This window comes from Streptomyces sp. NPDC005195 (assembly GCF_040608315.1).
Taxonomy (GTDB): Bacteria; Actinomycetota; Actinomycetes; order Streptomycetales; family Streptomycetaceae; genus Streptomyces; species Streptomyces kaempferi.
On sequence record NZ_JBEXHZ010000009.1, the window covers coordinates 1 to 56,893 of the forward strand.

The following is a 56,893-nucleotide window of genomic DNA, read 5'->3' on the forward strand; positions in this document are numbered from 1 at the left end:
GGGGGGCGGTGGGGGCGGCGGTGGTGCCCGGCGTCGGGGTGGTGTTGTGGGGGGCCCCCCCCCCCCCCCCCGCCACGGGCACCACCGGCGCGCGTCCGTTCCGTATCGTCGCCGTCACCTCCTGCCCCACCGGTATCGCGCACACCTACATGGCGGCCGAGTCGCTGGAGAACGCGGGCCGCGCGGCGGGCGTCGAACTCGTCGTCGAGACACAGGGCTCGGCCGGATTCACCCGGCTCGACCCGGCGGTCATCGCGGACGCGGACGGCGTGATCTTCGCGCACGACGTGCCCGTACGGGACAAGGACCGGTTCGCCGGGAAGCCGACCGTGGACGTCGGTGTGAAGGCGGGCATCAACCGGCCCACCGAGCTGATCTCCGAGGTCCGCGGCAAGGCGGAGCGCGGCGAGGTCACCGCGGGCTCCGCATCCGGCACGCCGGTGGAGCGCGCCGGTGCTGCCGGTGAGGGCTACGGCTCCATGCTCCGCAAATGGCTGATGTCCGGCGTGAGTTACATGGTCCCGTTCGTCGCGGCCGGCGGTCTGCTGATCGCCCTCGGGTTCGCGATCGGCGGCTACCAGATCAACAAGGCGCCGTCGGTGATGGACCACTTCGTGTGGACGCAGGGGGACAGCTGGGGCGCGCTGCTCTTCCAGATCGGCGGCGTCGCCTTCGGGTTCCTCGTCCCGGTGCTGGCCGGCTACATCGCCTACGGCATGGCGGACCGGCCCGGTATCGTGCCCGGCTTCGTCGGCGGGGCGATCTCCCTCACCATCAACGCCGGCTTCCTCGGCGGACTGGCCGCCGGTCTCCTCGCCGGTGGTGTGGTGATCGGGATCCAGAAGGTGCGGATCCCGGCGGCCCTGCGCGGCATCATGCCGGTGGTGGTGATCCCGCTGATCTCCGCGGCGGTCGTCGGGTTCCTGATGTTCGTGGTCATCGGCAAGCCCATCGCCTCCGCGCAGAAGGGCATGACCGACTGGCTCAACGGCCTCACCGGTTCCAACGCCGTCCTGCTCGGCGCGCTGCTGGGCCTGATGATGTGCTTCGACCTCGGTGGGCCGGTCAACAAGGTCGCGTACACCTTCGCCACCGCCGGTATCGCGGTCGCCAGCCCCAGTGACTCGGCCATGAAGATCATGGCGGCCGTGATGGCGGCCGGTATGGTCCCGCCGCTCGCCATGGCCCTCGCCACGACAGTGCGCGGCAAGCTCTTCACCCAGACCGAGCGTGAGAACGGCAAGGCGGCCTGGGTCCTGGGCGCCTCCTTCATCTCGGAGGGCGCGATCCCGTTCGCGGCCGCCGACCCGCTGCGCGTCATTCCCTCCGCCATGGCGGGCGGTGCGGTCACCGGAGCCCTTTCGATGATCTTCGGCGCGACGCTGCGGGCCCCGCACGGTGGCATCTTCGTGGTCCCGCTGATCGGCAACCCGTTCCTCTACCTGATCGCCATCGCGGCCGGCGTCTGTGTCACCACGGCCCTGGTGGTCGTCCTGAAGGGCATGCGGAAGCAGGCTTCCGCCGGTGCGGGCGCGGATGTCGCGGACGCTCCGATAGCCACGAAGGCCGACACCACGGAGCCGGTCGCGGCCTGAGACGCGCCCCCGTCCGCCCGATTGGGGCGGTGGTGAGCCGTTCACCGCACCTGTGAGAGATCGACACCTTCGCGGCATCTGCGATATACGTCACGGTCCGGGGCCAAGCCCCGGACCGTGGTGTCTACTGGTGCGTATGCCTGAGCATGTATCGATCTCCCAGTTGATAGGCGTGGCCGTCCTCGCCCTCTTGACCGTCGTCTGGGCCATCGGTCTGATCCGTCTGGCGCGCCGGGCCCGCGCCGTGGGACTTCTGGGGCCCATGCGGTCCACGAGGTCCCACGGAGCCGTGCTGCGGGCGATGCCCCACCAACGGCGCTCCGGCCCCGTCGCCGAGTCCGTCGAGCTCACCCCCGAAGAGCGCGCCGCGTTCGCGGGCCTGGTACGGCAGTTCAGCGACAGCCGCCCGTAGAACGCGTGCCCCGCGCCGCCGCACCCGCGGGCCCGGCGACACCGGGGCGCATCCGCGCGGTTGTGACATCGGGCCCCGCTCGCACGCCCGTCACCCCGGGCCGCAGGTGTGCCCCGTACCCGTCCGGGCCGGCGCGCGGGCACCCGCGGGATCGCCGTGTGCGGAGTCGTCCCGGCCGCGTCGTGACAGCCCAGGGGTGTCAGCCGCGTCGAGCGGGCCGCTTCGGGTCGACCGCATCAGGCTGGCCGCGTCGGGTCAGCCGCGCCAGGCCGGTCGCATCGGGCCGGCCGCGTCGGGTCAGCCGAGTCGTGCTGCCCGGCGTTCCATCGCGGCGCGGGCCGCGTCCTCCGTCGGGTAGACCTCGCACATGTGCCGACCGTCCGGCGTCGCCGTGTGCTCGACCTCCCACAGGGAGATCTCCCGGCCGTCGCGGAGCAGGAACGCGTGCTCGTAGAGCGAGAAGCACAGGCCCACCTGGCCCGCCCGGCAGGGGCGGCCGAAGGCCTGGGTGATCTGGTGCGCGAACGCGGTCCGCAACAGCGGCGTCGTGAGGTCGGGACCCGGCCGGTCCGCGTTCTCCGCGCGCCGCAGCAGACGCCGCGCGTGATCCGCCGAGTCGTCGGGCACGTACGCGTGCCGCGGCTCGGGGATCGGCGACAGCCCGACCATCACCGGCAACTCGAAGTCCGGCGCGTCCGGCGGCAGCGGCAGCCGCGCCGTGGCGGCACGCAACTCCTCCTCGTCGACGTACACCTCGTGCTGCGGCTCGCTTCCCGGCGCCGTGTTGTGCACGAGCTCCCACAACGTGACCGCGGAGCCGTCGGCGAGCAGCCAGGTGTGCCGGTACGTCTCGCGGTGCAGCCCCGCGCTGTGGTGCGCGGAGTGCAGGGAACTGTCGTGCGCCAGCGCGCAGTCGAGCCGACGTATCGCCTCGTCGGGCAGCTCGAAGGAGTTCAGGGCACGGCCGAGGAGTCGCGCGAGGTGCTCCTCCGGAGACTCGGGCGACTCGGGTGGTTCGTACGCTGCTGTCTCGTACGGAACGCTCAAGGTTTCTCCCGGCGTTGCTGCATGTCACCTTGTGGGTGCATACCGTAGCCCCTCGGTCCGACATCATTCCTGGGAACCGAGAAAACGTACGGACACAAAAACGAGCGGGCCGCGCGGCAAGTTCCCACACGGCCCGCCTCCACGTCAACGGCGCTCCGTCAGGCGGTATTTCCCGCGGTCCACGCGCTCCACGACATGTTCCAGCCGTTCAGCCCGTTGTCGGGCGCGACCGTCTTGTCGGGCGAGTTCTTCACCGTCACGACGTCCCCGACCAGGGAGTTGTCGTAGAACCACCGGGCGGTCGTGTCCCCCTGCGCACCCTGCACATCGGCCATCCCGACGCAGCCGTGGCTGGTGCCCTGCCGGCCGAAGGGCGGATTCCCGCGGTTGTACCAGTAGTTGCCGTGGACGAACGTCCCCGACGACGTCAGGCGCATCGCGTGCGGCACGTCCGGGATGTCGTACTCGCCGCCGTAGCCCACCGTCGAGCCGTTCATCCGCGTCTGCGTGAACTTCTCGGAGATCACCATCTGCCCGTTGTACGTGGTGTGCTCCGGGCTGCCGGCCGAGATCGGCACCGACTTGAGGGTCTTGCCGTCCCGCACCACCGTCATGGTCTGTGTGGTGACGTCGACCGTGGAGACCTGGGAGCGGCCGACGGTGAAGGTGACCGTCTTCTTCTGCACGCCGAAGACGCCGTTCGCCCCCTCGACGCCGTCCAGGTCGATCTTCATCGTCACCTTGGAGCCGGCCTTCCAGTACTGCTCGGGCCGGAAGTCGAGCCGCTGCGCGCCGAACCAGTGCCCGACCACCTGCTGCCCGCTGCTGGAAGTGACGCTGATGTGCGACCGCACGGCCTTCGGCTTGCTGATCGCCTTGTCAAAGGTGAAGGAGACCGGCATCCCGACGCCGACCGTGCTGCCGTTGTCGGGCGTGTACGTACCGATGAAGCTGTTGCTCGAAGAGACCGTGGTGAAAATGGAGTTGGCGGCGGCCGTGCGCCCGCTCGCGTCCTTCGCGGTGGCCGAGATCTGGTACTTCGTCCCACGCTCCAGCTGCGCCTTGGGCTGCCAACTGTCGCCGTCCGCGGTTATCGCCCCCGGTACGGCGGCACCGCTCCCCGACAGCGTCATCTTCACGTCCGTCAGTTTGCCGTCGCTGACCTTGACGCCGGTCGCGTTGATGGACGCGCTCGTCGAACCGTCCTTGGCCGAGATGGCGATCTTCGCCGTGGACGTCTTGGCGGAGCCGCTGCTGTTCTTGCCGCCCTTGCCTTCGGTGTCGGCACTGGCGTTGCCACCGCAGGCGGTGAGGGCGAGGGCGCCGACCATCAGGGCGGCACAGGCCCCCAGTGCGCGCCGCGCTGCTGAGTTCGGCGTATTCACGGGCTTCTCCAGTTCCTTGTGGTGTGGGTGATCCGCTCCGGTGCGTGGGGAAAGAGCCAGCGGTGAAGAGAAGGGTTCCCACGATTTCCGCCTGACGCCATCCGGTGACAGAACCGGGACAATCGCCCCCTTCGGGACCACCCTGGAGCCACCGGCCACCGGCCACCGGCCACCGGCCACCGGCCACCGGCCACCGGCCACTGGCATCGGCCACCGGCCATCGGATGTGGGCTACCGGCACCGGCCACAGGTTGTCGGCCACTGGTTATCGACTACCGGCTCCCGTACAACTCCTCGTACGACGGCCACATCCCGCCCGGACCGTCCACCGGCCCGGCCGCCCGCACCGCCCGTACGATCGCCCGTGTCACCAGGTCCGCGCCGGCCGCAAGAATCTCGTTGAGCGCGAGCGGGTCCCCGGCGGCGAGCGGCCGGACGCCGGTGGCCAGCGCGAACACCGTGTCCCCGTCGTTGAGCAGATGTACCGGCCGCACCGCGCGGGCGATGCCGTCGTGTGCCGTCCCGGCGAGTTTGTGCGCCTGCGCCCGGGTGAGGACGGCGTCGGTCGCGACGACGGCGAGCGTGGTGTTCAACGGCGGCGGCGCGTTCCTCGCGGCGGCCTCGGCGAGCCGCTTCCGAGCCGCCTCCTGGACCCCGGGCGCGGGGTACTCCGCCCGCCCGCCCCCCAGCAACTCCCCGTACAGCGCCCCCGTCTCCGGATCCACCGCCGATCCCGCGGCGTTGGCCACCACCAGCGCGGCCACCGTGATCCCCGAGTCGAGCACGGCGCTCGCCGACCCGACCCCGCCCTTGACCGCCCCGACCGTCGCCCCCGTGCCCGCGCCCACGCACCCTTCCGCCACCGGGGCGCCCGGTCCACTCGTGCCGGCCGCCTCGACCGCGGCCCTGCCCGTGGCCGCGTCCGGCCGTGCCCGGAAGTCGCCGCCGCGGCCCAGGTCGAAGACGCAGGCGGCGGGCACCACCGGCACGACGTGCGCCGGATCGACGCCCACCCGCACGCCACGCCCCCGCTCCTCCAGCCAGGCCATCACCCCGGACGCGGAGTCCAGCCCGTACGCGCTGCCGCCGGTCAGGACGACCGCCTCGACCTTCTGCACCAGATTGCGCGGGTCGAGCGCGTCGGTCTCCTTGGTGCCGGGTCCACCGCCGCGCACATCGACGGCCGCGACGGCGCCGCCCGGGGGAGCGAGCACCACCGTGGTGCCGGTGAGCCAACCGTCGCCGATGCGTGTCGCGTGCCCCACGCGCAGCCCCGCGACATCTGTCAGAGCGTCAACTGTCATGGGCTCAGTGTTTCCCCCACCCCGCCCTCGGCGCTCCCCCTCCGTCCCGCGCCTCCTCCGCGCCCGCCCGCCCGTCCGCCCGTGCCCCGCGTCGCTCGTGCGGCCCTTACGCGGCGCCCGCCGTCCCTCGTCTCTCCGGTGCGGTCATCCGCGCGGTCAGGATCACTCCCACCGTCACGGTCGAAGTCGCCACGATTCCCGCCACGAGCACCGCCCAGTCGCCCAGGAAGGTGCACAGGATCATCAGCAACGCGGCCGTGGGCAGGGTCAGTTGCTGAGCGGTGCCCACCTTGAAGTGGCGCGCGTGCAGGAGCCACACCATGAGGAAGTAGAGCGCCGTCGGCAGTGTCACCGCGGCGGACGCGGCGAGCGTCGAGATGTGCGCCTTGCCGACCGCCTGCTCGACCGCGACCTCCAGACCCGCGCCGATCGCGGCCGCCGACGCGAAGATCAGGTAGTGGCCGTACCCCCACAGGAACGACTGTCTGTTGGACCGCAGGAAGCCGTGGATGGGCACCGCGAAGTAGATCCACCAGGCGGCGAACACGATCAGCAGGCCGCCCACGGCGATCGGCAGCAGGTGGCCCAGCGCGTCGTGCTCGTCGACGCCCGTCTTCACGGCGACCGTGGCCGCGGAGATCGACTCGCCGAGCACGATGATCGTGAACAGGCCGAACCGCTCGGAGATGTGGTGCGCGTGCCACGAGGTGACGTAGTCCTTCTCCGCGTACAGCGGGACGCACATCTCCAAGGGCGCCATCACCAGGAACACCCAGCCGCGGCCCGACTCCGGCAGGACCAGCAGGCCCAGCCAGCCGACCTGGCACAGCAGCACGCCGACCGCGTACCGCAGCGCCATCGTTCTCTCGGCGCCCTCGGCGGAGCGCGACGCCCGCAGCCACTGGGTGATCAGTGCGAACCGCATGATCGCGTAGCCGAGCCAGACAGCCAGGAAGACGTGGTTCTCGAACGCCCGCGACACCCCGGCGGCGAGCACCAGCACACCGGCGATCTGCACCAACGTGACCACCCGGAAGAGCGCGTCGTCGTTGTCGTACGCCGAGGCGAACCACGTGAAGTTCATCCACGCCCACCAGATGGCGAAGAAGATCATCACGTAGTTGAGGATGCCCTCGCCCGCGTGACCCCCGGCCATGGAGTGCACCAGCTCGGCGCCGGCCTGGGCGATCGCCACGACGAAACACAGGTCGAAGAAGAGCTCCAGAGGCGTCGCGACCCGGTGCGCCTCGTCCCGCCCCCGGGCGGTCATCCTGCGCAGGGGCCCGAGCCGGGAGGTGCCGGGCGTCGGTGCGGATTCGGAAGCGGAACTGGACGTCATGCGGCCAAGCACAGCAGAAAAGGACCCGGAACGCCCACGTGGGGGGCCTGATCCGCCGGTTGTGGCGCGAGGGGCCGGCATGCTCTCGGCGTACCCTGGACGCATGAGTACCACCCCCGCGCCCGAACCAAGCGATGCCCCGGAACCGCGCACCGAGTCGTCCGGGGAGGTACGCCCCGCTCCGCGGAAGCCGACGCTGGTCTTCGACGACCCGCTGAGCCAGCAGTCCCTTGACGACACGGACCGGGGATGGGGCGAGCGGCCGGGCGGCGACGCCGACAGCGCCGCCGACCTGAAGCGTTTCCTCGACGAGAAGCCGCCCCACCACCTCTGAGCCGGGCAGCGGGGCCGCCGACGCGGCCCCGGCGCCTTCGGGACCGGCCCCCTCCCGGTCCCCGCGGCGCCGCTCCCTAGCTGGGCCTCTGCCCCGAACCGCGCTGAGCGAGCAAGGCGTCGCGGATCTCCTTGAGCACTTCCAGCTCGGACACCTCGATGACTTCCTGGGTGCCCTCCCTCGCCTTCTGGCGGGCCGCCTGCCGGGCCAGGAACTTCGACATCGGCAGGACCATCAGGAAGTAGACGACGGCCGCGGTGATCACGAAGCTGAGCGTGGCGCCCAGCACCGAACCCCACATGACGCGGACGCCCGTGGCGGTGTCCCCGCTGCCGTGGCACGGCCCCTTCAGACAGGAGTTGTAACTGTCCAGGTTCTTCGTGCCGATCGCGCCCACCATCGGGTTGATGATGCCCTTCACCACCGAGTTGACGATGTTGGTGAAGGCCGCTCCGATGACCACCGCGACGGCCAGATCGATGACATTGCCCCGCATGAGGAAGGTCTTGAAACCTTGCCAAACGCCGGGTTGTTGCTTCTCGCTCACCAAGAGGCCCCTCTGCACAAGTTGTGGAACAAACAGCTCCGCAACCTACGGCAGGGCATGCCGGGGCTGTCCAATTCCGCAGCTCCCGTGTGGGACTTGACACCGATTCGATATCCGGCGGAGTCCTCAGCACAGTGTCACCGCCAGCCGTGAGGTGATGCCCGCACCGGCCAGCCGTGCCGCGGTGGGCCGGGGCACGGACAGCACGACCAGCGCACCGGGCTCGGTACCGCCGGAGTCCGGCACCGCGCTCACCCGGGCCCCGGCCGCGACCACGCGCCCCTGGCCGCGGCCGTCCGACGCGATCACGTCGACACGATCCCCGGGCCCGAGAAGCCGCACCGTGGCCGCGTCGGCGATCCGCACCGGCGCCGCCACCATCTCGACCCCGCCGGCCCCCCGTACGGAACCGGAAGCGGAACGGGACGAGGAAGCGGAACCGGCACCGGAGCCAGAAGGGGAGGAGGCGGCGGACGTGGGTGCGGACAGAGCCGGCACCGAGGCCGAGGACGCCGGGTGGCCGCGTGCCCGCTCCGCGGCTCGGGGGCCGGCCGCCACGAGGGCCGCCGCCGTGACCGCGAGCCCCGCGGCCACGGCCCGCCGCCGGTGCCGGGAGAGGCGCCGCAGCCGATACCGGCCGCCGCGCACGCGAACGGGCGGGAACTGCGGCACTTCGCAGGTCGGGGGCGCGTCCACGCCCGGCGGACGCGGGTCGTCCACGTCGTACGGGTCCACGGGCGGCCTCGCGTACGCGTCCAGGGGCGGCCCTGTGTACGCGTCCAAGGGCTGTCCCGCGGGGACCTCCGCGTCCCAGGGGAGGACGGGGGCCGTGGGGATCGGGCGGGAGGAGGAGGGGGAGAGCTGGGCCATGGGGAACCACCACCTGCGACGAGGGACCGGGCTTGCGATCCCACGATGAGGCCTCGCGGCGAATCCCGTCGGAGCCGGTGGATCACCGACGATTTGTGGACAACTCCCTCACCCAAACGAGGAGTTCCGCACGCGCCGACCGGTCTTCCCGCAGGTCCGTCCGCACTTCGCCCCATCCCGCCCGCCGACCGTCACGGCAGTGGGAACCCCGGGTCCATGCCCCCCATCGCCGTCGTGCACAGGCAGTCCCGCGTTCCGTTCTCCGGCAGCCCCGCCACCACGTCGAACAGCACGCTCCGCAGCCGGTCCACGTTGGCCGCGAACACCTTGAGGACGTCGTCGTGGGAGACGCCCTCGCCGGCCTCCGCGCCCGCGTCCAGGTCGGTGACCAGGGTCAACGACGTATAACAGAGCTCGAGTTCACGGGCGAGCGCGGCCTCGGGATGGCCGGTCATGCCCACCACGGACCAGCCCTGCGCCTGATGCCACAGCGACTCGGCGCGAGTGGAGAACCGCGGCCCCTCGACCACCACGAGCGTGCCGCCGTCCACCGGCTCCCAGTCCCGCCCGCGCGCCGCCTCCAGAGCGGCCTCGCGGCCGACGGGGCAGTAGGGGTCGGCCAGCGACACGTGCACCACGTTCGGCACCGTGCCGTCCGGCAGCGGCAGTCCGTCGAAGTACGTCTGCGCCCGCGTCTTCGTCCGGTCGACCATCTGGTCCGGCACGAGCAGCGTGCCCGGCCCGTACTCGGGGCGCAGGCCGCCCACCGCGCAGGGCCCGAGGATCTGCCGGGCGCCGACGGACCGCAGCGCCCACAGGTTGGCCCGGTAGTTGATGCGGTGCGGCGGCAGATGGTGGCCGCGGCCGTGGCGTGGCAGGAAGGCGACCCGTCGCCCGGCGATCTCGCCCAGGAACAGGGAATCGCTGGGCGGCCCGTAGGGGGTGTCCACCTGTATCTCGGTCACGTCGTCGAGGAAGGAGTAGAAGCCCGAGCCGCCGATGACGCCGATCTCGGCCACGCCGGGCGCCTGCTCCCCGGCCGGGTCCACTGGGTTCTCCGTGTTCGCCATGGACCGCACCCTAGCCGGGCCCGAGGCACGCCGAAGACCCTGCCGTCGGTGACGGCAGGGTCCGGTAGGAATCGCGTCCCGCGGGGCGGACTACGCGGCGGAGCTGCTGGACGAACCGCTGCCCGACGACTTCGACTCCGACGACGAGGTCGTCGATGACGAAGACGATGACGAAGAAGACGACGCCGCCGGTGAGGGCGTCGACGGCTTGGACGCCGGCGAGCTGGTCGACGAGGAGCCGCGGCTGTCATTGCGGTAGAAGCCGGAGCCCTTGAAGACAATGCCGACGGCCGAGAACACCTTCTTCAGGCGGCCACCGCAGTTGGGGCACTCGGTCAGGGCGTTGTCGGTGAACTTCTGCACCGCCTCGAGGCCCTCGCCGCACTCGGTGCACTGGTACTGGTAGGTCGGCACTTGTCTTCCTCCTGGCACTCTCACTCAGTGAGTGCTAACGACGATCCATACTGACGTATTCCGAGAGATCAGTCCACTGTCACCGGCACTCGGTGACCGACGCCACGTGCGACGGTGCGGCCGGCGGGTCGTGTCACGAGCCGTGAACGCAGGGCCACCAGGGTGACCAGCGCCAGGGCCGTACCGCCCATCGGCACCAGGAATCCGGCGCCGTCCCACAGGCGGTCCTCCATCTGCCCGGCCACCGTGACGGCCGCGGCCTGGCCGAGGGCGACGGCACCGGTCAGCCAGGTGAAGGCCTCGGTGCGGGCACCGGCCGGCACCAGTCCCTCGACCAGGGTGTAGCCGGTGATCAGGGCCGGAGCGATGCACATGCCGACCAGGAACCCGATGCCGATGAGCAGGGTCACCGAGTGGGCGGCCCACAGTCCCGAGGCGGTGAGCGTGAGGGCGGCGTACCCGATGACGAGGCGTCGCCGGTGGGCCACCTTCCAGGCGACGGCGCCGCAGACGACGCCCGACAGCATGTTCCCGGCGGCGAAGACGCCGTACAGGATGCCGTTCATGCCGGGCTCGCCGATGGACTCGCTGAACGCGGCGAGCGAGACCTGCATGCCGCCGAAGACGGAGCCGATGCCCAGGAAGGTCACGATCAGTACACGCACCCCGGGGATCCGCAGCGCGGAACCGTGCTCCACGCGCGCGTGCCCCTCGCGGGCGGTGGCGGGCTGGGTGCTCTTCTGCGCGGCGAAGAGGAGGCCGCCGACCAGGGTCAGCGTGGCCTCGGTCAGCAGGCCCGCCGCCGGGTGCACGGTGGTGCACAGGGCGGTCGCGACCAGCGGGCCCAGGACGAAGGTCAGCTCGTCCGTCACGGACTCGAAGGCCGCCGCGGTGCTCATCAGGGGCGAGTCCTGGAGTTTCACGCCCCAGCGGGCGCGCACCATGGGCCCGATCTGAGGCACCGAGGCGCCGGTCGGCACGGCGGCGAGGAAAAGGGCCCACAGAGGGGCGTCCGACAGGGCCAGGGCGGTCAGGCAGAGGGCGGCCAGGACGTGCACCAGGACGCCGGGCAGCAGGACGGCCCGCTGCCCGTGACGGTCGGCGAGACGGCCGGTGAGGGGAGCGAACAGCGCCATGGAGACGCCGGTGGCCGCGGCGACGGCGCCGGCGGCCCCGTACGAGCCGGTGGTGTGCTGGACGAGGAGCACGAGGGAGATGGTCAGCATCGCGAACGGCTGGCGCGCCGCGAAACCGGGAAGCAGGAACGTCCAGGCGCCGCGGGTGCGCAGCAGCTGTCCGTACCCGGGGCGGGAGGTGACCGTGGATGCCACGGCCCGTGCCTTTCTGCCGCCTGGTAGCGCGCCCGTGCGGGGGCGCCGAGAGCTGTCCTCTTGCGCGGAACTGCGGTAGATGCCGCGCCGCCCCCTGCAAGGGCACCGCGACCGCCATACGGTCGCGCCAGCTCTGCGTCAGGCAGAGTTGGTTCGATCAAAGTATGCCTTCATGGTACAGGTGGAGAGGTATGCGGTGCCTGTGAAAACGAGCACCACCGCACCGCTGGCCTGTGAATGCGCAACGGGGTGGATTTCCGCCGTCTCAGCGTCCGCTGCCGCCGCCCAGGGGGCCCAGCCAGTCCGCCAGTTTGCCGCCCTGGCCCACCGCGCGCAGCCGTCGCTCGGCCGCGTCGCGGACCGGGTCGGTGGCCACCACCAGCAGTTCGTCGCCGCGTCGCAGCACCGTCGTGGGCAGCGGCACGAAGGAGGTCCCTTCGCGGACGACGAGGGTGACGGCGGCGCCCGCGGGCAGGCGCAGCTCGGCCACCTCGACGCCGTGCATGCGCGACCCCTTGGGGATCGCCACGGACAGCAGATGCCCGCGCAGCCGCTCCAGGGGCGCCGATTCGATGCCCAGGTCGGCCGGGCCCGTGGACTCGCCCAGCCGCAGCGTGCGGGCCAGCCAGGGCAGCGTGGGCCCCTGGATGAGGGTGTAGACGACGACCAGGACGAAGACGATGTTGAAGATCCGGCGGCTCTCCTCGATGCCGCTCACCATCGGAATGGTCGCCAGGATGATGGGCACGGCGCCGCGCAGCCCCGCCCAGGACATCAGCGTCCGCTCCTGCCAGGGGATGCGGAAGGGCACCAGGGCGGCGAAGACGCTCAGGGGCCGGGCCACCACGGTCAGCGCCAGGCCGATGACGAGCGCGGGCCAGATGTCGTCGCCCATCTCGTGCGGCGTGACCAGCAGGCCGAGCAGGACGAACATGCCGATCTGGGCGATCCAGCCGAGTCCCTCGGCGAAGCCCCGGGTGGCGGGCCAGTGCGGCAGCTTGGCGTTGCCGAGCGTCATCGAGGCGAGGTACACGGCGAGGAAGCCGCTGCCGTGAGCGAGGGCGCCGGCCGCGTAGGCGGTGACGGCGATCGCCATCACGGCGATCGGGTAGAGCCCGGAGGCGGGCAGCGCCACGTGCCGCAGCCCCCAGGAGCCGAGCCAGCCGACCGCGAGGCCCATGGCCGCGCCGATGGCCAGTTCCAGGGCTATCACTCCCACCAGCACGTACCAGTGCTCCACGGGACCCGCCGTGCTGAACGCGACGACGAGGATGACCACCGGGGCGTCGTTGAAGCCCGATTCGGCCTCCAGGACGGCCGTCACGCGGGAGGGGAGGGGGACCTTGCGCAGCACCGAGAAGACCGCCGCCGCGTCCGTCGAGGACACCACCGCGCCGATGATGAGTGCCTGCCGCCACTCCAGGTCGATCAGGTAGTGGGCGGCGGTGGCGGTGACCCCCACGCTCGCCGCGACACCGACCAGCGCCAGCGAGGCGGCGGCCGGAAGGACCGGTCTGATCTCCTTCCACTTCGTGCCGAGGCCGCCCTCGGCCAGGATCACGACCAGGGCCGCGTATCCGATGACCTGGGTCAGCTCGGTGTTGCTGAAATGGATGTCGCCGACGCCGTCCTGGCCCATGGCCATGCCGATGCCCAGGTAGACGAGCAGGCTGGGGAGCCCGCTGCGTGAGGAGATCCGAACCGCTGCCACCGCGACGAGCAGGACGAGCGAGCAGACGAGCAGGAGCTGGTTGAGGTGGTGGACAGTCAGCGGCCGTTCCCTTCTCGCCGATCCGGGCACGGGGTCCGAGCAGGTCGATCCGAACGCCGGAAGTCGGTACAGCGGTCCAAGTACTTCGTTACCTTACCTAACTCTTGACGCTTTCTTGACGTTCCCGGGGCCGAGATCAAACGCTCGGCCGTCCGGGTACCCGACTCCGCGTCAAGGCGCGGTGAGCCCTGCGCCTATGGTTGCTCCAGCACTCCAGGACCGCCTGCCGCTCGCGTGAGGACAGCAAGGACAGCGATGCCCCCGAACACCACCGCCTCTTCCGGCCAAAAGCCCGGCAAGTCCGGCAGGAAGAAGGGGCGCCGCGCCCGTCTGATCCTGATCGTCCTGGTTCTGGCCCTGATCGGGGGCATGGCCTACGGGGGGTACTGGGGAGTCAGCACCGTCCGTTCCTCCTTCCCGCAGACCAAGGGCTCCCTCACGCTCGAGGGGCTCTCCGGGCCCGTCGGCGTGAAGCGGGACGGCTACGGGATCCCGCAGATCTACGCGTCCTCCGACGCCGACCTGTTCATGGCCCAGGGCTACGTCCAGGCGCAGGACCGGTTCTACGAGATGGACGTGCGCCGGCACATGACCTCGGGCCGGCTCTCCGAGATGTTCGGCAAGGGCCAGGTCGAGAACGACGAGTTCCTGCGGACGCTGGGCTGGAACCGGGTCGCCAAGGAGGAGTACGACACCAAGCTGTCGGCCTCCACGAAGAAGTACCTGCAGGCGTACGCCAAGGGAGTCAACGCCTACCTGAAGGGCAAGGACGGCAAGGACATCTCCCTGGAGTACGCGGCCCTCGGTTTCACCAACGACTACAAGCCCCAGGAGTGGACCCCGGTCGACTCGGTGGCCTGGCTCAAGGCGATGGCCTGGGACCTGCGCGGCAACATGCAGGAGGAGATCGACCGCTCCCTGATGACCAGCCGTCTGGGCCCGAAGCAGATCGCCGACCTGTACCCGGAGTACCCGTACGACCGGAACAAGACGATCACGCAGGAGGGCGCGTACGACAGCGCCACGCAGACGTACGCGCCGAAGGCGTCGACGATCTCCGGCGGCACCACGCAGTCCACGGCGGGCACCGGGCTGGCGGGCGACACGACGGCGCCGGGCGGTCTGCAGAGCCAGCTCTCCAAGCTCTACAGCGTGCTCGACGACGTGCCCACGGCCGTCGGTGTGAACGGCAACGGCATCGGCTCCAACTCGTGGGTCGTCGACGGCAGGCACACCATCACCGGCAAGCCGCTGCTGGCAAACGACCCGCACCTGTCGCCCTCGCTGCCCTCGGTCTGGTACCAGATGGGCCTGCACTGCACCAGCGTCTCCAGCAAGTGCCAGTACGACGTCTCCGGCTACACCTTCGCGGGCATGCCCGGCGTGATAATCGGCCATAACCAGAAGATCGCCTGGGGCATGACCAACTCCGGGGTCGACGTCACCGACCTGTACCTGGAGAAGATCACCGGCGAGGGCTACCAGTACGACGGCAAGGTGCGCCCCTTCTCCACCCGCAAGGAGACGATCAAGGTCGCGGGCGGCGCCGACAAGACCATCGTCGTGCGCGCGACCAACAACGGACCCCTGCTGTCCGACCGTGACGACGAGCTGGTCAAGGTCGGCAAGAAGGCCACCGTCGACACGGCGGCTCCCGACCGCGGCGACGGCTACGCCATAGCGCTGCGCTGGACCGCCCTGGACCCCGGCACCTCCATGGACGCCGTCTTCCGGATCGACCGGGCATCGGACTGGAACGAGTTCCGCCAGGCGTCCGCGTCCTTCGACGTGCCCTCGCAGAACCTGGTCTACGCCGACACCGCGGGCAACATCGGCTACCAGCTGCCCGGCAGGATCCCGATCCGCGCCAAGGGCGACGACGGCTCGCTTCCGGCGCCCGGCTGGGACTCCAAGTACGCGTGGACCGGCCAGTACATCAAGCAGGCCGAGCTGCCCTACGAGTTCAATCCGAAGCGCGGCTACATCGTGACCGCCAACCAGGCCGTCGTCGACAAGGACAAGTACCCCTACACGCTCACCACGGACTGGGGCTACGGCGCGCGCAGCCAGCGGATCGCCGATCTGATCACGACGAAGACCGGCGGCGGCGGCAAGATCTCGCCCGACGACATGCGGCAGATGCAGCTGGACAACAGCAGCGCGATCGCGGCGCAGATCGTGCCCAAGCTGCTCAAGCTGGACATCGCCGACAAGAACGTCCGTGAGACACAGAAGCTCCTGGAGGGCTGGGACTACACCCAGGACGCCGACTCCGCGGCGGCCGCGTACTTCAACGCGGTCTGGCGCAACATCCTCAAGCTGGCCTTCGGCAACAAGCTGCCCAAGGAGCTGCGGGTCAAGGGGCAGTGCCTGTACGTCGATCCGGTCGACACCACCGGTCCCGCGGACGACGACCGGAGGGTCCTCGAGTGCGGTCAGCGCGACGCCGACCAGGCGCAGCCGGACGGCGGCGACCGCTGGTTCGAGGTGGTCCGCAAGATCATCGACGATGAGCACAACGACTGGTGGAAGGCGCCCAAGACGCGCCTCGACAAGGCGATCGACACCCGTGACGAGCTGTTCGTACGGGCCATGAAGGACGCCCGCTGGGAGCTGACCGCCAAGCTCGGCAAGGACCTCGACACCTGGAACTGGGGCCGGCTGCACCGCCTGTTCCTGAAGAACCAGACCCTGGGCACCGAGGGCCCCGCCTTCCTGAAGTACATGCTCAACCGCGGCCCCTGGAAGCTCGGTGGCGGCGAGGCGACGGTCAACGCGACCGGCTGGAACGCCGCGGGCGGCTACGGAGTGGTCTGGGTGCCGTCGATGCGGATGGTGGTCAACCTCGACGATCTCGACAAGTCGAAGTGGATCAACCTCTCCGGAGCGTCCGGGCACGCCTACAGCGCGCACTACACCGACCAGACGGACAAGTGGGCCAAGGGCGAACTGCTGCCATGGTCCTTCTCGGCGAAGGCGGTCGACAAGAGCACGAGCGACACCCTGGTGCTCAAGCCGTGAGGCGCTGACGGCATGCACGGAAGGGGCCCTCCACGCACGCGTGGAGGGCCCCTTCCGTGTCCCGCGGTGTTCGCCGGGCCGCCCGGGCCCGGCTCGGCCGCCACGGGGCACGTCACCGGAAGCGCCGGACCCCCGAAGGTGTCACCGCCGCGTGCACCGGCCGGTCGTGCGGCTCCCGTGGGACGTCCTCGACGACCTCGGTGTCGTACAGGAGCACCACCAGGACCGGATCCGTCCCCGCGCGTTCCAGGCGGGCCAGTACGCGGTCGTACGAGCCTCCGCCGCGCCCCAGCCGCAGTCCGCGCCGGTCCACCGCCAGGCCGGGCAGCAGGACGGCGTCGGCCTCCTGGACGGACTCGGGGCCCAGGCGCTCACCCGCGGGCTCCAAGAGGGCCATCCGCCCGCCGTGTCGGACGCGGGTGAGGGAGCCCTCGCCCGCGTAGGCGCCCCAGTCCAGGTCGTTGTCGGCCATGAGGACCGGCAGTAGGACGCGCACGCCGCGGGCGTGCAGCGCGTCCAGGAGCGCGAGGGTGCCCGGCTCGCTCCCCACGGAGACATACGCGGCCACCGTGTGCGCGTGCGCCAGTTCCGGCAGTTCCAGCGCGCGCGCGGCCAGGGCCTCGGCGGTCTCCCGCAGGTCACCGGCTGTCAACCTGCTTCTCACCGCCAGGAATCCTTGGCGCAACATTCGCTTGTCAGGCTCGGCCTCACGTCCGGCGTGATGCACAGATCGCTCCCCGTGGTTCTTTATGTGCTCATATGATGGCCAACTGACCGGAGCCACAGATTCTGCTCATAGGCACCGGATATGGTTACGGGCATGACTGAGTCGCACCCCAGGATCAGCAAGGCTGTCATCCCCGCAGCAGGCCTCGGCACCCGGTTCCTTCCGGCCACGAAGGCCACTCCCAAGGAGATGCTGCCGGTCGTCGACAAGCCGGCGATCCAGTACGTGGTCGAAGAGGCCGCGTCGGCGGGTCTCGACGACGTCCTGATGATCACGGGACGCAACAAGCGCCCCCTCGAGGACCACTTCGACCGCAACTACGAGCTGGAGTCGGCCCTCCAGAAGAAGGGCGACGCCGGGCGGCTCGCCAAGGTCCAGGAGTCCAGCGACCTCGCGACCATGCACTACGTGCGCCAGGGCGACCCCAAGGGCCTCGGCCACGCGGTCCTGTGCGCGGCCCCGCACGTCGGCCACGAGCCCTTCGCGGTGCTCCTCGGCGACGACCTGATCGACCCCCGCGATCCCCTGCTCGCCCGCATGGTCGAGGTCCAGGAGCGGCACGGCGGCAGTGTCATCGCGCTGATGGAGGTCGAGCCCGAGCAGATCCACCTCTACGGCTCCGCCGCCGTGGAGACCACCGGTGAGAGCGACCTGGTCAAGGTGACCGGCCTGGTCGAGAAGCCCGACCCGGCGGACGCGCCCAGCAACTACGCCATCATCGGACGCTATGTCCTCGACCCCCACATCTTCGACATACTGCGCCAGACCGAGCCGGGCCGCGGCGGCGAGATCCAGCTCACCGACGCCCTCCAGCAGCTCGCCGCCGACGAGAAGGTCGGCGGCCCGGTGCACGGCGTCGTCTTCAAGGGCCGCCGCTATGACACCGGGGACCGCGGCGACTACCTGCGTGCCATTGTCAGACTCGCGTGCGAACGTGAAGACCTGGGCCCGGACTTCCGGACCTGGCTTCGCAGTTACGTAGCCGAGGAGATGCAGGGATCTTGAGCAGCGCTGCCGCCGCCCGCACCACCGGCCAGGACCGTCTCTGGTCGGTGGACGACCACCTGGAGGACATCCTCGCGACCGTCCGCCCCCTCGAACCCATCGAGCTGCAACTCCTCGACGCCCAGGGCTGTGTCCTGGTCGAGGACGTCACGGTGCCGGTCTCCCTGCCGCCGTTCGACAACAGTTCGATGGACGGGTACGCGGTGCGGGTCGCGGATGTCTCGGGCGCCGGCGAGGAGTATCCGGCGGTCCTCACCGTCGTCGGTGACGTCGCGGCGGGCCGGTCCGAGCTGCCGCACGTGGGTCCGGGGCAGGCCGCCCGCATCATGACCGGCGCCCCGCTGCCGCCCGGTGCCGAAGCCGTCGTCCCGGTGGAGTGGACCGACGGAGGACTCGGCGAGGGTCCGGTCTCCGGGATGCGCGCCCACAGCACCGCCCCCGAGGGCGCCTCCGGGCAGGTGCGGGTGCACCGCCCGGCCGAAGCACGCGCCCATGTGCGCGCGAAGGGCAGCGACGTGCGGGCGGGCGACCTCGCCCTCGCGGCGGGTACGGTCCTCGGCCCCCCGCAGATCGGCCTGCTGGCCGCGATCGGCCGCGGCACCGTCCGCGTGCGCCCCCGCCCGCGGGTGGTCGTCCTGTCCACCGGCAGCGAACTGGTCCAGCCGGGCGAGCCGTTGGACACCGGCCAGATCTACGACTCGAACAGCTTCGCCCTGTGCGCCGCCGCCCGCGACGCCGGGGCCATCGCCTACCGCGTGGGCGCGGTCGCCGACGACGCCGAGACACTCCGCTCCACCATCGAGGACCAGCTCATCCGCGCCGACCTGCTGGTCACCACCGGTGGCGTGAGCGTCGGCGCGTACGACGTCGTCAAGGAGGCCCTGTCCTCGGTGGGGGACGAGGACGAGGCGGGCGCCGGCGTCGACTTCCGCAAACTCGCCATGCAGCCCGGCAAGCCCCAGGGCTTCGGCTCCATCGGCCCCGAGCACACCCCGCTGCTCGCCCTGCCGGGCAACCCCGTGTCGTCGTACGTCTCCTTCGAACTGTTCGTCCGTCCCGCGATCCGCACGCTCATGGGCGTGGACGACGTCCACCGCCCCACCGCCAGAGCGACCCTGGAGACCGGGAAGGCGCTGACCTCGCCCCCGGGACGGCGGCAGTTCCTGCGGGGAACGTACGAGGACGGCAGGGTGACACCCGTCGGCGGCGCCGGATCCCACCTGGTCGCGGCCCTCGCGCACGCCGACGCGCTGATCGTCGTGCCCGAGGACACCACCTCGATCGAGCCCGGCACCGAGGTCGAAGTGGTCCTGCTCGGCTGACCCGGCCGAAGCTCGGGAGGGTCCTGCCCGGCTGCCCGCCCCGAGTTGGCGGTACCGTGTCGCGCACCACAGGCCCGACCGGGAGCGCTGCCGCACATGAGTACGCAGGACCGACTGACCCACATCGACGAGACGGGTGCCGCCCGCATGGTCGACGTCTCCGGGAAGGACGTGACCGCGCGCACCGCCCGCGCCAGCGGCCGTGTCCTGGTCTCCCCCCGTGTGGTCGAACTGCTGCGCGGCGGGGGAGTGCCCAAGGGCGACGCCCTGGCCACCGCGCGCATCGCGGGCATCATGGGCGCCAAGCGCACCCCGGATCTCATCCCGCTCTGTCACCCGTTGTCGGTGTCGGGCGTCGACATCGGCCTGTCGGTCGCGGACGACGCCGTCGAGATCCTCGCCACCGTGAGGACCACCGACCGCACGGGCGTCGAGATGGAAGCCCTCACCGCGGTCAGCGTGGCGGCCCTGACCGTGGTCGACATGGTCAAGGCGGTCGACAAGGGGGCGGTCATCACGGACGTACGGGTCGAGGAGAAGGCAGGCGGCAAGTCGGGCGACTGGAGCCGGTCATGACGGCACCGTCGTACCGCGCCCTCGTGGTCACGGCCTCCAACCGGGCCGCCGCGGGTGTCTACGCGGACCGGGGCGGCCCCCTGATCGCCGAGGGGCTCACGGCGTACGGCTTCACCGTCGACGGCCCCCGGGTCGTGCCCGACGGCGACCCCGTGGAGGCGGCGCTGCGCGCCGGCGTCGAGGCCGGGTACGACGTGATCGTGACCACCGGTGGCACCGGGATCTCGCCCACCGACCGGACACCCGAGGCGACGCGGCGCGTGGTCGACCGCGAAGTGCCGGGCATTCCTGAGGCCATCAGGGCGTTCGGAAGAGAGAAGGTCGCGACGGCGGCCCTGTCCCGGGGGCTCGCCGGAGTCGCGGGACGGACGCTGATCGTCAACCTGCCGGGTTCCACCGGCGGGGTGAGGGACGGTCTGGCCGTCCTCGAGTCCCTGTTGGTCCACGCCGTGGAGCAGATCCGCGGCGGCGACCACCCCAGACCCAGCGGCAGTGGGGGTGCGAGCTGAACAGCCCGTCCTGGCCCGTCGAACTGGTGGACGGCGATGTCGTCCTCCGGCCGATAAAGGTGCGCGACCAGCGGGCCTGGCGTGAGGTGAACCGGCGCAACCGCGACTGGCTGCGGCCCTGGGAGGCGACCATTCCGCCCCCCACCCCCAGCGGGCCGATAGCGCACCGGCCGACCTACCGGCAGATGGTCCGCCATCTGCGCGCCGAGGCGAACGCGGGCCGGATGCTGCCCTTCGTGATCGAGTACCAGGGCCGTCTGGTGGGCCAGCTGACCGTCGCCGGGATCACCTGGGGCTCGATGTGCTCGGGGCACGTCGGCTACTGGGTGGACCAGTCGGTGGCGGGGCGCGGGGTCATGCCGACGGCCGTGGCGCTGGTGACCGACCACTGCTTCCGCACGGTCGGGCTGCACCGTATCGAGGTCTGCATTCGCCCGGAGAACGGACCGAGCCGCCGCGTCGTGGAGAAACTCGGATTCCGTGAGGAAGGGCTGCGGCCGCGTTATCTCCACATCGACGGGGCCTGGCGGGACCATCTCGTCTTCGCGCTCACCGCGGAAGAGGTGCCCGAGGGGCTTCTCGGCCGCTGGCAGCGGGCACGCTCTCAGAACCGGAGCAGGCCGAGTACCCAGTAAATGAAATGCGTGTTCGAAATTGATCGGCCGGCGATCGCCTCGGAACCATCTCGGGGCGATCTCGGTGCCTCTCGGTGTCCCTCGAAGTCGTCCCACGGCGATAAATTCACGGGTCTCGGCGGCCTGCTGATCGCATCGGTCACAAAAAAAGCTCGAAATATCAGCCAGATCGTGCGACACACCGGCTCAATTGGCAGATGGCCTCACGCAAACCCCTCTACCGTGTGAGGCGTGAGCAGCAGCGGCCTCATCTACGCAGTCATCGTCGGGGCCTGGGCCGCCTACTTGGTGCCGATGTGGCTCCGTAGGCAGGACGAGCTGAACGAAGCCCGTCCGACGGAACGCTTCAGCACCGCCATCCGGCTGCTGTCCGGACGGGCGGGGATGGAGCGCCGGTACGCCAAGGACCTGCGGGCGCGCTCCACCGAGGAGGGGGAGTCCAGCGCCGACCCGGGCGGCGTCACCGATTCGGTGGACGTCCGGGCCTTCGCCATGCCTCCGGCCCGGGAACACACCAAGGCCCAACTCCCTCAGCCCGCCGAGCCGGAGCCCCAGCAGGCACCGCAGCCGGCCGCCCGGCACAGTGCCCCGCAGGGCTCCGCGGCGACCGCCAGACCGGTACCGCAGCAGCCGGCGCACACCGAACCCCAGCCCTCGGCGTCGTCACCGTCGGCATCGGGCGCGTCCGCGGCCTCGCGGGTTCCCGCCGAGCGGCGGGTCTCCGCGGCGGAGGCCGCAGCACGCGCCCGGCGCTCGAAGGTGCTCGCGCGCCGACGGCGTACGACCGTCATGATCTTCCTCGCCTTCACCTGCGGCGCGATCGTGGCGGCCGTCGGGGGACTCGCGTTGCTGTGGGCTCCCGGCGTGCCCGCCGTGATGCTGAGCGCGTACATCGTCTATCTGCGGGCCCAGGAGCGGCGGCGCTTCACCTACGTCATGGACCGCCGCCGGGCCGAGGCCGCGGCGCAGCGGCTGCGCGAGCGGCAGCCGCGCCGCCGTGCCGGCCTCGACGCGGGCGCCGAGGACCAGGACGAGGGCCCCGAGCCGGAGGCCGACCCCGGTCTTTCCGCGCTCGCGGCCGACCGCCGCGCCCTCGTCGAGCAGACCGACCACGCCGAGTGGGTCGACCAGCAGCGCGAGCGCCGGCGGGGCCCCGGCCGGGGTGACAGCTGGGACCCGGTGCCGGTACCGCTGCCGACGTACGTGACCGCGCCCGTGGCGCCGCGAGCCACCTCCAGCGTCGACCTGGGCGCGCCGGACACGTGGAGTTCCGCGCGCTCCAGCGCGGTCGAGCCGGCCGAGCCGGAGGCGGAGCCCGCAGAGGAGGGCGGTCCAGCCGAGGCCGCCGAAGGGACCGAGGCCGACGGCGAAGGCGACGGTGACGGTCGCAGTGACGCCCGGCGCGCCGCGTCCGCCCGGCGGGCCCGCGAGCGCGGCCGCACCCCGCTGTTCGACCAGTACGAGGACGGCGAACGGCCGCGCGCGGCCAACGAGTGACCCCGCGCGGGCCGCACGGGCCGTGTGACCGGCGGTTCGGGCGCCCCGGCTGACCAGCCAGGAACGGATTTCCAAGCACCCGGATCGGGATGCTAGAGTTTCACTCGTTGCAAGGGCCTGTGGCGCAGTCTGGTAGCGCACCTCGTTCGCATCGAGGGGGTCTGGGGTTCAAATCCCCACAGGTCCACCGCAGCTCAGAGCCTCAGTCGGAGAAATCCGGCTGGGGCTCTTTGGCGTCTTACAGCAGCTAAGTACAGCAACTACTTTCGATCTTCCTTAGTGGTCGGCGCTGGAAGTCCTTCGGGGGTTGACGTCGGGGGGCCGAGATGCGATGGGTGATCCAGCGCCAATCGGCAAGGGCTGTCCTGCGGTTCGCGTCCCGCTCTGACTGATTTCCGTGCGTGAGCCGGGACTCCGCGTCCCCAGCGTCGAGTCACGTATCCAGGTGTGCACGGATGAGCGTGTCGAGTCTTCGCCACGCCGGGGACGCCGCGTTGACCGTGCTCTGGATGAGGGCGGGGATCTCGGAAGCCGCATCCAGCGCGGGCGGTGGGTTGCGCCGGTACCGTTCTCGGGTCGCCTCGGTGATCCGGTGGGCGAGGTCGTCGATACGGGGATCGTCGGCGTCGAGGTCGTGCGCGTCGTCGTAGGCGAGGAAGAGCTCCCGCAGCGCGGGGTTGGCCAGGGTCTCGGTCTGGTCCTGGAAAAATGTGATCGCCTCGTTCGGGTGCGTGGCGAACACGAGGATCCACAGGTCGCGTTGCAGATCCACCCAACGAGGGGAGAACCCCCAGCGGACCAGGTCCTCCAGGTGGCCACCGATGTCGGCGGGCAACGGTGCCTGCCGCCCGGCGGCGAGCTGGCGCAGGCGCCCTTGCGTTGCCCGCAGGCTTTGGATGTGGGTGGTGAGCTCGTCGTCGATCTCGCCCAACGCGTGCTGGAACTCTCTGTCGGTCGCTGATCTCAGGTCGCGGATCCGGGCCAGGGGGACGCCGGCCTCGGCGAGGGTGCGGATCTTGATCAGGTCGATGGCATCTTTCGCGCCGTAGCGCCGGTACCCGGAGGCATCGCGGTCGGGCTCGGGGAGCAGGCCCTTGTCGTGATAGACGCGAATGGTCTTGGTCGATACTCCGACGTACCTCGCCAGCTGCCCGATGGTGATCACCCGGGCATCCTCCCACTTGACCTTTCCCCTGGGGCAAGGTTGCAGCATGAGGGCATGGCGAACATGAACATCGATCGGGAGACCCTGCGCGAGCTGGCCGACGAGGGCAACGAGACCGCTCTGGACCGGTTGGCCGACCTTGCCGACGTAGCCGGCGACCTCGGGGAGCTGAGCGAGCTGTTGGACGAGGGATCACTGCACGCCGGGTTCCTGCTCACTCGACGCGCGGCCGCGGCCGGCGACCTGCGCGAGCTGCAACGGATCGCCGACGCCGGGTACGACAAGGCCGGGGACGAGCTGAATCAACTGCTGAAGGGACCGACCCGCGGGCATCGAGAGTGAGGATCCGACCAGTCGCAGCGGTCGTGCGGCCACGGAATTCGGGCCGCGGTCGGTGCCTGACCATCCTGAATGCCCCTCCCGGGACTGACCGTTGCCCTTCTTGCCCGCTGCCACCGCCTGCCCGCGCTGTACCGTGCACGCCGTGGACGAGGAGAACGAGTACGGACAGAGGTCGCCGGGCGCCGACGAGATCGACCGCCTCCGCGAGATCGACCGCCTCCGACAGCTTGCCACGGCAGTGAAAGCAGACCTGTCCCGATCCGGACTCGTCGTTCGTGACGCCGGGGAGGAACCAGACCGACAAACGGCACCCGGAGGGCTGGAGATCGACCTGGACCAGGTCGACGACGAACTTGGCGGCCTCTGGCTCACCTGGGAGCTCCACCCTGCCGTGCGGCAATCCGTGCGCGAGGCTGTCCTGCGGCGGGGCCGGACCAGCGTCCCGGTGATCCAGGCTTCGATCGATGTGCACGAACGGACAGCAGAAGCGATCGTATGCATGCTCAACGCCCTCGGCTATGAGGCCGGGCGGAACGATGCTTCGCACCGGCCCTTCGCGATCAGGGTCCTGACCGGCCCTTGTTGATCTACAACCGGTCCGCCGTCCAGGGACAGTAGGCCGGCGTGCCCGGCCGATCAGCCCAGCAGACCTCGGCGAACGCCCCGCTCATGGTTCACATCGAGGGGTCTGGGGTTCACATCCCCACAGGGCCACCGCGATGCAGAACCTCGCCGGATTGGTCCGACTTCCGGGACGCGAAAAGCGGTGCGCCCGGCTCAGGGCGCGGACAGCGGCTTGGCGAAGCACATGCTCAAGTCATGGAATCGGTAGTAGCCGAACTTGACGCAGGGCGCGTAGCCGCTGGAGGTGTAGAGGGCGACCGCCTCGGGCTGCTTGGCGCCCGTCTCGAGGACCATGCGGGTGCGGCCGGACGCGCGGGCGTCGTCTTCCAGGGCGGCCAGGATGCGGCGGGCGAGGCCGAGACCGCGGGCCTCCGGGACCACGTACATACGCTTGAGCTCGGCGTCGCCGTCGGCGTACCCCTCGTCGTTCTCGTCCTGGGTGCGCCAGCCGCCCGTCGCGACCGGGTGGTCCCGCCCGTCGTACGCGAGGAGGTACAGGCCGAGCGGCGGCCGGAACATCGACGCGTCCAGCGGTGTGACATCGCCCTCGTCCCCGTAGCGCTCGGCGTATTCTGCCTGCACCTGGTCGTTGAGCTTGAGGGCGTCGGGGTGGTCGAAGGGGACCGGACGGATATGCATGCCGAATATCGTACATGTATGCATGCGTGGAGTGGGCCGGATTAAGTATCGTGCCCGGGTGCTGACTGTCACCTCTGTGAATGTGAACGGGCTCCGGGCCGCCGCGAAGAAGGGTTTCGTGGAGTGGCTCGCGGAGACCTCCGCCGACGTCCTGTGCCTCCAGGAGGTACGGGCCGAGCCCGGACAGCTGCCCGAGGAGGTGCGGGCGCCCGAAGGGTGGCACGTCGTGCACGCTCCGGCCGCCGCCAAGGGCCGCGCCGGCGTCTCCCTGTACACCCGCCGCGAGCCCGACCGCGTCCAGGTCGGATTCGGCTCGGAGGAGTTCGACGCCTCCGGCCGGTACGTCGAGGTGGACCTCCCGGGCGTCACCGTCGCCAGCCTCTACCTGCCTTCCGGGGAGGTCGGCACCGAGCGGCAGGACGAGAAGACGCGCTTCATGGGTGAGTTCCTCGTCCATCTGAAGGCCCTGCGCGAGCGGGCGGCCGCCGACGGGCGCGAGGTCGTGGTCTGCGGCGACTGGAACATCGCGCACCAGGAGGCCGACCTCAAGAACTGGCGGGCGAACAAGAAGAACTCCGGTTTCCTGCCCGAGGAGCGCGAGTGGCTGGGCCGGGTCCTCGACGCGGCCGACGGCGGATACGTCGATGTCGTGCGCGCCCTGCACCCGGACACGGAGGGGCCGTACTCGTGGTGGTCCTATCGGGGGCGGGCCTTCGACAACGACGCCGGGTGGAGGATCGACCTGATCGTCGCCACCGAAGGGCTCGCGAGGCGCGCCGTCAAGGGGTTCGTGGAGCGTGCCGCCACTCACGGGGAGCGGTGGTCGGACCACGCGCCCGTCACGGCGGTCTTCGAGAAGTGACCTGACCTGACCTGACCTGCCCTGCCCTGCCCTGACCGACCTGTCCTGCCCCGATCCGACCTGACCTGACCGGCGTGGGTCGTGCCGGGTCGGACGGCTCGCCGGTCGGCGGGCGGCCGAGCGGTTCGGCGCAGCGGGAGGTCAGGGTCCCGGGCGGCGGCTGAGCCGGCGGTCCAGCGCCATCGACAGTTCCGCCTCCACCACGCTCTTCGCCAGGGGGCGCAGGCGGGTCAGGTCGTCCGCGGTGCGGTTCTCGGTGAGGACGAGGGTGGTGAAGAGGGCGGCGAGCGCCTCGGCGTGGTCGCGGACGCCGCGGGCCGCGGTGAGGACGTCGGCGAGCGGGATGCCCTCGCGGACCAGGGCCGCCGACACGTCGAGCAGACGGCGGCTGATGTGCACGATCTCGCCGCCGTCCGTGCCGAGGTAGCCGAGGTCGAGAGCGGCGGCGAGGTTCTCCGGGGTCGCCTGGCCCGCGAAGACGTCGGCCAGTTCCTCGGGGGAGAGACGGACCGGGGTCTCCTCGGTGGGCGCGCCGAGCCCGAGGAGCTCGCCCACGTCGCGGCCGTGGTCGAAGGCCTCGGCCAGTTCCGCGATACCGCTGAGCGTGTGACCGCGTTCCAGCAGCGCCGAGATCGTGCGCAGACGGGCCAGGTGCGTGTCGTCGTACCAGGCGATCCGGCCCTCGCGGCGGGGCGGCGGTATCAGCTTGCGCTCCCGGTAGAAGCGCAGGGTGCGCACCGTGATGCCGGCTTCCTCGGCCAGCTCCTCCATCCGGTACTCACGCTTCTCCGCCACAGGCGCACCTTACGTCGTACCCCCGGTAACTTTCCCGGTCGCGACCCCTACCCATCAGTACGGAGCTGCTCTACGCTCCCCATTGCGCCAGTGTTCACTGGCGGGGTCGTGCGGCTAGGGAGGCGTCGGGATGACCGAGCACGAGCATGTGCGCGTGGCGGTGGTCGGGTCGGGGTTCGGAGGCCTGGGGGCGGCGGTGCGGCTGCGCCGCGAAGGGGTCACCGACTTCGTCGTCCTGGAACGGGCCGGCGGGGTGGGCGGCACCTGGCGGGACAACAGCTACCCCGGGTGCGCCTGCGACGTACCGTCCCATCTGTACTCGTTCTCGTTCGCGCCGAATCCCGACTGGCCCCGCACCTTCTCCGGGCAGGAGCACATCCGGGCCTATCTCGAACACGTCACCGACGTCTTCGGGCTGCGCCCCCACCTCCGCTTCGACTCCGAGGTGAAGCGGATGACGTGGGACGGCGAGAAGCTGCGGTGGGACATCGAGACCAGCAGCGGGTCCCTCAGCGCCGACTTCGTCGTGTCCGCCACCGGACCGCTGTCCGATCCCAGGATTCCGGACATCCCGGGGATCGACTCCTTCCCCGGCAAGGTCTTCCACTCGGCCCGCTGGGACCACGACTACGACCTGCGCGGCAAGCGCGTGGCGATGGTCGGGACCGGCGCCTCGGCCATCCAGATCGTGCCGGCCGTCCAGCCGGAGGTCGCGCGCCTCACCCTCTTCCAGCGCACCCCGCCCTGGGTGATGCCCCGTGTCGACCGCGCCATCAGCGGCCTCGAACGCGGGCTGCACCGCGCTCTCCCGTTCACCGCCCAGGCCCGTCGTGGACTCCTGTGGGGCATCCGGGAGCTGCAGGTCCAGGCGTTCACCAAGCGGCCCGACGAGCTGGGTCTGATCGAGCGGCTGGCCAAGCGCAACATGGCGCGGGCCGTCAAGGACCCGGCGCTGCGCGCGAAGCTGACGCCGGACTACCGGATCGGCTGCAAGCGGATCCTGCTCTCCAACGCCTACTACCCCGCGCTCACCCGGCCCAACGTGGACGTGGTGGCCTCCGGGCTCGACCGGATCGAGGGGTCCACCCTCGTCGCGGCCGACGGCAGCACGGCCGAGGCCGACGCGATCATCTTCGGTACGGGCTTCCACGTCACGGACATGCCGATCGCCGACCGGGTGGTGGGCGCGGAGGGCAGGACACTCGCCGAGGCGTGGAAGGGCGGGATGAGCGCCCTGCGCGGCGCCTCCGCGGCCGGGTTCCCCAACTGGATGACGATCATCGGGCCCAACACGGGTCTCGGGAACTCCAGCATGATCCTCATGATCGAGTCGCAGCTGAACTACATGGCCGACTATGTACGGCAGTTGGACGTGCTCGGCGGGCGGGTGGCCCTCGACGCACGGCCCGGCGCGGTGGCGGACTGGAACCGCAAGGTCCAGGAGCGCATGAAGCGCACGGTGTGGAACACCGGCGGCTGCACCAGTTGGTACCTCGACGCGGAGGGCCGCAACACGACGGTGTGGCCGGGCACGACGACCGAATTCCGTACGGCCACCCGCCGGCTGGACCTGGGAGAGTACGAGGTGCTGCGGGCCCCGGGAGCACGTCCGGCCGGGCAGTCGGGGAGCCAGGCGAAGGTGGAGGCCGGGGCGTGAGCCGACTGACGCATGTGACGAGCGGCCCCTACGCGCCGCCCGCCCCCGCGCGCGAGCTGACCGCGGTCTCCGCCGACGGCGCCCGGCTGCACGTCGAGGTGCACGGACCCGTGGACGCCGCCGTGCCCACCGTCGTCCTCGCGCACGGGTGGACCTGCTCGACCGCCTTCTGGGCGGCGCAGATACGGGACCTCGCCGCCGACCACCGGGTGATCGCGTACGACCAGCGCGGGCACGGACGCAGCCCCGCGAGCGACGCGTACGGCACTGACGCGCTCGCCGACGACCTGGAGGCCGTGCTCGCGGCCACCCTCGGGCCGGGTGAGAAGGCCGTGCTGGTGGGGCATTCCATGGGCGGGATGACGCTGATGGCGGCCTCGGCGAGGCCGCGCTTCCGGGAGCACGCGGCGGCGGTTCTGCTGTGCAGCACGGGCAGTTCGCGGCTGGTGGCCGAGGCGCGGGTGCTGCCGCTGCCCGCCGGGCGGCTGCGCACCGGGGTCACCAAACGGGTCCTCGGGTCGCGGGCGCCGCTCGGGCCCGTCACGCCGGCCGCCCGCCGGATCCTCAAGTACGCGACCATGGGCCCCGGTTCGTCGGCGGGCATGGTCGAGGCGTGCGCGCGGATCGTGCACGCCTGTCCGCGCGCGGTGCGGCACGCCTGGTCGCAGGTGCTCGATCTGCTCGACCTCGACCACGGGGTGCGGGAGCTGGCGGTGCCGACGGCCGTGGTGGCGGGGACGGCGGACCGGCTGACGCCCCTGGTGCACGCGCGCGCCCTGGTCGCGGCGCTGCCGAACTGCGTCGGCCTCACCGAGCTGGCCGGACTGGGACACATGACACCCGTGGAGGCGCCGGACGTGGTGACCGCACGCATACGCGAACTCGTCGCCGACTACGCACAGATCAAGGAGGGCGCATGAGCAGGGTGAGCCTGGAGGGACAGGTCGCGGTCGTCACGGGGGCCGCGCGGGGCGTCGGTGAACTTCTCGCCCGCAAGCTGTCCGCGCGGGGCGCCAAGGTCGCGCTCGTCGGTCTGGAGCCGGACGCGCTCAAGCAGGTCTCGGAGCGGCTGCTCGGCGAGAGCGACCACTGGTACGCCGACGTCACCGACCACGAGGCGATGGCCCGGGTCGCGGGCGAGGTGAAGGAGCGGTTCGGGAAGGTGGACATCGTCGTCGCCAACGCCGGTGTCGCCAACGGCGGTCCGTTCGTGGACTCCGATCCCCTCGCCTGGCGCCGGGTCATCGAGGTCAACCTCATCGGTTCGGCGGTCACCGCCCGCGCGTTCCTGCCCGTACTCATGGAGAGCCGGGGGTACTTGCTGCAGATCGCGTCGCTCGCGGCGATCACGCCGGCGCCCATGATGACCGCGTACTGCGCCTCCAAGTCGGGCGTGGAGGCGTACGCGCACAGCCTGCGTGCCGAGGTCGGTCACAAGGGCGTGCGGGTCGGCGTCGGGTATCTGTCCTGGACCGACACCGACATGGTGCGCGGGGCCGACCAGGACGACGTGATGCGCGAGCTGCGGCAGCGGCTGCCCTGGCCGTCCAACAAGACCTACCCGCTCGGACCGGCCGTCGACCGGGTCGTCGCCGGGATCGAGCGACGGGCGAGCCATGTGTACGCGCAGTGGTGGCTGCGCGGGATGCAGGGCGTCCGCGGCTACCTGCCCGGGGTCATCGCGGCGGTGGGGCAGCGGGAGATGCGGCGGTTCGAGCCACGGCTGGGCAGTGTCGGCAAGGGGCTCGTAGGGGCCGGAGGGGCAGCCGACGACAGACGAGAGCAGGGCGTCTGACCACGGGTTATTCAGCCTGTCTCACTGTGAGTTACTGATCGAAATGCGTGCGTAGTGTCCCCGTGTAAGTCTGGTCGAGCCCGATCCCCTCACCCACACATGGGAGTGAAACAGCATGGGCAAGAAGGACCAGATGCCGAACAAGGCGGAGAACATGAAGCAGCAGGGCAAGAAGAAGATGGACCAGGAGAGCAGCGAGCCGGGACGGCGTTCTCCGCAGCAGCCCGGTCAGCACTCCCCGCAGGGGACGGGCCACCGCGCCTCGCAGGAGGGCTCGGCCCAGCGTTCCGCGCAGGGTTCGCAGGGTTCGCAGGGTTCGGCCCAGCGCTCGGCGCAGGGTTCGGCCCAGGGCTCGGCCCAGCGTTCGGCGCAGGGTTCGGCGCAGGAGCGTGACCGCTCCATCCCGGAGAACGAGCGCGTGCGTCGTGAGGCGCAGGACCGCTTCGACCAGGACAACGACGCCTGACGTCGGACGTCTGCTTGAAGTCTGAGTGGGGCGCCCCGACTTCGGGGCGCCCCATTCGGCCGCGTGCCGCGCGACGGCCGGGAGCCGTTCCGCGGCCGGGCGTTCGGCCAGTGCCGGGCGTTCGTCAGCGGGTGCGCGGCGGCAGCTTCGGGCGGGTGCGGTCCGGTACGTCCGAGAGATCGGGCGGGGAGGCCGCCGGGTGGGTGCTCAGCAGATCCAGGGCCAGTTGGATCGCGGTGTCCATCTCGGCGTGACGGCCCTCCGCCCAGTCCAGCGGGGTGCGCAGGACCTCCAGGTCCGGAGCGACTCCCCGGTTCTCGACGGACCACCCGTACGTGTCGAACCAGGCCGCGTTCATCGGGACCGTGATCACCGTGCCGTCGCCGAGCTGGTGCCGGCCGGTCATACCGACGACGCCGCCCCAGGTGCGCTGGCCGACCACCGGGCCGAGCCCGAGCAGCTTGAAGGCAGCCGTGATCATGTCGCCGTCGGAGGAGGTCGCCTCGTCGGCGAGGGCGACCACCGGGCCGCGCGGAGCGTTCGAGGCGTATGACACCGGCTGGGCGTTGCGCGTCAGGTCCCAGCCCAGGATCGTGCGCGTCAGCTTCTCGACGACGAGCTCGCTGATGTGGCCGCCCGCGTTGCCGCGCACGTCGACGAGGAGTGCCGGGCGTGAGACCTCCAGACGCAGATCACGGTTGAACTGGGCCCAGCCCGAGCCGCCCATGTCCGGGATGTGGAGGTAGCCGCAGCGGCCACCGCTCAACTCCCGTACCACCTCGCGGCGTTTGGCCACCCAGTCCTGGTAGCGCAGCGGCCGCTCGTCGATCAGCGGCACCACCGCCACCCGGCGCGAGGGTCCCTCGCCCGTCGTGGGCACGAACGTGAGCTCCACCGTCGTACCGCCCGCGCCCGCGAGCAGTGGGTACGGTCCCGTCACCGGGTCCACCGGGCGGCCGTCGACGTGGGTGAGCACCGCACCCTCGCGGATGCCGGTGCCCGCCAGCGGTGAGCGGGCCTTGGAGTCGGAGGAGTCGCCGGGCAGGATCCGCTTCAGGGTCCAGCAGCCCTCGCGCCGGACGAAGTTGGCGCCCAGCAGGCCCTGCCAGCGCTGGTAGTGCCCGGGTCCCTCGTTGCGGCGGGCGGCGGCGACGTAGGCGTGCGAGGTACCCAGTTCACCGAGGACCTCACGCAGCAGGTCCGCGAACTCGTCCGGGGACGCGACCCGTTCGACCAGCGGGCGGTACTGGGCGAGTACCGCGTCCCAGTCGATGCCGCACATGTGGGGTTCCCAGAAGTAGGCGCGGATGATGCGGCCCGCCTCGTCGTACGCCTGGCGCCACTCGGCGGGCGGGTCCACCTCGTGGAGGATGCGGCGCAGGTCGATCCAGACCGTCGAGTCGCTGTCGCCGGGCTCGGTGGAGGGGACGGCGCGCAGCTCGCCCTCGTCGACCACGACCAGCCGGGAGCCGTCGCCGCTCACCGCGAACCAGTCGAGGTGGCCGACGAGTTCCGACTTCTTCGCCTTGCTGATGTTGAAGTACTCCAGAGTCGGGCGCCCCGAGGTGTCGTCGGGGTTGGCGAAGGTTTCGCCGAGCGCGCCCGAGATCGGCCAGCGCAGCCAGACCAGCCCGCCACCCGCGACCGGGTAGAGCGCCGAGTACTTGGAGGCGGTGACCGGGAACGGGGTGACCCGGCTCTCCAGTCCCTCCAGTTCGACACTGACCGCGCCGTCGGCGCCCTCGTCCTCGATCGGGTCCAGGCCTCCGGCGACCGGCCGCCCGTCCGGGTTCAGGGCGAAGGGGGAAGGGGTGGCGGAGGACAGGGGGACGAGGTACGGGCGGCAGCCCAGCGGGAAGGAGAGGTCGCCGGTGTGGACGTCGTAGACCGGGTCGAAGCCGCGCCAGGAGAGGAAGGCCAGATAGCGGCCGTCCCTGGTGAAGACCGGGTTCTCGTCCTCGAAGCGCCCGTTGGTGACGTCGACGACGAGCCGGTCCTTTATCCGCGCCATCTTGATCTGGCGCAGGGAGCGGCCGACCCCCGGGTGCGACCAGGTCAGCCAGGCCCCGTCCGGGGAGAAGGCGAGATCCCGGACCGGTCCGTTGAGGGACTGGATCAACTCCGTGACCTCACCTCCCCCGTTCTTCGCCCGGCCGGTCCCGCGGGACTCCTCCGTCTCCTCCGCGCTTCCGCCCTCCGCCGTCTCCGCGGCCTCTGCGGCCTCTTCCGCAGCCTCTGCCTCCTGTGTCTCCTGCGCCTCCTGTGCCTTCTGCGCCTCCTCCGCTCCCTCTGGCTCTTTCGCCCCCTCTATATCTGCTGCCTCTGATGTCTCCGCTGTTCCTGTTGCCTCTTCCGCATCCTCCGTCGCGTCGAGAAGCAGCAGCCGTCCGTCGTTCGAGGCGATCGCGAGCCGGTCTCCCTGAGCGTCCGCCACCAGCTCCAGTACGCGGCCCAGCTCGCCGGAGGCCAGCCGGCGCGGCTCGCGCTCGCCGGAGGCCCGCGGCAGATAGGCGATCTCGACGGCGTCCTCGCCGTCCGCGTCGGTCACATAGGCGACCTGGCCGCCCGAACCGAGCATCTCGGGGAGCCGGACCCGCACCCCCGGAGTGTCGGCGATGGTGCGGGCGGGCCCGTCGCGATGGGTGAGCCAGTACAGGCTGCCGCGTACGACGACGGCGCCGGCCCGCCCCGTCTCGTCCACGGAGATGGCGTCCACGTGCTGGGCCGCGGGCACCTGGTAGGGGCGCCGGCCCGCGCGCTGCCCGCCGAGGCGGACGTCGAGACGGCGCGGGAGCGAGCCGGGGGACAGGTCGTCGACGATCCACAGGTCCCCGGCGCACTGGTACACGACGCGGCTGCCGTCGCTGGAGGCGTTGCGTGCGTAGAACGCGTCGTGGTCGGTGTGCCGGCGCAGGTCGGAACCGTCGTACGCGCACGAGTACAGGTTGCCGATGCCCTCGTGGTCGGAGAGGAACGCGATCCGGCCGCCGACGAACATGGGGGAGTCGAGGTGGCCGTCGATACCGGCGAGCAGGCGCTGCCCGTGCAGCCAGAGCCGGCCCATGGCTCCGCCCCGGTAGCGCTTCCAGGAGGCGGGATCGTGCGGCGGGGTGCCGGTGAGCAGCAGGGTCCTCCGGTCGCCGTCGATGTCGGTGACCGCGATGTCCGTCACCGGTCCCCAGGGCAGGTTGCCGCCGGGGTCGCCGTCGGTCGGGACGCTGTGGGCCCAGGTGAAATAGGAGAAGGGCTGCCCGTGCGAGGCGACGGCGAGGATGTCGCCGTCGGGGGACCAGCCGCAGACCCGGGTGTCCGCGCTGCCCCAGTAGGTGAGGCGGCTGCCCGGTCCGCCGTCCACCGGTGCCAGATGGATCTCCGGCACATAGCTGCGCCAGCTCGTGTACGCGATGTCCCTCCCGTCGGGGGAGAAGCGGGGGTGTCCGACCTTGGTGCGGTCCACGGTGAGCCGCCAGGCCCGCCCCGGCCCGTCCAGCGGAGCCACCCACAGATCGTCCTCGGTCACGAAGCACAGCCGGTCGCCGCTCAGGTGCGGGAAGCGCAGGTAACCGGATGCGCGGTCGGTGGTGTCCTTGGCCGCGGTCGCCTTCTCGTACTCGTCGCTCACCTCCCCATGCTTTTCCCCTCGGAGGGCCCCGGCAACTTGTGCGGGGGACGCGCCCGGCGCGGGGCGCGCGTGACCCAGCACACGTACGAAACGGTTTCGTTTCGTTCGCGGCCGGGGTATCTTGAAACACGTACGACGACGAAGAAGATGCCGTACAACGATGACGTACAGAACCGGGTCGTTCTGAGCGGGAGATGGTGAGTGGGATGACTGAAGCCGCAACGGTGCGTCGCAGTCGGATCACGCCCGAGCGCGAGGCCGAGCTGTACCGGGCCGTGCTCGACCTGCTCAGGGAGGTCGGCTACGACGCTCTGACCATGGACGCCGTCGCCGCCCGCACCAAGTCCAGCAAGGCCACCCTCTACCGTCAGTGGGGCGGCAAGGCCGAGCTGGTGGTGAAGGCGCTGCGGCACGAGAAGCCGAGCGCCGGTGACGCCGACACGGGATCCCTGGCAGGTGACTTCCACGCGTTGGTGATGCGTGAGGACGACTGCCGGATGGAGCAGAACTCCGCGCTGATGCGGGGTCTGGCCATGGCACTGCACGGGAACCCCGATCTTCTGAAGGCCTTCCGGGAACTGATCATCGAACCGGAGACCGTGGAGCTGCGCCGTGTACTGGAGCGTGCCGTCGCCCGGGGTGAGATCCGACCGGACAACCCCGCGCAGGAGTACGTGCTGCACATGCTGATCGGCGCCTTCGCGGTGCGCGGCGTCATCGACCAGCGGCCACCGACCCGTGCCTTCCTCACCTCGTACGTGGATGCCGTGATCCTCCCCGCACTCGGCGCCTGATCCCGCACAACCCCGGGACCGAACCTCCGTACCCGTACCCGTACCTGACGCGACCGCTCACGTCGTCGGGCTGATCTCCCCTGCCCCCACCGGGTGACCTCACCAGCCCCTGCCGTCCCACGACCTGACCGGGAGTACGCCCTCGTGGCCACGTTCCTCTACAAACTCGGCCGACTCGCCTTCCGGCGACGGCATTTCGCCGCCCTGATCTGGGTGGCGCTGTTGACGCTGGCGGGAGTCGGCGCGGCCAACGCCCCGGCCGCCGGCGCCAGCTCGTTCTCCATACCCGGCACCGAGGCGCAGAAGGCTTTCGACCTGCTGGAGCAGCGCTTCCCCGGCATGAGTGCCGACGGGGCGACCGCGCGCGTCGTCTTCAAGGCGCCCACCGGCGAGAAGATGGCGGACAAGGCCAACAAGGCGACCGTCGAGAAGACCGTCAAGGCGCTCGAGGACGGCTCGGAGGTCACTTCCGTCACCGACCCGTTCAAGGCCAAGGCCGTCAGCAAGAACGGTTCGATCGCCTACGCGTCGGTGAAGTACAAGGTCTCGGGCATGGAGCTGAAGGACTCCTCGAAGGGCGCCCTGGAGGAGGCCGCGCAGCAGGCGCGGGACGCCGGGCTGACCGTCGAGGTGGGTGGTGACGCGCTCCAGGCCACGCCGGAGACCGGCTCCACCGAGGTCATCGGTATCGCGATCGCCGCGGTCGTCCTCGTGATCACCTTCGGTTCGCTGATCGCCGCCGGGCTGCCGCTGCTGACCGCGCTGATCGGCGTCGGCATCGGCGTCTCGACCATCGCCGCCCTCGCCAGCGCGCTCGACCTGGGCACCACCACCTCCACGCTCGCGATGATGATCGGCCTCGCGGTCGGCATCGACTACGCGCTGTTCATCGTCTCCCGCTACCGCGCCGAACTCGCCGAGGGCCGCGAGCGCGAGGAGGCGGCCGGGCGGGCCGTCGGCACGGCGGGCTCGGCGGTGGTCTTCGCGGGCCTGACGGTCGTGATCGCGCTCGTCGGCCTGTCGGTCGTGAACATCCCGATGCTGACGAAGATGGGCGTCGCGGCGGCCGGCACGGTCGCCATCGCGGTCCTGATCGCGCTGACGATGATCCCGGCCCTGCTGGGTTACGCGGGCCGCAAGGTCCAGCCGGCCGGCCAGAAGAGCAGGCTGCTGGGCGGCGGCCGTGCCGCGAAGAAGGCGGGCCGGCCCAACATGGGCACCCGCTGGGCGAGCTTCGTCGTCCGCCGTCCGCTCGCCGTCCTGCTGCTCGGTGTGGTCGCCCTGGGCGCCGCGGCGGTGCCGGCGGCCTCGCTGGAACTGGGTCTGCCGGACGACGGTTCGCAGCCCGCCTCGACCACCCAGCGCAGGGCCTACGACCTGCTGTCCGACGGGTTCGGTCCCGGTTTCAACGGTCCCCTGATGCTCGTCGTGGACGCCAAGGCGAGCGACGACCCCAAGGGCGCGGTCACCCGGGTCACCGACACCGTCAAGGACCTCAAGGGCGTCGTCTCGGTGACTCCGGCGACGTACAACAAGCCCGGGGACACCGCGATGATCACGGTGATCGCGGACTCGCAGCCGTCCTCGGTGAAGACCGAGAACCTGGTGCACACCATCCGTGACGCGGGCGGCGACATCAGGGCGGACACCGACGCACAGGTGCTGGTCACCGGCAGCACGGCGATGAACATCGACTTCTCGCAGAAGCTCAACGACGCGCTGGTCCCGTATCTGGCGCTGGTGGTCGGTCTCGCCTTCCTGCTGCTGATCGTGGTCTTCCGCTCGATCCTGGTCCCGCTGAAGGCGGCGCTCGGCTTCCTGCTGAGCGTGATGGCGGCGCTAGGCGCGGTCGTCGCGGTTTTCCAGTGGGGCTGGCTGGCGAACCTCATCGGCGTGGAGCAGACCGGCCCGATCATGTCGATGATGCCGATCTTCATGGTGGGTGTCGTCTTCGGCCTCGCGATGGACTACGAGGTCTTCCTCGTGACCCGGATGCGCGAGGCATACGTGCACGGCGAGAAGCCCGGCCAGGCCATCGTGACCGGCTTCAAGCACGGCGCACGGGTGGTGACGGCCGCGGCCGTCATCATGATCGCCGTCTTCTCCGGCTTCATCGGTTCCAGTGAGTCGATGATCAAGATGATCGGCTTCGGTCTCGCGATCGCCGTCTTCTTCGACGCGTTCGTCGTCCGCATGGCGCTCGTCCCGGCGGTCCTGGCGCTGCTCGGCAAGAAGGCCTGGTGGCTGCCGAGGTGGCTGGACCGGGCGCTGCCGAACGTGGACGTCGAGGGTGAGGGGCTGCGGGGGCTGGGCGACGGCCGTCGGAAGAGCGAGGACGACGACCGCAAGCTGGCGCGGGTCTGACCGTCCGACGTCAGTGAGCCACCGGGGTGGCGGCCATGTAGGTACGGCGCAGGAAGCGCATCAGGGCTTTCGAGTCGACCTGCACGACCGCCACCCCTTTGGGCGAGTGGAACTCCATGACCGCCTGCACCCGGCCGCAGGGCCAGACGCGTACGTCGCCGTCGCTGACGGGGACCCGGAGGCCCTGCTCGAGCAGCTCACGGGGGAAGACCCACTCGTGCGGGCCGGGCAGGGTGATGCGCACCTGACGGGAGTCGGTCTCGGGGTCGTAGTGGAAGGCCACCGGAACAGCTCTGCCTTCGTCCTCGGGGGAGTCGGCCGTGTCCGTGACGATATGGGCGCGTGCGTACTGTTCGACGGCAGACATGAACCGACTCCTTACGCTGCGTGACCTATGCGGAATCTATGAATCCGTCACCTTTCCAATGTCGCACATTCCCTGGATTCCGCTCTTGGACAACCGGTTACCCCTGTGGGGCCCTCGTGACACGGTCCTGTGGGACAGGACACGTGACGGGGCGGGTGACGGGGCGCGCGGCGGAACGCTCGGTGGGGCGCGTGAGGGGGACGCGCGAAGGGGGACGCGGCGGGGTGGCGGGGCCTGTCGGCGGGGCGTGTGGCGAGCCTCTCGACTATTCGTGAGTGCATCGCTCTTGCAAGTCGTTCGCAACAAGGCACTATCATCGAACGGTGCATGTGCCTGACGGATTCATCAACGCCCCGGTCTCCGCCGCCACCGGACTGGTCGCCGCCGGCGCCGTCGCGGTGAGCCTGCGAGGCGCCCGCCGCGAACTCGACGAGAGGACCGCGCCGCTGGCCGGTCTGGTCGCCGCCTTCATCTTCGCCGTACAGATGCTGAACTTCCCGGTCGCGGCCGGGACCAGCGGGCATCTGCTCGGCGGCGCACTCGCGGCGATACTCGTCGGCCCCTTCACCGGGGTCCTGTGTGTCTCCGTGGTCCTGCTCATGCAGGGCATCCTCTTCGCCGACGGGGGCCTCACCGCGCTCGGCGTGAACATCACCGACATGGCGATCGTCACCACCGTCGTCTCGTACGCCGTCTTCCGCGGCCTGCTGAAGGTGCTCCCGAGGAGACGGAGCTCGATCACCGCGGCCGCCTTCGTGTCCGCGCTGCTCTCCGTCCCGGCCGCCGCCGTCGCCTTCACCCTCATCTACGCGCTGGGCGGCACCACCGACGTCGCGATCGGCAAGGTCGCCACGGCGATGATCGGCGTCCACGTCCTCATCGGCATCGGCGAGGCCGCGATCACCGCACTCACGGTCGGCGCGGTGATCGCCGTACGGCCGGACCTCGTGTACGGCGCGCGCGGTCTGCAACAGCGGCTCAAGCTGCGGGTGGGCGGCGAACTGGTCGACGCGGCCGCCCCCGCCCTTCCCGCCGCCGCCCCGGTCTCCCGCCGCAAGGTGTGGATCACCGGGCTCGTCACCTCCCTGGTCCTCGCGGGCTTCGTCAGCTTCTACGCCTCGGCCAGCCCCGACGGCCTGGAGAAGGTCGCCAAGGACCAGGGCATCGACCACCGCACCAAGAAGCACCACACCGAGGACTCCCCGCTCGCCGGGTACGGCGTCAAGGACATCTCCGACGCCCGCATCTCCGGCGGCCTCGCGGGAGTGATCGGCGTGGGTGTCACGATCGTCGCGGGCACCGGCGTCTTCTGGACACTGCGCAGGCGCCGTACGGCCGACGCGTCACCCGCCTCCCTCCCCGAAGGCGTCTGAGGTGGGCGCGGGCCACGCCCACCGCCTCTACCGGCACGGGCACTCACCGGTGCACGCCCTGCCCCCGCACGCCAAACTCGCCGCGGCCTTCGCCTTCGTGGTCGTGGTCGTCTCGACCCCGCGCGAGGCGATGTGGGCGTTCGCGCTGTACGCCGTGCTGCTCGCGACGGTCGCGTGGCGGGCCCGGGTGCCGGCCGGGTTCCTGCTCAAACGGCTGCTGATCGAGGTCCCGTTCGTCGCCTTCGCGGTGCTGATGCCGTTCGTCGCCGAGGGCGAGCGGGTGGACGTCCTCGGCCTGTCCCTCAGCGTCAACGGCCTGTGGGGCGCCTGGAACGTGCTCGCCAAGGGGACACTGGGCGTGGCGGCCTCCGTGCTGCTCGCCTCGACCACCGAACTGCGCGAACTGCTCCTCGGACTCCAGCGGTTGCGCCTGCCTCCCCTGCTCGTGCAGATCGCGTCGTTCATGATCCGGTACGGCGACGTCATCACGGACGAGATGCGGCGGATGCGCATCGCCCGGGAGTCGCGCGGATTCGAGGCGAGCGGAGTACGTCACTGGAGCGTCCTCGCGAAGTCCGCGGGCGCGCTCTTCATCCGCTCCTACGAACGCGGGGAGCGCGTGCATCTCGCCATGGTGAGCCGGGGATACGCCGGTTCGATGCCGGTCATCGACGAGGTGACCGCGTCGCGGGCGCAATGGTCGTACGCTCTCGCCCTGCCCGCCGCCGCTCTGCTCGTCTGCCTGTTGGGATGGACCCTGTGACCTCCTCACCCTCGTTGGAAGTGGCCGGTCTGGCCTTCGCCTACCCCGACGGACACCAGGCCCTCTTCGGCGTGGACTTCACCGTCGGCCGCGGCGAACGCGTCGCACTGCTGGGCCCGAACGGTGCCGGCAAGACCACCCTCGTGCTGCATCTCAACGGCATCCTGACCGGCGGCGCCGGGACCGTGACGGTGGCCGGACTCCCGGTGGACAAGCGGCACATGGCCGAGATCCGGCGCAAGGTCGGCATCGTCTTCCAGGACCCGGACGACCAGCTCTTCATGCCGACCGTGCGCGAGGACGTCGCCTTCGGTCCCGCCGCGGCCGGGATGAAGGGCGCCGCGCTGGAGGAACGCGTCCGTACCGCCCTGGAACAGGTCGGCATGGACGCCTTCGCCGACCGGCCCCCGCACCACCTCTCGTTCGGCCAGCGGCGCCGGGTGGCGGTGGCGACCGTCCTCGCGATGGAGCCGGAGATCCTGGTCCTGGACGAACCCTCGTCCAACCTGGACCCCGCCTCGCGTCGTGAACTCGCCGACATCCTGCGGTCCTTGGACGTCACCGTCCTCATGGTCACGCACGACCTGCCGTACGCGCTCGAACTGTGCCCCCGGGCGCTGATCCTGAGCGACGGGGTGATCGCCGCCGACGGCAGGACCGGCGAACTCCTCTCCGACGACGGGATGATGCGTACCCACCGGCTGGAACTGCCCTTCGGGTTCGACCCGCGCTCCGTGGCCATCGGCACCCCGTGACCCCCGGCGCTCCCTGGACAACGGGCGCGTGACGAACCGGCGAGTCCGCCGGACGGCGTCGCTGACCTGCTCTGCTCCGGTGCGCGGGGGTTACCCGCGGTCGCTCCCCCTGGTGGCCCAGGCCCCCGTACCGGCCAGTACCTTGTGCGCGATGCGGTGATGCGTTCCTGTGTGGTCGCCGGTCGCCGGCCGCCGGTCGTCGCGAAGGTCGGCATCGGGCCCGACACACGGCGACCGCGGACACGGTCTCGCGGTCGCCCTGAGCGTCCCGCTCCCCGTCATGGAGCGGGAACTGGCGACGAAGCTGGTGGACGAGGCCCACGAGATCTGCCCGTGCTCGGACGCGATCCGGAACAACATCGAGGTCACGATCCTGCTGGGCCAGGAATCCGCGCCTTCGCAGGAGTGTTGCAGCCGCTGTCGCAGGCGAGTGGACGGAGCGCGGACGTGAACGTGAACGGCACAGTGGCCGAGGGCTTCGAGCCGGTCAGGGCGGCGTTCCTGCGCAACTTCGAGACACTCGGGGACCGGGGCGCGGCCGTCGCCGTGTACCAGGACGGGCGCAAGGTCGTCGACCTTTGGGGCGGCGCGAAGAACGCGGATGACGCGGCCGGCGAGGCCGACGGTGCGGTCACCGGCGGTACGGGGGGCCCGGCGCCCTGGCAGCACGGCACCGCGCAGATCGTGCGCTCGGCGACCAAGGGCGTGGCCGCCGCCGTCCTGCTGCTGCTCGCCCAGCGGGGGGAACTGGATCTCGACGCCCCGGTGGGCCACTACTGGCCCGAGTTCAAGGCGCGCGGCAAGGAGCACGCCCTGGTCCGGCACGTGCTCGCGCACCGGGCCGGGGTGCCCGTGCTCGACCGTCCGCTCACCCCGGCCGAGGCGGCCGACCCGGACGTGGCCGCCGCCGCCGTGGCCGCGCAGACGCCGGCCTGGGAGCCGGGGAACGATCACGGGTACCACGCGCAGACGTACGGCTGGCTGACCGGCGAGCTGGTGCGCCGGGTCACCGGGCGCTCGATCGGCACCTGGATCGCCGAGGAGATCGCCGGGCCGCTGGGACTCGGCCTGTGGGTCGGGCTGCCGGACGCGGAGGCGGGCCGGGTGGGCCGGGTCGCCCCGATCGAGGCCCCGGCGGCGGGCGGCGGCCTGCGGCTGCGCCCGAAGCGGGCGGTCTCCGAGGCGTACGCGGACCCCTCGTCGCTCACCCGCCGCGCCTTCGGCGCGATCACGCCGCAGCCGGACGAGAACGATCCGGCCTACCGGGCCGCCGTCCTGCCCGCCTCCAACGGCGTCGCGACGGCGGACGGCCTGGCCCGCTTCTACGCCTCGCTGATCGGGGAGGTGGACGGCGTACGGCTGTTCACGCCGCAGAGCGTCGCACTGGCCCGCGCCGAACAGTCTGCGGGGCCCGACCGGGTCCTGGTCGTCCACACCCGCTTCGGCCTCGGGTACATGCTGCACGGCGGCGCGTCCCCGCTGCTCGGCGACGGTTCCTTCGGACACCCAGGACGCGGCGGGTCACTCGGCTTCGCCGACCCCGGCTCGGGAATCGCCTTCGGATACGTGACGAACGGCTTCCGCAAGAGCGTGACGGCCGACCCACGAGCACAGGCCCTGGTCAGGGCGGTGCGGACGGCACTCGGGGGGTGACCGGGGCGCGCGGACCGCGGAGGGGGCGGGGGCGCGAGGGGAGTTCCAGCTCTGCGCGGGCCGGCCGTCGCGTCGGCCCGTTCCACGCCGTCTATCCGGCGTGCAGCATCAGCCCGATGCCCACCACCAGCAGCCCCGCCGCAGCGATCCGGGGCGCGCCGAACCGCTCCTTGAAGAAGACGGCGCCGATCGCCGCGCCGATGATGATCGAAGACTCCCGGAGCGCCGCGATGGGTGCCAGTGCAGCCCGTGTCTGGGCCCAGAGCACGAGGCCGTACGCCAGGACGGACAGTGCCGAGCCCAGCAGGCCGAGGGCGGCGAAGGGCCGTAGCGCGTCGATGAACCTCCCGCGCAGACGGTGGGCGGCGTACAGCGGGAGCACGGCGCCCTGGAGCGCCATCAGCCAGGAGATGTATCCGAGCGAGGACCCGGAGGCGCGGACGCCCAACCCGTCCACGACGGTGTACGCGGCGATCGACAGCCCGGTGGCCAGCGCGGCCCCGATCGCCGCCCAGTCGGGACGGCGCCCGCGCAGCCCCCACAGCGCGACGCCCGTCAGGCCCGCGCAGGACACCGCGACGCCCGAGGCCGCCCATCCATCGGGTACCTCGTGCGCGAAGACGGCTGCCAGCACGGTGACGACCAGCGGCGCGGTACCGCGGGCGATCGGGTACGCCTGTCCGAAGTCGCCCAGCCGGAACGACTTCATCAGCAGCGCGTAGTACACGATGTGGATCACGGCGGAGAGGACGAGGTAGGGCCACGCGCCGGACGCCGGAACCGCCACGAACGGGATGAACGCGAGTCCGATCAGCAGGCCGCCGCCCGCGATCAGGGCGAAGCCGACCAGCTTGTCGGTGATGCGGTGCGCGATGGCGTTCCAGCCGGCGTGGGTGAAAGCCGCGAACAGCACCGCCACGGTGACCTGTGGGGTCACCGGCACCGCTCGCGTACGTCCACCGGCGTGCCGTCCGTGGCCTAGCTCCCCGCCTTGAGGAGCGCCGCCACGATCGGGCCCGCGGTGTCGCCGCCGTGGCCGCCCTGCTGGACCACGCCGGCCGCGGCGAGGTCACCTTTCCACGCGGTGAACCAGCCGTTCGGCTTCTTCTGGTTGTCGACCTCGGCGGAGCCCGTCTTGGCGCCGTAGTCGGGGCCGAGGCCGGACATCGCCTCGGCGGCCGTACCGTACGCCGCCGTGTACTGCATGAGTTCGCGAAGCTGGGAGAGCGTACCCGCGGAGAGGGTGCGGGAGGCGGTGGCCAGCTTGCGGTGGTCCACGTCCGGCGACACCAGGTACGGCTGGTGGAACACGCCCGACTTGACCGTCGAGGCGACCGACGCCATGTTCAGCGGGTTCATGCGGACCCCGCCCTGGCCGATCAGCGAGGCCGCCATCTGGGCCTTCGCCTGGACGGGCACCGAGCCGTCGAAGCTGGGGACGCCGATGGCCCAGTTGTTCATGCTCAGCCCGAAGACCTGCTGGGCCTGCTGCGTCAGGTCGGCGTTCTCCAGTTTCGACGCCTGGCTGATGAAGGCCGTGTTGCAGGAGCGGGCGAAGCTCGCCTTGAACGTGCCGCCCTTGATCTCGAACTTGTCGTCGTTCTGGAACTTCCAGCCGCCGTACGTGACGTACTTCGGGCACGGGTGCGGCTTGTCCGCCGAGGCGAGCTTCTTGTCGATCAGCAGCGACGAGGTGATGACCTTCATCGTGGAGCCGGGCGCCAGAGAACCCTGGAAGGCGGCGTTGAAACCGTGGCTCTCGTTGGCGACCGCGAGGATCTCGCCGGTCGAGGGACGCATCACGACGACCGACGCCCGGGTCTTCTTGGCGACCTGCTGCTCGGCGTCCGCCTGGAGGGCCGGACTGAGCGTCGTGCGCACCGTGCCCGGGGTGCCCTCGCTGAGGGTCACCAGCGTCTTGTCGGGCGACTTCTGGGTGCCCTTCGTCGCGGCCTTGCGGACCACCCGCAGTTCGATGCCCGCCGTACCGCCGGCGCTCTTGCCGTACTTCTCGCGCAGACCGTCCAGGACCGTGCCCAGCGAGGGGTACTTGGCCGTGGTCAGTTCACCGCCGGCGCGGTCGAGCGCCTTGATGGGCGGAGTGCCCGCCGCGCCGGTGACCAGACGGTCGCCGTCCTCGAGGTCCGGGTGCACGACGGACGGCTTCCAGTCGACCAGCGCGACGCCGTCCTCGGCCCGCCGGGCGACGGTCAGCTTCGACTCGTACGCCAGCGGCTCGCTCTTGCCCTTGTAGGTGACCGTGGCCTTGACGGAGAACGGGACGGAGGCTCCCGACGGCCCGCCCGCCGTGACCGTGACGCCGGTGATGTGCGCGTCCTTGGTGTAGCCGGTCAGCACGGTCGTCGCGGCCCCGGCGTCGGTGGTGGCGCCGGCCGCCTGCGCGACCTGGCCGCTCTGCCAGGCGGTGAGGAATCGCGTGGACAGGGCGGTGACCTCGGCCGCCGTCGGCGGACCGGTCTTCACGGCCTTGTGGCCGGCGGTCGTCGACGACCCGTCCTCGGCCGACGCGCCGCCCCCGTACAGGCTGTAGGCGCCGAACGCCCCGCCGACGACGGCCACGGCGATCAGCCCGCCGACCACGGCGGGCTTCGTCTTCCGTCGCTCGGCGACGCGCCTTCTCTTCCCCACGGTTCCCGATCCTCCGCTGCTTCCCCTGGCCCCCGGTGCCCTCACGCTCCACAACGAGGGGTCCCAGCCTAGGGTCCCGCCCTGTGAAGGGTGACTTCAGCCGCCCGTTCGTAGCACAGCTGCGACGATCGGACCGGCCGCGTCCACGCCGTGGCCGCCCTGCTGGGTCATCGCGGCGGCCGCGACGTCGTTGCGGTAGCCCGTGAACCAGCTGTTCGACCTGGACTGCGCGTCGACCTCGGCGGAGCCGGTCTTGGCGCCGATCCGGCCGGTGAGGCCGGCCATCACCTGGGCGGCGGTACCGCTGACCGCGGTGCGGTTCATCATCGTGCGCAGCTGAGCGACCGTGCCCGGCGGCAGCCCCTTGGCGGTGGCGATCTCACGGTTGTCCAGGCCGGGCGAGACGATGACCGGCTGCCGGAAGAGACCGGTCGTCGCGGTCGCGGTCACGGACGCCATGTTCAGCGGGCTCAGCTGGACCTGGCCCTGGCCGATCAGGTTGGCGGCCGTGTCGGGGCCGCCGGAGGCCGGGACGGAGCCGTCGAAGGACTCGATGCCGGTCTTCCAGTTGTTCCGGCCGAGGCCGAAGCGCTGCTCGGCCTCGTTGGTGAGCGAGTCGACCTTCACCTCGTCCGCGTACTTCACGAACGCCGTGTTGCAGGAGCGCGAGAAACTGTCGGAGAGCGTCGCCTTCTCCTGGGGTGCCATGCCCGTCAGGTTGTGGAAGGTCTGGCTCTGCCACGTCGCGGTGTCCGGGCAGGGCGCGGGGCCGGTCGCCGTGGTGATGCCGTTGTCGATGAGGGTGGCCGCACTGATGATCTTCATGGTCGAGCCGGGGGCGAGCTTGCCGAGGAAGGCCGCGTTGAACCCGTCCGCGCGGTGGTTGGCGACCGCCAGCACCTCGCCGGTGCTGGGCTTGACCGCGACCACGGACGATTCGGCGTACCGCGCGACCGCCTGCTCCGCGGCGCCCTGCGCGCTCGCGCTGAGCGTCGTGCGCAGCTTGCCCGGCTTCCCCTGGGCGAGGGTCACCAGGGTGGTGTCGCCGACGCCCTCGCCCGCGTGATGGATCGCGAGCTCGACGCCCGCCGTACCGCCCGCCCTGTCGCCGTACTTCTCGCGCAGCGCGTCGAGGATCGGGCCCAGCGAGGGGTACTTGTCCTTGGTCAGGACAACGTTGTTCCGGTCCACGGCCTCGATCGGCGGGCTCGCCGACGCCCCGGTGACCAGAGTGTCGCCCTCCTTGAGGTCGGGATGGACGACCGACGGCTTCCAGTCGACCAGTGCCTTGCCGGTGGTCTCGCCGCGTACGACGGTCAGTTCCGAGCCGTACGCGAGGGGCTTGGACTTCCCCTCGAACGACACCGTGGCCTTCACCGAGAACGGCACGGACGCGCCGGACGGCGTGCCCGGTGTGATCCGCACGCCGGTGAGGTGGGCGTCGGCGCGGTAGCCGGCCAGCAGAACCTCGGCCTGGCTCGCGTAGTTCGTGTACGTCGCCGCCTTGGCCGCGTCGCCCTTCGCCCAGGCCGCGAGGAACTTCGCCGAGGTCTCCTTGACCTCCGCGCCACTCGGCGGCCCGCTCTTCACCGGAGCGGGGCCGCCCGCGCTCCCGCTCCCGTCGAGCGCGGTCACCACGTTGAACGCGCCGTACCCGGCGCCCCCCACCACCGCGGCGAACACACTGCCGATGACGGCGGCCTTTGCCCCCTTGCGCATAGCGCGAAACCCTCCCCGTGGACCGCTCTCCCAAACTTCTGAACGCGTTCAGAAAACTCGGTCTGTGAAGCACTGTATGCGGGGGGAGGGACGCGTGGGGTCTACATTTTCCGAATCGTTAGACCGGACCTCGGTCGCATCCTTGAACGTCGGTCACGGATGGGACGCTGCTGCCCCGGGCCATTTCCCAGGCGGTCCCAGGCCACTTCCCAGGCCGCGCGAACGGCCCAGGTATACGATCGAAGGTGCGCGGCGAGTGGGGCGAGAGCCCGTGCGGCGTCCTCCCGAAGGGCTGCGCGTCCCGGAGCGGTGAGCCGCCGCCCCCGACGCGGACCCAGGCGTCCGCCGGTCCCCGGCCCCGCCGAGGCGCCGTGCCGGGAGTAGTGATGACCAGTCCACACCAGATCGATCCGCGCGCCCTCAGCGACCCGCGCAACGTCTATCCGACCGATGAACAGTTCTACGCGCACGGCCGGCCGGCAGAGCCCCTGCTGCCGGAGGACCGCCCACGCGGCGGCAGCCCCGCGTCACCGCTGCACCACCGGGGGACGTGGGCGACCGTCGGACTCGTCGCCGGCATCATCCTGCTGATCCTCGTCGGGATCGCCCTGTTCCCGTGACACCAGGGGGGCACGGCGGCCTGCCGGGGCGGGATGAAGGGGCGCGGCTGCGTGCCGCGCCCCTCGGCACGTGGGTCTGCCCAGCCGGACCCACGAATCCAGCCACGTCCGGCCAGAGCTAGACGCGGTTCTGGAAGACGCAGTTCCACGCGTGCGTGCCCACGACGGTGCCGTCCGCGCGCACCGCCTCCAGGGTGTAGAAGTGCGTGGCCCCCCGCGCGGCCGTGGTGTCCGTGTAGGCACGTGTGTCAGCCGCCAGCAGTCCGGTGTGCAGCGGCTCGTATGCCTTCGTGGTCGCGTTCCACCGGCTGATCCGGTAGCCCGCGACGGTGTCGCACACAGCCGTCCGGTCGCACCGCCAGTCGATGGACGGCCCGTCCTGTTCGGGTCCGCCGATCACGGTGCCGTAGCCCATGGTGCCGAGTTCCCAGTCCCGGGTGACCGTCACGGACGGCCGGACGTCCAGTTCGGTGGCCTCGACGACCGTGACCTTCGGGTCGGTCGGGTGCAGCGCGTTGTCCCAGCGGTCCAGGGCGACAACCGCGTACACGAACGACTCGCCGTCCGGCAGGTCGCCGCAGATGACCGCGAGCGGGTCGCTCGTGCCCTCCGCGCAGGAGGTGGAGCTGAGCCACTTGACCGTGCCGTCGGGCTGCCGGACGCCGTTCCGGACCGCGTAGCGATCGACGTCGTCCTCGGTCGACGGTGACCGTGAGGCCGGTCGGCGCCGCCGGGCCCGTACGGTCCACGGTCGCGGCGGTGGCGTCGGTGCTGCCGGCGGACTCGCGGCCCGCCTTGTCGACGGCGCGGACCTCGTACAGGAAGGTCTGGCCCGTGGCGGGCGTCGCGTCTACGAAGGACGGGGAGGTGAGCAGCGACGAGCCGCCGGTCTTCGCCCACTGGGTGGTGCTCAGCCGGCGGCACACGCGGTAACCGGCGAGGTCCATCTCCTTGTTCGCGGTCCAGCGCAGGGTGGTCTTCGTGGTGTCCCGGCTGTACGTGGCGGTGAGGCCGGCCGGGGCGAGCGGCTTGACCGTGTCGACGGCGGCCTCGGTGCGCGGGGCGTACGTGAACGCGGCGTTGGCGAGGCCGGTCCAGGCCACGTAGTCCACGCGGATCGTGTGCTTGCCGGCCGGGATGGTCAGGTCGACGGTCTTGCGGGCGGTGGTGGAGACGTTCTTCCACAGGTCGATCTTCCGCACGCCGTCGACGTAGACGCGCATGCCGTCCTGCGTGGCGGCGGCGAGCCGGAAGGGGCCGCCGGAGCCGAAGTCCCGGGTGAGGGACCAGCGGACGGAGAAGTTGTCCTTGGGCAGCGTGACGCCGGTCCGGGTCGCCGTACCCGTAGTTCTCGCTGATCGCGGAGTCGCAGGCGGTCACCTTCGGCGTGCCGCCGAAGGTGGAGTTGCCGAAGTACTGCACCGTCCAGACGGGAGAGGCACAGGAGACGGCCGCGGAGGCCGGACTTGGAGAGAATTGAGAAACGACCACTACCCTATCTGGATCGAATTACCCAGCATAGTCCCTCTTGACTCGGAAATGGTCGAACCCTGGGCTTTACCGGTTCCGCGCTGAGAGGGATGTCGACGGGATCGAAAGCGACCGAGCAGGAGATGGCATGGCTTGCAAAGTCGGTGATCTCAGGGAAGCGGTCATGGAAGTCGATAACCTTCTACGATGCAAACGGAGACGTGCTGCCGTTGGAGGAGCCAGCCTGATCGACAGACCCCGCCCTTTCCAAGATGTGGCTACTGTGGGGTCCTGATGAGTCGTAACCAACAGCGTGGAGAGGCCTGAGAGCCGTGGATATGTCGATGGCTAGCTTCGCTGAAGCTCCAGACGCAAAGTACTACCCAGAGCTAGTGGCGTACGGGGGTCTGTCTCAGGCGCTTCGGCGCCTTGAGGAAGACCGTGGTCTCGACCTTGGAGACGTACGACCTGCCTCGGATCGAGGGCTCAGCGCGTATCGCACTGCCGAAGCTGCTTCGAGTCGTGGACTCATCAGAATTAGCACGGTCCTGAACCGGAAAGCCTTTTCAATCTCCATGGACAGTGCCGAGGGTGATTTCGTCTGGGCAAACGGGAGCACGACCGCTCTGGGAGACGTTGCAGAAGTTATCGACGCATGGCGGAGCGGTGTACTTCTTGCGCCTCTGCGTGAGCGCTTTCCATTCATCGAGTTTTCCAAAACGGCTGAAGGTTACGAGTGCGGCGAACCTGCGGAAACCGCTTGGGGTATCCTTTTGGCGGATGATAACCGAATCTCTCATCGTGAGATGCTGGCCGCGCTGCGGTCAAACTCTCGCTTGAGTGGCATGTTTCCGTTCTTCTCTCACGACGTCTTTCGGTTGGCTATTGATACCTTTAAGAGGGATGCTGGTGAGATATGCATCGAACCGCAGGGTAACGGTCGCTTTTCTGTGCAATCATCGTCTGATGGTGAGATTCTGGCTGATGTCGAATTGGCTGATCTTGCCGACACGGCTTCATCTTTTTTTGATTCCCGTGGTGAGCTGCGATCGTAAACCTGCACAGCGCAAATGGTCGCTCGGGAAACAGTACGGTTGTGGCTTGTGCAGTCGCGCAGGCTGTGCCCGTCGAAGGGTTCTCGCCGGGGGCAATGCGCGGGTTTGAGGGTGAGGTCGACCGCAGGATCGTCGAAGGGCCCAGCGCTACTACCACATGGGTGCTTGACAGCAACTGAGTGAGGGTCGTCAGCGAGGCGTCCTCCCGTGCAACGCACGGGAGGACGCCTCGATGTGAGGGTTAAGGGTCGGTCACTGCCCAACCGCGCGCCGTCGTCGGTCTCGGCCTGCCGCACCAGCCGCGCAGGGCCTCGGGGTGGATGTCGAACTGGTCGGCGATGTGACACCACGAAGGGCTCGGAGGTTGTTTACTACGTGGCAACGAACGCTCGCAGCGCGACCCCGCGCGAGATCTTGTATTCGCGCATGAGCTCGGCCGCGGACGGCAGGACTGTCATGTCAGGGTCGGCTTCAACCCTGGTCTTCAGCGCTGCGGCGATCTTCAGGAATGTGCCCCGTGGAACGGCCCCCTGCGTCACGCCCTCGCATGTGGGTTGTCAGCTTCCAAGCCTCCCACGTTCGGCGTCTCCTTCGAGGGTCGGATTCGCGGCCTGTGGGGCATCAGTGGGGTGCGCGGGCGCTCTCCGAGGAAACGCCACGTCACGCCGTGTGGAGGCGGGGGTCTGTAAATACTGCCGGGCCCAGACCTGGGCCGTCCTCGGGCCGTGCGAGGGCGGCCAACGACGGCCGACGACGGCCAACAACGACCAAGGGGGCGCGGCAGAGTGCCGCGCCCCCTTGCTACGTCCGCCCGGCTAGACCCACGTATCCAGCCACATCCGCGACCGCCACTGCTCTATCGGGATCGACGTGCCGGTGTACAGCGGCCAGAAGTAGATGAAGTTCCAGGCGATCAGCAGGACCAGGACGCCCGCGCTCGTCGCGCCGATGACGCGCCGGCGTTCCGTGGAGCCGGGAGGGCCGAGGATCGCGCCGATCATCATGGCGAGGGCCAGGCACAGGAACGGGAGGAAGATCACCGCGTAGAAGAAGAAGATCGTGCGCTCCTGGTACTGGAACCAGGGCAGATAGCCGGCCGCGATGCCGCAGGCGATCGCGCCCGCGCGCCAGTCGCGGCGGAACGCCCAGCGCCACAGCATGTACACGACCGCGAAGCAGGCGGCCCACCACAGGATCGGGGTGCCCAGCGCCAGCACCTCGCGGGCGCACTTGCCGCCCGCGTCGGACGGGCAGCCGTCCTTGCCGGGCAGCGGGGACTCGTAGAAGAACGAGACCGGGCGGCCCAGGACGAGCCAGCTCCACGGGTTCGACTGGTAGGTGTGCGGCGACGAGAGGTGGACGTGGAAGTTGTACACCTCGTGCTCGTAGTGCCACAGGCTGCGCAGCCAGTCGGGCAGGAAGGTCCAGTTGCCGCCCTTGCCGTCGGTCACGGCCCAGTTGCGGAAGTAGCCGCCCTTGCCGTTGTCCGGCGAGAGGAGCCAGCCGGTCCAGGAGACGAGGTACGTGACGATCGCCACCGGGACCGTCGCGAGGAACGCGAAGCCCGTGTCGTGCTTCAGGGCGGCGGCGTACGGGTGCTGGGCACCGGCGACGCGGCGTGAGCCGACGTCCCACAGGACGGACATGAGGCAGAACGCGGCGAGGACGTAGAGGCCGCTCCACTTGGTGCCGAGCGCCAGTCCCAGCATCAGGCCCGCCGTCCAGCGCCAGGGCCGCCAGCCGAGACGGGTCGTCTCGGCGGTGTGCGCGTCCGGGCGGACGACCCCGTCCGCGTCGGCCGGCAGCGCGGCCGCCAGCCGGGCTCTCGCCCGGTCCCGGTCCACGACCAGACAGCCGAAGGCCGCCAGTACGAAGAACATCAGCACACCGTCGAGGAGCGAGGTGCGGCTCATCACGAAGTGCAGCCCGTCCACCGCCATCAGCGTGCCCGCGAGACAGCCCAGGAAGGTCGAGCGGAACATCCGGCGCCCGATCCGGCACAGCAGCAGCACCGACAGCGTGCCCAGCACCGCGGTCATGAAGCGCCAGCCGAACGGGTTGAACCCGAACATCCATTCGCCGATCCCGATGACGTACTTGCCGACCGGGGGATGGACGACATAGGCGGCGTCGGTGGGGATCGAGACGTGCCCGTTGTGCTGGAGGACCAGGTCGTTGGCGTTCTTGTCCCAGTTGACCTCGTAGCCGCGGTGGATCAGCGCCCACGCGTCCTTGGCGTAGTACGTCTCGTCGAATATCACCGCCTTCGGGCTGCCCAGGTGCCAGAACCGCATCAGCCCGGCGAGCAGGGTCACCAGGAGCGGTCCTCCCCAGCCCGACCAGCGCGTGAGGCGCTCGGCGACCTCGTGGCGCAGGCCGAACACGGCCCAGATCCGTGGGCTCGGTTCGGCGTACGGCGGCACGAGCCGGTCGCGCACATCGGTTCTCGGCGGCGCCGTGTATCCGAAGCGGCGCAGCCGCTGCTGCCACGACGGCTGCTGCGCTTCGGCGGCCTGGCCCTGCCGGGTGTCCGTGGAGGACGCGGTACTGGTCACCGCGCCATCGTAGGGAACAGGTCTGTGCGAGTCCCGTGCACGGGCCTTAATGGGTGGATGAGGCTGCCGCGGATCGCCCCTGCGAGGATGGATCCGTGACAGGAACCCTTGTTTTGGCAGGCACCCCGATCGGTGACACGGCCGACGCCCCGCCCCGGCTCGCCCAGGAGCTTCGGAGCGCGGACGTCGTTGCCGCGGAGGACACCCGCAGGCTGCGCCGGCTCACCCAGGCGCTCGGCGTGCAGCCCACCGGGCGGGTCGTGTCGTACTTCGAGGGCAACGAGGCGGCCCGGACCCCGGAACTCGTCGAGGCGCTGGCGGGCGGCGCGCGGGTGCTGCTGGTGACCGACGCGGGCATGCCGTCGGTCTCCGACCCCGGCTACCGGCTGGTCGCGGCGGCCGTCGAGAAAGACATCAAGGTCACCGCCGTACCCGGGCCGTCCGCCGTGCTCACCGCGCTCGCGCTGTCCGGGCTGCCCGTCGACCGCTTCTGCTTCGAGGGGTTCCTGCCGCGCAAGGCGGGGGAGCGGCTGTCGCGGCTGCGGGAGGTCGCCGACGAGCGCCGGACGATGGTCTACTTCGAGGCTCCGCACCGGCTCGACGACACCCTCGCCGCGATGGCCGAGGTCTTCGGGGACACCCGGCGGGCCGCCGTCTGCCGCGAGCTGACCAAGACGTACGAGGAGATCAAGCGCGGGCCGCTGGGCGAGCTGGCCGCCTGGGCCGCCGAGGGCGTGCGCGGGGAGATCACCGTCGTCGTCGAGGGCGCGCCGGCCAAGGGCGCGGAGGAACTGGACGCCGGAGAGCTCGTGCGCCGGGTGCGCGTGCGCGAGGAGGCCGGCGAGCGCCGCAAGGAGGCCATCGCGGCGGTGGCGGCGGAGGCCGGGATTCCCAAGCGCGATGTCTTCGATGCGGTCGTAGCGGCAAAGAACGCGGCACACACCGCCCCATAGAAGGGCAAAGGGCGGACACCAAAAGCAAAGCTCAGACCGTGTTTCGAGACCGTTCCGACAAGGAAAGGCCAAAACGACTCCAACACTCGACAGGCCGGATGCGTTCGCGCCCGGAGAAGCGTCCACTGGTTGAAGGGACGCACCGGTCCCCAGTCTTCGAAAGGCCGGAGGGATTCAGGGGGAATCCTGTCGGCGAAGACGCTTGTCCAGCGGACAAGAGGAGCACTGGCATGAGTGAGATCGCAGGACGGACCGGCCGTGTCGACGGCCCGGTCACCAGGCAGCAGACGGGCCATCGCAGCGCGGCGACCGCCGTCGTCAACGAGTCGTACTCCTTCGCCTGCATGCACTGCGGGCACGGCTGGGAGCAGTCGTACGAAATTGAGCACCACCACGACGCCGAGGGCAGCGAGTTCGTGATGTACGTGGCGGACGGCCGTGTCGTGCCGTCGCCGCTGAGCCGCCCCTCCTGCCAGAACTGCGACGGCCACGTGGTGCGCATCATGCGCGCCGGTCAGGTGTCCTCCGTCCAGAACTCCATGCACCGCCCGCACCATCCGGACCGCCCGCACCACCCGGACCGCCCGCTGCTCCGGCAGCCCGCGACGGCGCGTGGCGGGGCGCCGGACGAGGACCTCGGCGGGCCGGTGACGTCCGAGGAGCCGCACCACTGGCACCTCTCCGACCTGCTGCACCCCTTCCACCACCGCCGCGCGGGCTGACGCTCACCGCGCAGGGCGGGGCTCGGCACCTGCTCGGGTGAGACCGGGCATGCCCCTTTCGTAGGATCGGGGCATGCCCTCCGACAAGACCGAAGCACCCCCGCTCCCCGAGCCGCTGCGGGTGCCCGTCGCCGACTCGCACACCCACCTCGACATGCAGTCCGGCACGGTCGAGGAAGGCCTCGCCAAGGCCGCGTCGGTCGGCGTGACGACGGTCGTCCAGGTCGGCTGCGACCTGAACGGCTCGCGCTGGGCGGCCGAGACCGCCGCCGCGTACGAGGCCGTCCACGCGACCGTCGCGCTGCACCCCAACGAAGCGCCCCGTATCGTCCACGGCGATCCCGACGGCTGGTCCCGCCAGGGCGCGCGGCGGCCGGGCGGCGAGGACGCGCTCGACGAGGCCCTCGCCGAGATCGACCGCCTCGCCGCGCTCGCGCAGGTCAAGGGCGTCGGCGAGACCGGACTCGACTACTTCCGCACGGGTCCCGGGGGCGAAGCCGCCCAGGAACGGTCCTTCCGCGCCCACATAGAGATCGCCAAGCGGCACGGGAAGGCGCTGGTCATCCACGACCGCGACGCCCACGCCGACGTGCTGCGCATCCTCAAGGAGGAGGGCGCTCCCGAGCGGACCGTCTTCCACTGCTACTCCGGCGACGCCGACATGGCCGGGATCTGCGCCCGCGCGGGCTACTTCATGTCCTTCGCCGGAAACGTGACCTTCAAGAACGCCCAGCCGCTGCGCGACGCGATCGCCGTGGCGCCCCTGGAACTGCTCCTCGTCGAGACCGACGCGCCCTTCCTGACACCCGTGCCGTACCGCGGACGGCCCAACGCGCCGTATCTCATTCCGGTCACGGTCCGCGCCATGGCGGCCGTGCGGGGCATCGGGGAGGACGCGCTGGCGACGGCGCTCTCGGCGAACACCGCCCGCGCTTTCGATTACTGAGCGATAACGCGCGCAGGCGTTTTCCGGGGGCTCGGCCGGGGGCAGTGTCGCGACACAGCGTAGCCGCGTTGCTTGGGAGAGTGACGGCCGCTCCGCTAGGTTCTGGTCGCCCGATCCGGACCCTGGAGCGTGTCGTCGTGAGCAACTCGCAGTACGAGACGTTTGGCCTGACCGCAACGCCGTACGCACCGTACGCACCGTACGCACCGTACGAGCCCTACGGCCCCTACGAGTCGTACGAGAACCCCGAGCCGTACGCCGACGGCAGCCCGAGCGACCCGGGCAGCCCTCCGGACGGTCCCGACGGGCCGCCGGGCGGCTCGGGGGACACGTACCGGCCCGCGTACGAGGAGGCCTCGGCCGACCGGACGACCCAGGTGTTCCCGGCCACCCTGCTGTCCCAGGCCCTCACGGAGCCCCGGCTGCCCCTCCAGGAGCACCCGCAGGGGCCGATGATGGCCTCGACGCATCCGGTGGACCCCGTGGACCCCGTGGACCCCGTGGGCGCCGAGGCGGCGACGGCGGAACTCCGGACCGGTGGGCGGGCACAGGCGCGGCGAGCCGCCCGGCGTGCGCCCCGGCGCCGAGGGGTCACCGAACGCGCCGATCCGCTGCGCCGGCTGCTCCCGCAGGCGCTGGTCGTGGCTTTCCTGGCCGGTGGCACCTCCGCCTTCGTCGCCAGTGACAAGGCCGTCGAGCTGACCGTCGACGGGAAGCCGCGCACGCTGCACACCTTCGCGGACGACGTGAGCGAACTGCTCCGGGGCGAGGGCGTGCGGGTCGGCCCCCACGACGTGGTCGCACCCGCCCCCGGCACCCCGTTGAACAGCGGCGACGAGGTCGCGGTCCACTACGGGCGGCCCGTGCACCTCACGCTCGACGGGCACCGTCGCAGGGTGTGGACGACGGCGGCCACCGTGGACGGGGCGCTGGAACAGCTCGGGGTGCGGGCCGAGGGGGCGTACCTGTCGGCCTCGCGCTCCCGGCCCATCGGCCGGGAGGGCCTCGCGCTCGACGTCCGCACCGAACGCACGGTGACGATCATGGCGGACGGCCGGGCGCGGACGATCCGTACGAACGCGGCGACCGTGGCGGAGGCCGTCGAGGAGGCCGGGATCACGCTGCGCAACCAGGACACGACGTCCGTACCGTCCGGGAACTTCCCGCGGGACGGACAGACGGTCAGCGTGATGCGGATCACCGGGTCCAGGGAGATCCGCGAGGAGGCGATCCCCTTCGAGGTGACACGGACGAACGATCCCTCGCTCTTCCGCGGCACGGAGGTCGTCGACCGGGCCGGTGAGCCGGGGACCCGGCGCGTCCTGTACCTGCTGCGGACCGTCAACGGGGTCAAGGAGCGCCCCCGGCGGATGGGGGCCGAGGTGGTACGGGAACCACGGGCGCAGGCGGTACGGGTCGGTACCAAGCCGCGGCCGGACTCCGTGAAGGGGGCCGAC

Annotated in this window: 52 protein-coding genes, 1 tRNA gene and 2 pseudogenes (1 of these 55 cut by a window edge); 33 read left to right on the forward strand and 22 right to left on the reverse strand. The window is 70.7% G+C overall.

Features of this window, described 5'->3' with window-relative positions; translation table 11 throughout:
- Together ABZV34_RS12730 and ABZV34_RS12735 are read left to right on the forward strand one after the other, a co-directional pair.
- The coding region (locus ABZV34_RS12730) for a fructose-specific PTS transporter subunit EIIC (RefSeq protein ID WP_356274205.1) at positions 1-1,595 on the forward strand (1,595 nt) is incomplete at its 5' end.
- A gap of 136 nt (positions 1,596-1,731) precedes the next feature.
- On the forward strand, positions 1,732-2,007 hold the full coding sequence (locus ABZV34_RS12735; RefSeq protein WP_356274208.1) for a hypothetical protein: 276 nt from the start codon (positions 1,732-1,734) through the stop codon (positions 2,005-2,007).
- A gap of 297 nt (positions 2,008-2,304) precedes the next feature.
- On the opposite strand, the gene ABZV34_RS12740 is transcribed toward ABZV34_RS12735, so the two are convergent.
- The 4 genes from ABZV34_RS12740 to ABZV34_RS12755 form a co-directional block, all read right to left on the reverse strand.
- Positions 2,305-3,054 (reverse strand): DUF6227 family protein, encoded by a 750-nt coding sequence (locus ABZV34_RS12740; protein ID WP_356274211.1) that lies wholly within the window; start codon positions 3,052-3,054, stop codon positions 2,305-2,307.
- A gap of 158 nt (positions 3,055-3,212) precedes the next feature.
- Positions 3,213-4,439 carry an Ig-like domain-containing protein gene (locus ABZV34_RS12745; RefSeq protein WP_356274214.1) on the reverse strand — a complete coding sequence of 409 codons (1,227 nt, stop codon included), beginning with the start codon at positions 4,437-4,439 and terminating at the stop codon, positions 3,213-3,215.
- Between the two features lie 272 nt (positions 4,440-4,711).
- Positions 4,712-5,743 (reverse strand): P1 family peptidase, encoded by a 1,032-nt coding sequence (locus tag ABZV34_RS12750; RefSeq protein WP_356274217.1) that lies wholly within the window; start codon positions 5,741-5,743, stop codon positions 4,712-4,714.
- A gap of 106 nt (positions 5,744-5,849) precedes the next feature.
- Entirely contained in the window at positions 5,850-7,082 is a 1,233-nt protein-coding gene (locus ABZV34_RS12755; RefSeq protein ID WP_356274220.1) for a low temperature requirement protein A, read from the reverse strand.
- A 103-nt stretch (positions 7,083-7,185) separates the two neighbouring features.
- Between ABZV34_RS12755 and ABZV34_RS12760 the strand changes: the two genes are divergently transcribed.
- Positions 7,186-7,416 carry a hypothetical protein gene (locus ABZV34_RS12760; protein WP_356274222.1) on the forward strand — a complete coding sequence of 77 codons (231 nt, stop codon included), beginning with the start codon at positions 7,186-7,188 and terminating at the stop codon, positions 7,414-7,416.
- 76 nt (positions 7,417-7,492) lie between these two features.
- On the opposite strand, the gene mscL is transcribed toward ABZV34_RS12760, so the two are convergent.
- The 6 genes from mscL to ABZV34_RS12790 all read right to left on the reverse strand — a co-directional run bounded on the left by mscL (position 7,493) and on the right by ABZV34_RS12790 (position 13,449).
- Positions 7,493-7,963 carry a large conductance mechanosensitive channel protein MscL gene (gene mscL / locus ABZV34_RS12765; RefSeq protein WP_356274225.1) on the reverse strand — a complete coding sequence of 157 codons (471 nt, stop codon included), beginning with the start codon at positions 7,961-7,963 and terminating at the stop codon, positions 7,493-7,495.
- Positions 7,964-8,089: 126 nt separating this feature from the next.
- Positions 8,090-8,833 (reverse strand): hypothetical protein, encoded by a 744-nt coding sequence (locus tag ABZV34_RS12770; RefSeq protein ID WP_356274228.1) that lies wholly within the window; start codon positions 8,831-8,833, stop codon positions 8,090-8,092.
- Positions 8,834-9,024: 191 nt separating this feature from the next.
- A complete protein-coding gene (locus ABZV34_RS12775; RefSeq protein ID WP_356274231.1) occupies positions 9,025-9,903 on the reverse strand; it encodes an S-methyl-5'-thioadenosine phosphorylase in 879 nt (292 codons plus the stop codon).
- A 90-nt stretch (positions 9,904-9,993) separates the two neighbouring features.
- Positions 9,994-10,317, reverse strand: a complete 324-nt coding sequence (locus ABZV34_RS12780) for an FmdB family zinc ribbon protein (RefSeq protein WP_356274234.1) — start codon at positions 10,315-10,317, stop codon at positions 9,994-9,996.
- A 68-nt stretch (positions 10,318-10,385) separates the two neighbouring features.
- On the reverse strand, positions 10,386-11,648 hold the full coding sequence (locus tag ABZV34_RS12785) for an MFS transporter (RefSeq protein WP_356274237.1): 1,263 nt from the start codon (positions 11,646-11,648) through the stop codon (positions 10,386-10,388).
- Between the two features lie 265 nt (positions 11,649-11,913).
- A complete protein-coding gene (locus ABZV34_RS12790) occupies positions 11,914-13,449 on the reverse strand; it encodes a potassium/proton antiporter (RefSeq protein WP_356274240.1) in 1,536 nt (511 codons plus the stop codon).
- Positions 13,450-13,674: 225 nt separating this feature from the next.
- Here ABZV34_RS12790 and ABZV34_RS12795 point away from each other — a divergent pair, with 225 nt between their 5' ends.
- Positions 13,675-16,440, forward strand: a complete 2,766-nt coding sequence (locus tag ABZV34_RS12795; RefSeq protein ID WP_356274243.1) for a penicillin acylase family protein — start codon at positions 13,675-13,677, stop codon at positions 16,438-16,440.
- 112 nt (positions 16,441-16,552) lie between these two features.
- On the opposite strand, the gene ABZV34_RS12800 is transcribed toward ABZV34_RS12795, so the two are convergent.
- A complete protein-coding gene (locus ABZV34_RS12800) occupies positions 16,553-17,128 on the reverse strand; it encodes a 5-formyltetrahydrofolate cyclo-ligase (protein WP_356274246.1) in 576 nt (191 codons plus the stop codon).
- 132 nt (positions 17,129-17,260) lie between these two features.
- On the opposite strand from ABZV34_RS12800, the gene galU reads away from it, so the two are divergent.
- From galU to ABZV34_RS12835, 7 genes are all read left to right on the forward strand, one after another.
- Positions 17,261-18,172: a UTP--glucose-1-phosphate uridylyltransferase GalU gene (gene galU / locus ABZV34_RS12805; protein WP_356274249.1), complete on the forward strand. Its 912-nt coding sequence runs from the start codon at positions 17,261-17,263 to the stop codon at positions 18,170-18,172.
- Entirely contained in the window at positions 18,169-19,494 is a 1,326-nt protein-coding gene (glp, locus tag ABZV34_RS12810; protein WP_356274252.1) for a gephyrin-like molybdotransferase Glp, read from the forward strand. The genes galU and glp overlap by 4 nt, the downstream gene beginning before the upstream one ends.
- Positions 19,495-19,590: 96 nt before the next feature.
- Positions 19,591-20,070 (forward strand): cyclic pyranopterin monophosphate synthase MoaC, encoded by a 480-nt coding sequence (gene moaC, locus ABZV34_RS12815; protein ID WP_356274255.1) that lies wholly within the window; start codon positions 19,591-19,593, stop codon positions 20,068-20,070.
- Entirely contained in the window at positions 20,067-20,579 is a 513-nt protein-coding gene (locus ABZV34_RS12820) for a MogA/MoaB family molybdenum cofactor biosynthesis protein (RefSeq protein ID WP_356274258.1), read from the forward strand. Before moaC ends, ABZV34_RS12820 begins: the two co-directional genes overlap by 4 nt.
- Positions 20,580-20,605: 26 nt before the next feature.
- Complete coding sequence (locus tag ABZV34_RS12825; protein WP_356274261.1) at positions 20,606-21,214, forward strand: GNAT family protein; 609 nt, start codon at positions 20,606-20,608, stop codon at positions 21,212-21,214.
- 231 nt (positions 21,215-21,445) lie between these two features.
- On the forward strand, positions 21,446-22,711 hold the full coding sequence (gene glpR, locus ABZV34_RS12830) for a gephyrin-like molybdotransferase receptor GlpR (RefSeq protein ID WP_356274264.1): 1,266 nt from the start codon (positions 21,446-21,448) through the stop codon (positions 22,709-22,711).
- 113 nt (positions 22,712-22,824) lie between these two features.
- Positions 22,825-22,898 (forward strand) — tRNA-Ala (locus ABZV34_RS12835).
- 246 nt (positions 22,899-23,144) lie between these two features.
- On the opposite strand, the gene ABZV34_RS12840 is transcribed toward ABZV34_RS12835, so the two are convergent.
- Complete coding sequence (locus tag ABZV34_RS12840; protein ID WP_356274267.1) at positions 23,145-23,876, reverse strand: MerR family transcriptional regulator; 732 nt, start codon at positions 23,874-23,876, stop codon at positions 23,145-23,147.
- Between the two features lie 54 nt (positions 23,877-23,930).
- Between ABZV34_RS12840 and ABZV34_RS12845 the strand changes: the two genes are divergently transcribed.
- Positions 23,931-24,218, forward strand: a complete 288-nt coding sequence (locus ABZV34_RS12845; protein ID WP_356274270.1) for a hypothetical protein — start codon at positions 23,931-23,933, stop codon at positions 24,216-24,218.
- A 142-nt stretch (positions 24,219-24,360) separates the two neighbouring features.
- Positions 24,361-24,804 (forward strand): hypothetical protein, encoded by a 444-nt coding sequence (locus ABZV34_RS12850; protein WP_356274272.1) that lies wholly within the window; start codon positions 24,361-24,363, stop codon positions 24,802-24,804.
- Positions 24,805-24,995: 191 nt separating this feature from the next.
- Here the strand turns inward: ABZV34_RS12850 and ABZV34_RS12855 are convergent, their stop codons facing one another.
- Positions 24,996-25,481 (reverse strand): GNAT family N-acetyltransferase, encoded by a 486-nt coding sequence (locus ABZV34_RS12855; RefSeq protein WP_356274274.1) that lies wholly within the window; start codon positions 25,479-25,481, stop codon positions 24,996-24,998.
- A gap of 58 nt (positions 25,482-25,539) precedes the next feature.
- Here ABZV34_RS12855 and ABZV34_RS12860 point away from each other — a divergent pair, with 58 nt between their 5' ends.
- Complete coding sequence (locus ABZV34_RS12860) at positions 25,540-26,343, forward strand: exodeoxyribonuclease III (protein WP_356274275.1); 804 nt, start codon at positions 25,540-25,542, stop codon at positions 26,341-26,343.
- Positions 26,344-26,484: 141 nt separating this feature from the next.
- On the opposite strand, the gene ABZV34_RS12865 is transcribed toward ABZV34_RS12860, so the two are convergent.
- Positions 26,485-27,114 carry a MerR family transcriptional regulator gene (locus ABZV34_RS12865; protein WP_356274709.1) on the reverse strand — a complete coding sequence of 210 codons (630 nt, stop codon included), beginning with the start codon at positions 27,112-27,114 and terminating at the stop codon, positions 26,485-26,487.
- A gap of 154 nt (positions 27,115-27,268) precedes the next feature.
- Between ABZV34_RS12865 and ABZV34_RS12870 the strand changes: the two genes are divergently transcribed.
- The 4 genes from ABZV34_RS12870 to ABZV34_RS12885 all read left to right on the forward strand — a co-directional run bounded on the left by ABZV34_RS12870 (position 27,269) and on the right by ABZV34_RS12885 (position 31,056).
- Complete coding sequence (locus tag ABZV34_RS12870) at positions 27,269-28,795, forward strand: NAD(P)/FAD-dependent oxidoreductase (protein WP_356274277.1); 1,527 nt, start codon at positions 27,269-27,271, stop codon at positions 28,793-28,795.
- Complete coding sequence (locus ABZV34_RS12875) at positions 28,792-29,715, forward strand: alpha/beta hydrolase (RefSeq protein ID WP_356274280.1); 924 nt, start codon at positions 28,792-28,794, stop codon at positions 29,713-29,715. The genes ABZV34_RS12870 and ABZV34_RS12875 overlap by 4 nt, the downstream gene beginning before the upstream one ends.
- Positions 29,712-30,590, forward strand: a complete 879-nt coding sequence (locus ABZV34_RS12880; protein WP_356274283.1) for an SDR family oxidoreductase — start codon at positions 29,712-29,714, stop codon at positions 30,588-30,590. Before ABZV34_RS12875 ends, ABZV34_RS12880 begins: the two co-directional genes overlap by 4 nt.
- Positions 30,591-30,705: 115 nt before the next feature.
- A complete protein-coding gene (locus ABZV34_RS12885; RefSeq protein ID WP_356274286.1) occupies positions 30,706-31,056 on the forward strand; it encodes a hypothetical protein in 351 nt (116 codons plus the stop codon).
- Positions 31,057-31,180: 124 nt separating this feature from the next.
- On the opposite strand, the gene ABZV34_RS12890 is transcribed toward ABZV34_RS12885, so the two are convergent.
- A complete protein-coding gene (locus ABZV34_RS12890) occupies positions 31,181-34,678 on the reverse strand; it encodes a S41 family peptidase (RefSeq protein WP_356274289.1) in 3,498 nt (1,165 codons plus the stop codon).
- A gap of 206 nt (positions 34,679-34,884) precedes the next feature.
- On the opposite strand from ABZV34_RS12890, the gene ABZV34_RS12895 reads away from it, so the two are divergent.
- The gene (locus ABZV34_RS12895; RefSeq protein WP_356274292.1) at positions 34,885-35,472 is read left to right on the forward strand and encodes a TetR/AcrR family transcriptional regulator; all 588 of its coding nucleotides are present in this window, start codon (positions 34,885-34,887) and stop codon (positions 35,470-35,472) included.
- 144 nt (positions 35,473-35,616) lie between these two features.
- On the forward strand, positions 35,617-37,836 hold the full coding sequence (locus ABZV34_RS12900; RefSeq protein WP_356274295.1) for an MMPL family transporter: 2,220 nt from the start codon (positions 35,617-35,619) through the stop codon (positions 37,834-37,836).
- 10 nt (positions 37,837-37,846) lie between these two features.
- On the opposite strand, the gene ABZV34_RS12905 is transcribed toward ABZV34_RS12900, so the two are convergent.
- Entirely contained in the window at positions 37,847-38,203 is a 357-nt protein-coding gene (locus tag ABZV34_RS12905) for an SsgA family sporulation/cell division regulator (RefSeq protein WP_356274298.1), read from the reverse strand.
- Positions 38,204-38,526: 323 nt separating this feature from the next.
- Here ABZV34_RS12905 and ABZV34_RS12910 point away from each other — a divergent pair, with 323 nt between their 5' ends.
- The 5 genes and pseudogenes from ABZV34_RS12910 to ABZV34_RS12930 all read left to right on the forward strand — a co-directional run bounded on the left by ABZV34_RS12910 (position 38,527) and on the right by ABZV34_RS12930 (position 42,747).
- Positions 38,527-39,576, forward strand: a complete 1,050-nt coding sequence (locus ABZV34_RS12910; protein ID WP_356274301.1) for an energy-coupling factor ABC transporter permease — start codon at positions 38,527-38,529, stop codon at positions 39,574-39,576.
- A 1-nt stretch (position 39,577) separates the two neighbouring features.
- Positions 39,578-40,339, forward strand: a complete 762-nt coding sequence (cbiQ, locus tag ABZV34_RS12915) for a cobalt ECF transporter T component CbiQ (protein WP_356274304.1) — start codon at positions 39,578-39,580, stop codon at positions 40,337-40,339.
- On the forward strand, positions 40,327-41,094 hold the full coding sequence (locus tag ABZV34_RS12920; protein ID WP_356274307.1) for an ABC transporter ATP-binding protein: 768 nt from the start codon (positions 40,327-40,329) through the stop codon (positions 41,092-41,094). The genes cbiQ and ABZV34_RS12920 overlap by 13 nt, the downstream gene beginning before the upstream one ends.
- 195 nt (positions 41,095-41,289) lie before the next feature.
- Positions 41,290-41,476: pseudogene (locus tag ABZV34_RS12925) on the forward strand (organic hydroperoxide resistance protein); the annotation flags it as partial.
- Between the two features lie 65 nt (positions 41,477-41,541).
- The gene (locus tag ABZV34_RS12930) at positions 41,542-42,747 is read left to right on the forward strand and encodes a serine hydrolase domain-containing protein (RefSeq protein ID WP_356274310.1); all 1,206 of its coding nucleotides are present in this window, start codon (positions 41,542-41,544) and stop codon (positions 42,745-42,747) included.
- A 91-nt stretch (positions 42,748-42,838) separates the two neighbouring features.
- Here the strand turns inward: ABZV34_RS12930 and ABZV34_RS12935 are convergent, their stop codons facing one another.
- The 3 genes from ABZV34_RS12935 to ABZV34_RS12945 form a co-directional block, all read right to left on the reverse strand.
- Positions 42,839-43,684, reverse strand: coding sequence for an EamA family transporter (locus tag ABZV34_RS12935; protein WP_356274712.1), 846 nt, complete (start codon positions 43,682-43,684; stop codon positions 42,839-42,841).
- A gap of 41 nt (positions 43,685-43,725) precedes the next feature.
- A complete protein-coding gene (locus tag ABZV34_RS12940) occupies positions 43,726-45,396 on the reverse strand; it encodes a penicillin-binding transpeptidase domain-containing protein (RefSeq protein WP_356274313.1) in 1,671 nt (556 codons plus the stop codon).
- A 96-nt stretch (positions 45,397-45,492) separates the two neighbouring features.
- The gene (locus tag ABZV34_RS12945; RefSeq protein WP_356274316.1) at positions 45,493-47,115 is read right to left on the reverse strand and encodes a penicillin-binding transpeptidase domain-containing protein; all 1,623 of its coding nucleotides are present in this window, start codon (positions 47,113-47,115) and stop codon (positions 45,493-45,495) included.
- A 386-nt stretch (positions 47,116-47,501) separates the two neighbouring features.
- Here ABZV34_RS12945 and ABZV34_RS12950 point away from each other — a divergent pair, with 386 nt between their 5' ends.
- Positions 47,502-47,735 (forward strand): hypothetical protein, encoded by a 234-nt coding sequence (locus tag ABZV34_RS12950; RefSeq protein WP_356274319.1) that lies wholly within the window; start codon positions 47,502-47,504, stop codon positions 47,733-47,735.
- Between the two features lie 118 nt (positions 47,736-47,853).
- On the opposite strand, the gene ABZV34_RS12955 is transcribed toward ABZV34_RS12950, so the two are convergent.
- Positions 47,854-48,285 carry a hypothetical protein gene (locus ABZV34_RS12955; protein WP_356274321.1) on the reverse strand — a complete coding sequence of 144 codons (432 nt, stop codon included), beginning with the start codon at positions 48,283-48,285 and terminating at the stop codon, positions 47,854-47,856.
- Positions 48,286-48,440: 155 nt separating this feature from the next.
- Between ABZV34_RS12955 and ABZV34_RS12960 the strand changes: the two genes are divergently transcribed.
- Both ABZV34_RS12960 and ABZV34_RS12965 read left to right on the forward strand, forming a co-directional pair.
- The gene (locus ABZV34_RS12960; protein ID WP_356274324.1) at positions 48,441-48,668 is read left to right on the forward strand and encodes a hypothetical protein; all 228 of its coding nucleotides are present in this window, start codon (positions 48,441-48,443) and stop codon (positions 48,666-48,668) included.
- 18 nt (positions 48,669-48,686) lie between these two features.
- The gene (locus ABZV34_RS12965; protein ID WP_356274327.1) at positions 48,687-48,842 is read left to right on the forward strand and encodes a hypothetical protein; all 156 of its coding nucleotides are present in this window, start codon (positions 48,687-48,689) and stop codon (positions 48,840-48,842) included.
- Between the two features lie 53 nt (positions 48,843-48,895).
- Here ABZV34_RS12965 and ABZV34_RS12970 read toward each other — a convergent pair.
- A pseudogene (locus ABZV34_RS12970) lies at positions 48,896-49,051 on the reverse strand (cellulose 1,4-beta-cellobiosidase); the annotation flags it as partial.
- Positions 49,052-49,780: 729 nt separating this feature from the next.
- On the opposite strand from ABZV34_RS12970, the gene ABZV34_RS12975 reads away from it, so the two are divergent.
- Complete coding sequence (locus tag ABZV34_RS12975; protein ID WP_356274330.1) at positions 49,781-50,260, forward strand: hypothetical protein; 480 nt, start codon at positions 49,781-49,783, stop codon at positions 50,258-50,260.
- 815 nt (positions 50,261-51,075) lie between these two features.
- Here ABZV34_RS12975 and ABZV34_RS12980 read toward each other — a convergent pair.
- Positions 51,076-52,815: a phospholipid carrier-dependent glycosyltransferase gene (locus ABZV34_RS12980; RefSeq protein ID WP_356274333.1), complete on the reverse strand. Its 1,740-nt coding sequence runs from the start codon at positions 52,813-52,815 to the stop codon at positions 51,076-51,078.
- Between the two features lie 95 nt (positions 52,816-52,910).
- Between ABZV34_RS12980 and rsmI the strand changes: the two genes are divergently transcribed.
- The 4 genes from rsmI to ABZV34_RS13000 form a co-directional block, all read left to right on the forward strand.
- Positions 52,911-53,768, forward strand: a complete 858-nt coding sequence (gene rsmI / locus ABZV34_RS12985; RefSeq protein ID WP_356274336.1) for a 16S rRNA (cytidine(1402)-2'-O)-methyltransferase — start codon at positions 52,911-52,913, stop codon at positions 53,766-53,768.
- A gap of 230 nt (positions 53,769-53,998) precedes the next feature.
- A complete protein-coding gene (locus ABZV34_RS12990) occupies positions 53,999-54,490 on the forward strand; it encodes a hypothetical protein (protein ID WP_356274339.1) in 492 nt (163 codons plus the stop codon).
- Positions 54,491-54,563: 73 nt separating this feature from the next.
- On the forward strand, positions 54,564-55,436 hold the full coding sequence (locus ABZV34_RS12995; protein ID WP_356274342.1) for a TatD family hydrolase: 873 nt from the start codon (positions 54,564-54,566) through the stop codon (positions 55,434-55,436).
- Positions 55,437-55,573: 137 nt separating this feature from the next.
- Positions 55,574-56,893, forward strand: the 5' portion of a protein-coding gene (locus tag ABZV34_RS13000; protein ID WP_356274345.1) for a ubiquitin-like domain-containing protein. 237 nt of this gene lie beyond the right edge of the window; the window shows 1,320 of its 1,557 coding nt (coding positions 1-1,320); its start codon is at positions 55,574-55,576; its stop codon lies beyond the right edge, outside the window.

Coding starts and splice junctions, on each gene's coding strand:
- ABZV34_RS12735 (WP_356274208.1), top strand. CDS start 1,732: ATGCCTGAGCATGTATCGATCTCCCAGTTGATAGGCGTGGCCGTCCTC.
- ABZV34_RS12750 (WP_356274217.1), bottom strand. CDS start 5,743: ATGACAGTTGACGCTCTGACAGATGTCGCGGGGCTGCGCGTGGGGCAC.
- ABZV34_RS12755 (WP_356274220.1), bottom strand. CDS start 7,082: ATGACGTCCAGTTCCGCTTCCGAATCCGCACCGACGCCCGGCACCTCC.
- ABZV34_RS12760 (WP_356274222.1), top strand. CDS start 7,186: ATGAGTACCACCCCCGCGCCCGAACCAAGCGATGCCCCGGAACCGCGC.
- ABZV34_RS12770 (WP_356274228.1), bottom strand. CDS start 8,833: ATGGCCCAGCTCTCCCCCTCCTCCTCCCGCCCGATCCCCACGGCCCCC.
- ABZV34_RS12775 (WP_356274231.1), bottom strand. CDS start 9,903: ATGGCGAACACGGAGAACCCAGTGGACCCGGCCGGGGAGCAGGCGCCC.
- ABZV34_RS12795 (WP_356274243.1), top strand. CDS start 13,675: ATGCCCCCGAACACCACCGCCTCTTCCGGCCAAAAGCCCGGCAAGTCC.
- ABZV34_RS12800 (WP_356274246.1), bottom strand. CDS start 17,128: ATGTTGCGCCAAGGATTCCTGGCGGTGAGAAGCAGGTTGACAGCCGGT.
- galU (WP_356274249.1), top strand. CDS start 17,261: ATGACTGAGTCGCACCCCAGGATCAGCAAGGCTGTCATCCCCGCAGCA.
- moaC (WP_356274255.1), top strand. CDS start 19,591: ATGAGTACGCAGGACCGACTGACCCACATCGACGAGACGGGTGCCGCC.
- ABZV34_RS12820 (WP_356274258.1), top strand. CDS start 20,067: ATGACGGCACCGTCGTACCGCGCCCTCGTGGTCACGGCCTCCAACCGG.
- ABZV34_RS12845 (WP_356274270.1), top strand. CDS start 23,931: ATGGCGAACATGAACATCGATCGGGAGACCCTGCGCGAGCTGGCCGAC.
- ABZV34_RS12855 (WP_356274274.1), bottom strand. CDS start 25,481: ATGCATATCCGTCCGGTCCCCTTCGACCACCCCGACGCCCTCAAGCTC.
- ABZV34_RS12865 (WP_356274709.1), bottom strand. CDS start 27,114: ATGGAGGAGCTGGCCGAGGAAGCCGGCATCACGGTGCGCACCCTGCGC.
- ABZV34_RS12870 (WP_356274277.1), top strand. CDS start 27,269: ATGACCGAGCACGAGCATGTGCGCGTGGCGGTGGTCGGGTCGGGGTTC.
- ABZV34_RS12880 (WP_356274283.1), top strand. CDS start 29,712: ATGAGCAGGGTGAGCCTGGAGGGACAGGTCGCGGTCGTCACGGGGGCC.
- ABZV34_RS12885 (WP_356274286.1), top strand. CDS start 30,706: ATGGGCAAGAAGGACCAGATGCCGAACAAGGCGGAGAACATGAAGCAG.
- ABZV34_RS12895 (WP_356274292.1), top strand. CDS start 34,885: ATGACTGAAGCCGCAACGGTGCGTCGCAGTCGGATCACGCCCGAGCGC.
- ABZV34_RS12905 (WP_356274298.1), bottom strand. CDS start 38,203: ATGTCTGCCGTCGAACAGTACGCACGCGCCCATATCGTCACGGACACG.
- ABZV34_RS12920 (WP_356274307.1), top strand. CDS start 40,327: ATGGACCCTGTGACCTCCTCACCCTCGTTGGAAGTGGCCGGTCTGGCC.
- ABZV34_RS12945 (WP_356274316.1), bottom strand. CDS start 47,115: ATGCGCAAGGGGGCAAAGGCCGCCGTCATCGGCAGTGTGTTCGCCGCG.
- ABZV34_RS12950 (WP_356274319.1), top strand. CDS start 47,502: ATGACCAGTCCACACCAGATCGATCCGCGCGCCCTCAGCGACCCGCGC.
- ABZV34_RS12975 (WP_356274330.1), top strand. CDS start 49,781: ATGGACAGTGCCGAGGGTGATTTCGTCTGGGCAAACGGGAGCACGACC.
- ABZV34_RS12990 (WP_356274339.1), top strand. CDS start 53,999: ATGAGTGAGATCGCAGGACGGACCGGCCGTGTCGACGGCCCGGTCACC.
- ABZV34_RS12995 (WP_356274342.1), top strand. CDS start 54,564: ATGCCCTCCGACAAGACCGAAGCACCCCCGCTCCCCGAGCCGCTGCGG.